The organism is Prosthecobacter sp. (assembly GCF_049294395.1).
GTDB lineage: Bacteria > Verrucomicrobiota > Verrucomicrobiia > Verrucomicrobiales > Verrucomicrobiaceae > Prosthecobacter.
Genome location: NZ_JBAQCR010000392.1, coordinates 1 through 56101 on the forward strand (window position 1 = coordinate 1; position 56101 = coordinate 56101).

General features: G+C 59.7%; 51 protein-coding genes (1 of these 51 cut by a window edge). 27 read left to right on the forward strand and 24 right to left on the reverse strand.

The window, feature by feature from the left end; genetic code table 11:
- The 4 genes from WAW39_RS26235 to WAW39_RS26250 all read right to left on the reverse strand — a co-directional run.
- On the reverse strand, positions 1-793 hold a 793-nt coding region (locus tag WAW39_RS26235; protein ID WP_422322119.1), incomplete at its 3' end, for an iron-containing alcohol dehydrogenase.
- Between the two features lie 154 nt (positions 794-947).
- Entirely contained in the window at positions 948-2204 is a 1257-nt protein-coding gene (locus WAW39_RS26240) for a class I SAM-dependent RNA methyltransferase (protein WP_422322120.1), read from the reverse strand.
- Positions 2205-2212: 8 nt separating this feature from the next.
- On the reverse strand, positions 2213-2905 hold the full coding sequence (locus WAW39_RS26245; RefSeq protein WP_422322121.1) for an outer membrane lipoprotein-sorting protein: 693 nt from the start codon (positions 2903-2905) through the stop codon (positions 2213-2215).
- A 55-nt stretch (positions 2906-2960) separates the two neighbouring features.
- The gene (locus tag WAW39_RS26250; RefSeq protein WP_422322122.1) at positions 2961-3656 is read right to left on the reverse strand and encodes an outer membrane lipoprotein-sorting protein; all 696 of its coding nucleotides are present in this window, start codon (positions 3654-3656) and stop codon (positions 2961-2963) included.
- A 56-nt stretch (positions 3657-3712) separates the two neighbouring features.
- Between WAW39_RS26250 and WAW39_RS26255 the strand changes: the two genes are divergently transcribed.
- From WAW39_RS26255 to WAW39_RS26280, 6 genes are all read left to right on the forward strand, one after another.
- Positions 3713-5200 carry an ArnT family glycosyltransferase gene (locus tag WAW39_RS26255; protein ID WP_422322123.1) on the forward strand — a complete coding sequence of 496 codons (1488 nt, stop codon included), beginning with the start codon at positions 3713-3715 and terminating at the stop codon, positions 5198-5200.
- Between the two features lie 16 nt (positions 5201-5216).
- The gene (locus tag WAW39_RS26260) at positions 5217-5933 is read left to right on the forward strand and encodes a glycosyltransferase family 2 protein (protein WP_422322124.1); all 717 of its coding nucleotides are present in this window, start codon (positions 5217-5219) and stop codon (positions 5931-5933) included.
- A gap of 60 nt (positions 5934-5993) precedes the next feature.
- Positions 5994-6968, forward strand: a complete 975-nt coding sequence (locus tag WAW39_RS26265; protein ID WP_422322125.1) for a hypothetical protein — start codon at positions 5994-5996, stop codon at positions 6966-6968.
- Positions 6969-6974: 6 nt separating this feature from the next.
- Positions 6975-7619, forward strand: a complete 645-nt coding sequence (locus WAW39_RS26270) for a hypothetical protein (RefSeq protein ID WP_422322126.1) — start codon at positions 6975-6977, stop codon at positions 7617-7619.
- A gap of 108 nt (positions 7620-7727) precedes the next feature.
- Positions 7728-8813, forward strand: a complete 1086-nt coding sequence (locus WAW39_RS26275; RefSeq protein WP_422322127.1) for a sugar phosphate isomerase/epimerase family protein — start codon at positions 7728-7730, stop codon at positions 8811-8813.
- A 117-nt stretch (positions 8814-8930) separates the two neighbouring features.
- Positions 8931-11084 (forward strand): RecQ family ATP-dependent DNA helicase, encoded by a 2154-nt coding sequence (locus WAW39_RS26280; protein WP_422322128.1) that lies wholly within the window; start codon positions 8931-8933, stop codon positions 11082-11084.
- Between the two features lie 7 nt (positions 11085-11091).
- On the opposite strand, the gene WAW39_RS26285 is transcribed toward WAW39_RS26280, so the two are convergent.
- The 5 genes from WAW39_RS26285 to WAW39_RS26305 are packed head-to-tail and all read right to left on the reverse strand — an operon-like array spanning position 11092 to position 16459.
- Positions 11092-11541, reverse strand: a complete 450-nt coding sequence (locus WAW39_RS26285) for a hypothetical protein (protein WP_422322129.1) — start codon at positions 11539-11541, stop codon at positions 11092-11094.
- Positions 11542-11573: 32 nt separating this feature from the next.
- Entirely contained in the window at positions 11574-11789 is a 216-nt protein-coding gene (locus WAW39_RS26290; protein WP_422322130.1) for a type II toxin-antitoxin system HicA family toxin, read from the reverse strand.
- Positions 11782-11988 (reverse strand): type II toxin-antitoxin system HicB family antitoxin, encoded by a 207-nt coding sequence (locus tag WAW39_RS26295; RefSeq protein ID WP_422322131.1) that lies wholly within the window; start codon positions 11986-11988, stop codon positions 11782-11784. The genes WAW39_RS26290 and WAW39_RS26295 overlap by 8 nt, the downstream gene beginning before the upstream one ends.
- Before the next feature lie 50 nt (positions 11989-12038).
- The gene (locus tag WAW39_RS26300) at positions 12039-13724 is read right to left on the reverse strand and encodes a hypothetical protein (RefSeq protein WP_422322132.1); all 1686 of its coding nucleotides are present in this window, start codon (positions 13722-13724) and stop codon (positions 12039-12041) included.
- Between the two features lie 23 nt (positions 13725-13747).
- A complete protein-coding gene (locus WAW39_RS26305; protein ID WP_422322133.1) occupies positions 13748-16459 on the reverse strand; it encodes a hypothetical protein in 2712 nt (903 codons plus the stop codon).
- A 161-nt stretch (positions 16460-16620) separates the two neighbouring features.
- On the opposite strand from WAW39_RS26305, the gene WAW39_RS26310 reads away from it, so the two are divergent.
- On the forward strand, positions 16621-16980 hold the full coding sequence (locus WAW39_RS26310; protein WP_422322134.1) for a cupin domain-containing protein: 360 nt from the start codon (positions 16621-16623) through the stop codon (positions 16978-16980).
- A 109-nt stretch (positions 16981-17089) separates the two neighbouring features.
- Here the strand turns inward: WAW39_RS26310 and WAW39_RS26315 are convergent, their stop codons facing one another.
- Entirely contained in the window at positions 17090-20161 is a 3072-nt protein-coding gene (locus WAW39_RS26315) for a PSD1 and planctomycete cytochrome C domain-containing protein (RefSeq protein WP_422322135.1), read from the reverse strand.
- Between the two features lie 41 nt (positions 20162-20202).
- Positions 20203-21153, reverse strand: a complete 951-nt coding sequence (locus WAW39_RS26320) for a phosphatidate cytidylyltransferase (protein WP_422322136.1) — start codon at positions 21151-21153, stop codon at positions 20203-20205.
- A 96-nt stretch (positions 21154-21249) separates the two neighbouring features.
- Between WAW39_RS26320 and WAW39_RS26325 the strand changes: the two genes are divergently transcribed.
- From WAW39_RS26325 to WAW39_RS26335, 3 genes are all read left to right on the forward strand, one after another.
- Entirely contained in the window at positions 21250-22113 is an 864-nt protein-coding gene (locus tag WAW39_RS26325; protein ID WP_422322137.1) for an alpha/beta hydrolase, read from the forward strand.
- A 128-nt stretch (positions 22114-22241) separates the two neighbouring features.
- The gene (pgsA, locus tag WAW39_RS26330) at positions 22242-22841 is read left to right on the forward strand and encodes a CDP-diacylglycerol--glycerol-3-phosphate 3-phosphatidyltransferase (RefSeq protein ID WP_422322138.1); all 600 of its coding nucleotides are present in this window, start codon (positions 22242-22244) and stop codon (positions 22839-22841) included.
- A 23-nt stretch (positions 22842-22864) separates the two neighbouring features.
- Positions 22865-23326, forward strand: coding sequence for a RidA family protein (locus WAW39_RS26335; protein WP_422322139.1), 462 nt, complete (start codon positions 22865-22867; stop codon positions 23324-23326).
- 54 nt (positions 23327-23380) lie between these two features.
- On the opposite strand, the gene WAW39_RS26340 is transcribed toward WAW39_RS26335, so the two are convergent.
- Both WAW39_RS26340 and WAW39_RS26345 read right to left on the reverse strand, forming a co-directional pair.
- Complete coding sequence (locus WAW39_RS26340; RefSeq protein WP_422322140.1) at positions 23381-23842, reverse strand: hypothetical protein; 462 nt, start codon at positions 23840-23842, stop codon at positions 23381-23383.
- A 141-nt stretch (positions 23843-23983) separates the two neighbouring features.
- Positions 23984-24757: a DUF3313 family protein gene (locus WAW39_RS26345; RefSeq protein WP_422322141.1), complete on the reverse strand. Its 774-nt coding sequence runs from the start codon at positions 24755-24757 to the stop codon at positions 23984-23986.
- A gap of 178 nt (positions 24758-24935) precedes the next feature.
- Here WAW39_RS26345 and rseP point away from each other — a divergent pair, with 178 nt between their 5' ends.
- The 4 genes from rseP (at position 24936) to WAW39_RS26365 (ending at position 31028) form a co-directional block, all read left to right on the forward strand.
- On the forward strand, positions 24936-26450 hold the full coding sequence (rseP, locus tag WAW39_RS26350) for an RIP metalloprotease RseP (protein WP_422322142.1): 1515 nt from the start codon (positions 24936-24938) through the stop codon (positions 26448-26450).
- A gap of 12 nt (positions 26451-26462) precedes the next feature.
- Positions 26463-27632, forward strand: a complete 1170-nt coding sequence (locus WAW39_RS26355; protein ID WP_422322143.1) for a glycosyltransferase family 4 protein — start codon at positions 26463-26465, stop codon at positions 27630-27632.
- Between the two features lie 77 nt (positions 27633-27709).
- Positions 27710-29299, forward strand: a complete 1590-nt coding sequence (locus WAW39_RS26360) for a serine/threonine-protein kinase (RefSeq protein WP_422322144.1) — start codon at positions 27710-27712, stop codon at positions 29297-29299.
- Positions 29300-29543: 244 nt separating this feature from the next.
- On the forward strand, positions 29544-31028 hold the full coding sequence (locus WAW39_RS26365) for a glycosyltransferase family 4 protein (protein ID WP_422322145.1): 1485 nt from the start codon (positions 29544-29546) through the stop codon (positions 31026-31028).
- Here WAW39_RS26365 and WAW39_RS26370 read toward each other — a convergent pair.
- Genes WAW39_RS26370 through WAW39_RS26380 form a run of 3 tightly spaced genes read right to left on the reverse strand, consistent with a single transcriptional unit; the run spans position 31012 to position 32426 of the window.
- Positions 31012-31494 (reverse strand): SRPBCC family protein, encoded by a 483-nt coding sequence (locus WAW39_RS26370; protein ID WP_422322146.1) that lies wholly within the window; start codon positions 31492-31494, stop codon positions 31012-31014. The two genes, WAW39_RS26365 and WAW39_RS26370, sit on opposite strands and share 17 nt — an antisense overlap.
- A complete protein-coding gene (locus tag WAW39_RS26375) occupies positions 31491-31865 on the reverse strand; it encodes an ArsR/SmtB family transcription factor (protein WP_422322147.1) in 375 nt (124 codons plus the stop codon). The genes WAW39_RS26370 and WAW39_RS26375 overlap by 4 nt, the downstream gene beginning before the upstream one ends.
- 42 nt (positions 31866-31907) lie before the next feature.
- Complete coding sequence (locus WAW39_RS26380) at positions 31908-32426, reverse strand: hypothetical protein (protein ID WP_422322148.1); 519 nt, start codon at positions 32424-32426, stop codon at positions 31908-31910.
- A gap of 140 nt (positions 32427-32566) precedes the next feature.
- On the opposite strand from WAW39_RS26380, the gene WAW39_RS26385 reads away from it, so the two are divergent.
- Positions 32567-33457: a polysaccharide pyruvyl transferase family protein gene (locus tag WAW39_RS26385; RefSeq protein ID WP_422322149.1), complete on the forward strand. Its 891-nt coding sequence runs from the start codon at positions 32567-32569 to the stop codon at positions 33455-33457.
- On the opposite strand, the gene WAW39_RS26390 is transcribed toward WAW39_RS26385, so the two are convergent.
- A complete protein-coding gene (locus WAW39_RS26390) occupies positions 33458-34255 on the reverse strand; it encodes a hypothetical protein (protein ID WP_422322150.1) in 798 nt (265 codons plus the stop codon).
- A gap of 58 nt (positions 34256-34313) precedes the next feature.
- On the opposite strand from WAW39_RS26390, the gene WAW39_RS26395 reads away from it, so the two are divergent.
- Both WAW39_RS26395 and WAW39_RS26400 read left to right on the forward strand, forming a co-directional pair.
- Positions 34314-35792: a sialate O-acetylesterase gene (locus tag WAW39_RS26395; RefSeq protein WP_422322151.1), complete on the forward strand. Its 1479-nt coding sequence runs from the start codon at positions 34314-34316 to the stop codon at positions 35790-35792.
- A 60-nt stretch (positions 35793-35852) separates the two neighbouring features.
- Positions 35853-38186: a WD40 repeat domain-containing protein gene (locus WAW39_RS26400; RefSeq protein ID WP_422322152.1), complete on the forward strand. Its 2334-nt coding sequence runs from the start codon at positions 35853-35855 to the stop codon at positions 38184-38186.
- Positions 38187-38261: 75 nt separating this feature from the next.
- Here the strand turns inward: WAW39_RS26400 and WAW39_RS26405 are convergent, their stop codons facing one another.
- From WAW39_RS26405 to WAW39_RS26425, 5 genes are all read right to left on the reverse strand, one after another.
- A complete protein-coding gene (locus WAW39_RS26405; protein ID WP_422322153.1) occupies positions 38262-40415 on the reverse strand; it encodes a TonB-dependent receptor family protein in 2154 nt (717 codons plus the stop codon).
- 201 nt (positions 40416-40616) lie between these two features.
- Positions 40617-41792, reverse strand: coding sequence for a PepSY-associated TM helix domain-containing protein (locus tag WAW39_RS26410; RefSeq protein ID WP_422322154.1), 1176 nt, complete (start codon positions 41790-41792; stop codon positions 40617-40619).
- A gap of 2 nt (positions 41793-41794) precedes the next feature.
- A complete protein-coding gene (locus WAW39_RS26415; RefSeq protein ID WP_422322155.1) occupies positions 41795-42487 on the reverse strand; it encodes a Fe2+-dependent dioxygenase in 693 nt (230 codons plus the stop codon).
- A gap of 19 nt (positions 42488-42506) precedes the next feature.
- Positions 42507-44780: a TonB-dependent receptor gene (locus WAW39_RS26420; protein ID WP_422322156.1), complete on the reverse strand. Its 2274-nt coding sequence runs from the start codon at positions 44778-44780 to the stop codon at positions 42507-42509.
- Between the two features lie 283 nt (positions 44781-45063).
- On the reverse strand, positions 45064-46101 hold the full coding sequence (locus WAW39_RS26425) for a hypothetical protein (protein ID WP_422322157.1): 1038 nt from the start codon (positions 46099-46101) through the stop codon (positions 45064-45066).
- On the opposite strand from WAW39_RS26425, the gene WAW39_RS26430 reads away from it, so the two are divergent.
- The 5 genes from WAW39_RS26430 to WAW39_RS26450 are packed head-to-tail and all read left to right on the forward strand — an operon-like array spanning position 46088 to position 50127.
- Positions 46088-47140, forward strand: coding sequence for an energy transducer TonB (locus WAW39_RS26430; RefSeq protein WP_422322158.1), 1053 nt, complete (start codon positions 46088-46090; stop codon positions 47138-47140). The genes WAW39_RS26425 and WAW39_RS26430 overlap by 14 nt on opposite strands.
- 28 nt (positions 47141-47168) lie before the next feature.
- Positions 47169-47810, forward strand: coding sequence for a MotA/TolQ/ExbB proton channel family protein (locus tag WAW39_RS26435; RefSeq protein WP_422322159.1), 642 nt, complete (start codon positions 47169-47171; stop codon positions 47808-47810).
- Between the two features lie 7 nt (positions 47811-47817).
- Positions 47818-48246, forward strand: a complete 429-nt coding sequence (locus WAW39_RS26440) for an ExbD/TolR family protein (RefSeq protein ID WP_422322160.1) — start codon at positions 47818-47820, stop codon at positions 48244-48246.
- A gap of 3 nt (positions 48247-48249) precedes the next feature.
- The gene (locus WAW39_RS26445) at positions 48250-48795 is read left to right on the forward strand and encodes a hypothetical protein (RefSeq protein ID WP_422322161.1); all 546 of its coding nucleotides are present in this window, start codon (positions 48250-48252) and stop codon (positions 48793-48795) included.
- 45 nt (positions 48796-48840) lie between these two features.
- The gene (locus tag WAW39_RS26450; protein ID WP_422322162.1) at positions 48841-50127 is read left to right on the forward strand and encodes an MFS transporter; all 1287 of its coding nucleotides are present in this window, start codon (positions 48841-48843) and stop codon (positions 50125-50127) included.
- 22 nt (positions 50128-50149) lie between these two features.
- Here WAW39_RS26450 and WAW39_RS26455 read toward each other — a convergent pair whose 3' ends face one another.
- On the reverse strand, positions 50150-51019 hold the full coding sequence (locus WAW39_RS26455) for an FHA domain-containing protein (RefSeq protein WP_422322163.1): 870 nt from the start codon (positions 51017-51019) through the stop codon (positions 50150-50152).
- A gap of 114 nt (positions 51020-51133) precedes the next feature.
- Between WAW39_RS26455 and WAW39_RS26460 the strand changes: the two genes are divergently transcribed.
- Genes WAW39_RS26460 through WAW39_RS26470 form a run of 3 tightly spaced genes read left to right on the forward strand, consistent with a single transcriptional unit; the run spans position 51134 to position 52547 of the window.
- Positions 51134-51418: a hypothetical protein gene (locus WAW39_RS26460; RefSeq protein ID WP_397382292.1), complete on the forward strand. Its 285-nt coding sequence runs from the start codon at positions 51134-51136 to the stop codon at positions 51416-51418.
- On the forward strand, positions 51411-51944 hold the full coding sequence (locus WAW39_RS26465) for an NUDIX domain-containing protein (RefSeq protein WP_422322164.1): 534 nt from the start codon (positions 51411-51413) through the stop codon (positions 51942-51944). Before WAW39_RS26460 ends, WAW39_RS26465 begins: the two co-directional genes overlap by 8 nt.
- 36 nt (positions 51945-51980) lie before the next feature.
- Positions 51981-52547: a Uma2 family endonuclease gene (locus tag WAW39_RS26470; RefSeq protein WP_422322165.1), complete on the forward strand. Its 567-nt coding sequence runs from the start codon at positions 51981-51983 to the stop codon at positions 52545-52547.
- 19 nt (positions 52548-52566) lie between these two features.
- On the opposite strand, the gene ispG is transcribed toward WAW39_RS26470, so the two are convergent.
- Complete coding sequence (ispG, locus tag WAW39_RS26475) at positions 52567-54351, reverse strand: (E)-4-hydroxy-3-methylbut-2-enyl-diphosphate synthase (protein WP_422322166.1); 1785 nt, start codon at positions 54349-54351, stop codon at positions 52567-52569.
- Between the two features lie 82 nt (positions 54352-54433).
- On the opposite strand from ispG, the gene WAW39_RS26480 reads away from it, so the two are divergent.
- Complete coding sequence (locus WAW39_RS26480) at positions 54434-54901, forward strand: response regulator (RefSeq protein WP_422322167.1); 468 nt, start codon at positions 54434-54436, stop codon at positions 54899-54901.
- 70 nt (positions 54902-54971) lie between these two features.
- Positions 54972-56101, forward strand: partial view of a S1C family serine protease gene (locus WAW39_RS26485; protein ID WP_422322168.1) — the 5' portion only. It continues 79 nt past the right edge of the window; only the first 1130 of its 1209 coding nucleotides appear in the window; it begins with the start codon at positions 54972-54974; its stop codon lies beyond the right edge, outside the window.

Below are 56101 nucleotides of genomic sequence, written 5' to 3' on the forward strand. Positions count from 1 at the left end.
ACATGCCGCCGATGGGGGCGGCGAAGCCGTGGACGGCGCCGAGGCCGGCGTTGGCGAGGGCGATGCCGCTGTTGAGCGCGCAGAGGGCCATGTCTTCACGGGCTTCGAGGTCGTGGCCATTTTGAAAGGCGCGTTCGAGGGAGCGAATGGCGCGCTGGATGCCATCGAGGCAGAGGGCATCGGTCATTGGCTGAGCACGGGAGCAGACGAAGGCTTCGAGGCATTGCGTGAGAGCATCCATGCCGCTGGCGGCGGTGACGGATTGAGGGACATCGGCGGCGAGTTCGGGATCGATCAAGGCAATGCGTGGCAGCATGGAGATGTGGCGCAGGCTGGCTTTGACGCGGTGCTCGGTGCTGGCGATGACGGCGTTGCGTGTGGCCTCGGCTCCTGTGCCGGCCGTGGTGGGGACGGCGATGTAGGGCAGGGGAGTGGCGTCCAATGGTTTGCCTTCTCCGATGACTTCGATGTAGCGCATCAAGTCACCGGGCTGCGTGCTCATGGCAGAGATGGCTTTGCCGGCATCGACCACGCTGCCGCCGCCGATGGCGACGATGACATCGGCGTTGAGTTGTTTGGCGAGTGCGACACTGGTTTTGATGTCTTCAACGGTGGGTTCGCCGCTGATGGAGTGGATGCCGACATGGGGCAGGCGTTCTGCGTATTGCTGCGGGCGGCTGCCGGTGATGAGGAGGGTGCGCTGGCCGAAGGTGCGGCAGAGATCGGGGAGTTCGCGGAACACGCCGCGTCCGAAGATGATGCGCTGGGAGGTGGCGAATTCGAAACGGTTCATGGACCTGGGCTTACGGATGGGAGGTCGCTCGTGTGTTTTGTGGTGATTGATGCTGATGACAGAACCGGATTCCGGCTGAAGCCGGTACTACGGAACAGCGATGGATTGATCGAGGACTTGCGTGGCTTGAGAGAGTTTGTGGGAACAGCTTTTTTTACGCGGAAGGGCTGTTCATCGGACTGGCCGTCCCAGCATTGGGGTCGCGGCTCAGGGTCATGACGCATTCGAGGTGCTTCGTCTGCGGGAAGAGATCGAAGGGCTGCACGGTGCCGAGTTTGAATCCGGCTTCGGTGAAGAGAACGAGGTCGCGCATCTGCGTGGCGGGATTGCAGGAGATGTAAACGACGCCTTTGGGATTGAAGGCGAAGAGCTGCTGCAGGAACTCGGGGCTGCTGCCTGCGCGCGGTGGATCGATGATCACCACGGTGTCGGCTCCGGCATGCGGAACGTCTTTGAAAACGTGCTGGGCATCGGCGGCGATGAAGCGGCAGTTGGTGAGGGAATTGATCTCGGCGTTGTGCGAGGCTTTTTTGACGGCGGTTTCGGAGATCTCGACACCGATGACACTTTCGAAGTCGCGTGCGGCGCTGATGGCGAAGAGGCCGCTGCCGCAGTAGGCATCGACGAGATGCTTCGCGCCGGTGGCTTTGGCTTCGTCGATGGCGTGGCGGACGAACTTGGGGAGGATGAAGGGATTGTTCTGGAAGAAGTCGCCAGCCTGGAATTCGAAGCGGACACCGTCCACGTCTTCGACGGCGATTTCATCGGGCCGGGTGAGGACGCCGTTGTCGGCGGCACGCATGAGGAGGGTGGCGCCGTTTTTGAATTCGGCGGAGTTCGCACGGGCGCGCTCGCGCACGGCGGCGAGCTGAGCGTTGAGCTCGGGCATGGCGATGGGGCACTGCTCGACATCGACCATGGCATTGCGGGTGCGTGCGCGCAGGAAACCGATGGCACCGATGCCGCCTTCTTTCGGGCGCTGGAAGTGAGGTGTGATCTTGGAGCGGTAGCCGTACTGAACGGGTGAGGGGATCACCGGGCAGACGGGGTGCTCGATCTTGGCCATGTGCTTGAGCAGCTCGGCGACCTGGCGCTGCTTGGAGAGCAACTGCTCCTCATAGGAGAGGTGCTGGTACTGGCAGCCGCCGCACTGGCTGAACAAAGGGCACTGAGGTGTGACGCGGTTTGGTGAGGGCTCGATGACTGAGACGAAGTCGGCCTCGCTGTAGTTCTTGTGATTGCGGAAGACGCGGCACTTCACCAGCTCTCCGGCGAGTGTGAAGGGAACGAAGACGACCCAGCCATCGACACGGGCGACTCCCGCACCTTCGTTGGTGAGGCTTTCGATGCGGACGTCCAGCTCCTGGTGATAGGCGAAGGGATGGGGCGTGAATTTGCGCGGCGGTTGCATGCGTCGCGTCAGGGTTTGGCGGGGGTGTTCATTTTCATGTAGGTGCGGCCTTGGACTTTGCCAGTGGCGGGATCCAGAGTTTCGACCCGTAGTTCTTTCAAGGCATTCGTGCCATTCACTTTCTGCATCTTGGTGACTTCGTAGCGTTTGATGATCTTGCTGCTGCGGTCGTAGGCAGTCATTTTGGCCGCGCCACCGCTGGCCTGATGAACCCAGATGTCCACGGCGTAGTAGGGGCCTTCCCTGCCAGGGTTGATGACGCGTACGATCCAGCATTTCTGTCCGCTGACACGGTCCTCACCCAGGAGCTGCGGGCGCGGCCAGTAGAGGAAGCGGAGGGAGAGATCCTCATAATTCAAATCCATGCCGCGCACTTTGCTGCCGAGCTGGCTGGCGGAAACCTGCTTTGAAGTGCCCTTGATCACCTGATACAGCCTGGCGGGGGAGGTGTTTAAATCGACACGGATGGTCTCAGCCGGAGGGGTGGAGAACAGGAAGCTCATGACCTGATTTCCCATGGTGAGTTCCAGGGGCTCGGTGCGGCCGGAGTCGCCGTCACGCAGTTCGCCCTGCAGCTTTTGGTTCTGCCCGGCGTAGCTCTGGCGCACATCGAGCATGATTTCCTCGGCGGTCTTTGGCGGCGCACCAGCGGCACGCAGGCATGGCGTGAGCAGCAGTGTGGCGAGAATGATGAACTTCATGGCGGTGCGGGCGCAGGGAGGGATCTGTGTGAGACTCCCTTTCACTGACGACGCATTAGTTATTCTTCACTGGATCATCCAGCTTCATGTAGGTGCGGCCGATGACTTCGCCGTTGGCGGGATTCACGGACTCGATGCGCAGCTCCTTGAGCGTGGTGGCGCCTTCCACTTTCTGCACCTTGGTGACCTGGTAGCGTTTGACGATTTTGCTCGTGCGATCAAAGGCCGCCATCTTGGCCGCGCCGCCGCTGCCCTGATGCACCCAAAGATCCACGGCGTAGTAGGGGCCCTGGCTGCTGGGGTTGGTAACACGCACGATCCAGCATTTCTGGCCGCTGACACGGTCCTCGCCCATGAGCTGAGGGCGCGGCCAGTAGAGGAAGGCGAGGGAGAGATCTTCGTAATTGAACTCCATGCCGCGCACCTTGTTGCCATGCTGGCTGTTAGGCACGACGGACGATCCGCCGGCGCGCACCTGATAAAGGGTGGCCGGGGAGGTGTTCATATCCAGGTGGACGATTTCTGGCGGCGGGTTTTTGAAGAGGAAGCGCATGACCTTGTTTTGCATGGTGAGCGTGAGGGGCTCTGAGCGGCCCGAGGTATCGTCACGAAGCTCGCCGGTCATCTTGTAGTTTTGCAGGGCGTAGCTGTTCTGGACGATGCGAATGATTTCCTCGGCGGTTTTCGGCTGGGCATCCTCAGCACGCAGCATGGAGGCGAGAAGCAGCGGGAACAGGAAGAGACGTTTCATAAGAGTGGGGGAGATTGGAGACGACACTTTGACATGCGGACGGCGTCCTCTATTCAATGCGCTCAACCATCATGCAGCGCCAGCGCTTTCTCTTTGCCGCCCTGGGCCTGCTCACGCTCTGGCGCTGGGCGCTGCTGCCGACGCTGGAACTCGCGCCGGAAGAGGCGCTGGCGGTTTTCTGCAGCAAACATGGCCAGTGGGGCAGTTTTTTTGAGATCGGGCCGCTGCTGCCGCTGTTTGCGAGGCTGGGCATGCTGATTGGAGGAGCGGGTGAATTTGGGGTGAGGTTCTTCGCGCCGTTGCTCGCGCTGGGGGCATCGCTGCTGATTTGGCGGCTGGCGCGTGAGCTGTTTGATGAGCAGATCGCGGGCTGGGCGGTGGTGATCGTGAATGTGCTGCCTGCCTTCAATCTCGCCGCTGTCACGCTGACTCCGGGGACGATTGCCTGTGTGCTGGTGCCAGGAGCAGCGCTGTGTTTGCGCGGTGCTTTGATGAAAGAGGATGTGAAGCACCGGGCGTGGTGGGCTGCCGGGGCTTGCGTGGCGGGCACGGCGCTGGCGCAGCCGCCTGCGCTGGCCACGATGGCGGCGGTGGTGTGCGTTTTGGGTCTGTCCAGGCATCAGCGGCATCACCTGAATAGCACGGGATTCAGAGGGATCCTGGCTGCATGGTCCGTGGTGGTGCTGGTCTGGCTGATCTGGCAGGGCGTGCATGGCTGGCCGACGTTTGCAGCGGGGCACTGGTTGCCTGAGTGGCGGGTGATTCCGAATTTGCTGCGCTGGATCGTGCTCGCCTCTCCTCTGCTGCTGGTGCTTTTCGTGATGGCGGTGCGTGCGGGATTTACGAACGGCATGCTGCAAACCCACCGCGGCCTGCCCATGGCGATGCTGCTGCCGCTGGCGGGGATCGACTTTTTCTATGGTCCACACGAAATCTGGCCGGACACGGGAGGTGTGGTGTGGATGCTCTTTGCGGCGGTGCTGCTGGCGCATCGCAGCACGGTCGCCCGGACGGGGGTGATCGAGCAGAAAATCAGTCTGCGCACCATCACGATTGTGCTGGCCGCGCTGCAGAGCGCTTTTTTGCTGCAGACGGATCTGCCGCGCACGCTGGGGCTGACATGGCGATTTTCACCCAAACCCAGTGCTGAGACTGACGCCGCCCATGCCTTTACCGCTGATCCGTCCAAGACCCAGCGTGGCTGGCGTGAGAGCGCCAGAGTCGTCTCCGCCGTGCTGGAGCAGGCTGGCGGGGCGGGGTCATGGTTTGTATTGGCGGGGGACTGGCCGCTCGCGGTTGAGCTGGATCACTACCTTGGCCAGGCCGGGACGGTGCAGTGGCCAGCCCGTGATTTGAGCTCATTTGCCGGGCGAAGCGCGCTGTTTGTCATCGAGGACAGGGACGCGAAAAGCCTGCCCGATTCGCTCAAGAAGAGGTTTCAGCGCACTGAATTGCTCTCTGTGGCCCGGGTCATGCATGCGGGGAATGAGGTGCGATGGTTGAAAATCTTTGCTTGCCACGATTATCGAGCGCCCGACTTTTGACGCCCTTTTCGCCTCCATGCCTTCCTCCCCTGCCATTTCCGTCGTCGTGCCGCTCTATAATGAAGAGGACAATGTCGTGGAGATGCAGCAGCAGATCGACAAGGTCCTGGGTGGGCGCGATTACGAACTGGTGCTTGTTGACGATGGATCGAAAGATCAGACGCTTGCCCGCGTGCAGCGTGGGCCGCGGGTGCGAGTGATCGTCTTTGAAAAGAACAGCGGGCAGAGCGCCGCCATGCACGCCGGGATTTATGCCGCGCTGGGGGATGTGATCGTCACGCTCGATGGCGACCTGCAGAATGACCCGGCCGATATTCCCGCGATGATCGCGAAGCTGGATGAGGACGGGGGCTATGATCTCGTCTGCGGCTACCGTGCGAAGCGCAAGGACACGACGTTCAAGCGCCTGCAGAGCCGCATCGCCAATTTTGTGCGCTCCCGCTTTGTGGGTGATCACGTGAGAGACACGGGCTGCACACTCAAGGTGATGCGGCGCGACTGCCGTGAGGCGCTGCTGCTCTTCAACGGCATGCACCGTTTCATTCCCGCGCTCATCCGCAACATGGGCTGGCGCGTGACTGAAATGCCGGTGAACCACCGCGCGCGCATCCATGGCGTGAGCAAATATGGATTCGGCAACCGGGCGCTGCGCGCGACGATGGACATGTTTGGCGTGCGCTGGTTGAACAGCCGGCGCACCCGCTATGTCATTCGTGAGGAGCGGCGTGGCTGATGCGTTTCTGTTGTTGACGAGACAACTGCTTCGCAGCCATGCTGTGACACAGCACCAAGGATGAACCTACGCGAACAACTGCGACTACTGCTGCCCGAAATCCTGCCGCATGATCCTGCGGACTCGATCAAGGGCACCGAACTCATCCGCCTTGTGCGCTTGCGCCTCGGAGACGGCTACAGCGACGCCACGCTGCGCTACCATTTTTCCATCCTCAGCTACGATCCCACGTCGCCCATCGCGAAGGTGGATCAGGGCCAAGGGTACTACCAGCGGCAGAAGAAAACACTGGGCGGCAGCAACGGCGTCAGCCGCCAGGGGCTGTTCGACAGCGAGCTGGGTGAGAGCGATCAATGCTGGTCGCGCTACCTGCGGATGGTGGCCATCTATGAGCGGCTCTGTCTGCAGCGTTCGCGCTATCCCTTCCTGCTCAACCGCAACAGCAGCGGCACCCCCAGCATGGAGGGTGAGTGGGACATTCCCGATCTCGTGGTGGCAGATTGGGATCTCGACACGGGCAGCGATGATGCGCCGCGATTTGATGCGGCGATGCTCGACCTGCGCCGACATCTGGGTGGACCCGAAGTGGGACTGGCGGGGGTGCAGCTCAAGCTCAGCGTGGCGCCGGACACCTTCAGCGCCGACTTTTTTCAGGCGCTCAGCGCCACACGGTGGACGCTGCAGAGCGAGATCGTGATCGCGGAAGGCCTGAATGATGAGGCGCTCGTGGATGCGCTGCGGAGCCTGGGGCATCAGTTTGGCGTGGGCATCAGCAGCCTCGGTGTTCCGCTGACCGTGCTGGATGACCTGCCTTCGGCGAAGGAGCTGCGCGCCATGAGTGCGGCGGAGTTTGAGGCGGTGCACAATCTGCTGCGCATTCAGAAGATCACGCTGCCGACGTCACGCCCGACGCTTGACTGGTCGGCGCTCAATACGTTGCGGAAGAAGCATGATTCTGTGGCCGATCTGGTGCGGTGGCTGTCTGAGTGCCTGGCGAAGCGGCAGCCGGAGTGGGTGGGTGGGGTGGTGAGGTGAGAGCTTATGATGAAGATGATTAAAGGGCGGTTGGCTATGTATTCTCCCGAAGCATCTTTGAAAATGAGGGAGAGGATGGTGAGGACGCTTCGATTTAGCATCATTTGGTTGGGCGCCCTCGGCGGCTTCACGATGTACCTCACATGGAAAATCGCATCCGGTGAAGGACATGATGGTCATGTGGCCATTGCGTCGATTGCCGCCACCGTTCTTGTATTTAGTTTATGGGTTGAGCATTCCCGTCTGACTGACCTGTTTATTACTCCACCCAATCTGCATCCCTATTTTGATGCCAAGGTGCCTGGTTGCTCTCTGACAGTGGGTGTCGAGCTGTTGAAGCAGTCACGTGCGCTGGATTCCCTTGCTTTAGAAGCGGGGGTGAAAAGGATCGGAGAGTTTATTTCAGATGATGATTTTTTCGACAATTCAGGGCCTGTCTGGCACCTCGCTGATGATGGAGTAGCCACTTTCGACGTACTGCTCAGGAGGTTTGATTCTCATCTGAGTGTCGAAGCTGCCAAAAATGATCTGAAGGCCATTCTTGATACGTTGTTGTTTGCACAAGCCAAAAGCATCCGATTTTGCCTGCTGCTCAGAGATGTTCATGTGACGAACCAAATGGAGTGGGACCAGCGCAAGGGCTTTTGCTGAAGGATGCCAGTCTGCCAAATCTAAATACGTGAATTGTTGTTTCGGCAGGAAGATTGCTGATCAAGTGGGAGAAATGATTTCCTTTGGATGCACGTTCACTGAAGTCGCATGACCCGTCGTACTTTTCTCACCTCTGCTGCTGCTTTCGCGGCTGCGCTGCCTTCATCGGGTGCCTTGCGGGGAAAGAAGATGGGGATCGTGATTCATTCGTACTGGAAGCGCTGGCAGGGGAAGTACTCGAATCTGAAGTATCCGCCGTTTGAGCATGCGCTGGATGTGCTGGATCATGTGCGTGACCTTGGCGTGGGCTCGTTGCAGACGCTGGTGGGTGGGTGGACGAGTGAGTTTGCCGGGAAGGTGCGCGCGACCTGTGAATCCTATGGCATGAAGCTGGAGGGCAGCATCACGCTGCCGAAGAATGAGAATGATGTGGGGCGCTTTGAGCAGGAGGTGAGGATCGCCAAGGAGGCGGGGGCGACGATTTTTCGTTCAGCCACGGGAGGCCGACGCTATGAGTTGTTTTCAAGCCTGGAGGACTTCAAGCACTGGAAGGACGGAGCTTTCAAGTCCATGCAGTTTGCCGAGCCGGTGGCGCGGCGGCAGAAGGTGAAGATTGGCATTGAGAATCACAAGGACTTTCATGCGGCGGAGCTTGCGGAGGTGCTGGGGCGTCTGAGCAGTCCGCACATGGGTGCGTGTGTCGATACGGGCAACAGCATCGCTTTGCTGGAAGATCCGATGACGGTGGTCGAAACGCTCGCTCCCTTTGCGGTGACCACGCATATCAAGGACATGGCGGTGCAGGAGACGGCGACGGGTTTTCTGCTGGCCGAAGTGCCGCTGGGAGAGGGCATCCTGGATCTTCCGCGCATGTTTGCCTTGTTTGAAAAGTACAATCCGCAGATCGACTACCACCTGGAGATGATCACGCGTGATCCGCTCGATATTCCCTGCCTCAAGCCGACTTACTGGGCCACGTTTCCGGACAAGCCCGGCACGGAACTCGCCCGCACCCTGATGATGGTGCGTGAGCGCAAGGCGGAGAAGATGCCCAAGACGAGCGGGCTCAACCTGGAGGCGGCGCTGGAGTTTGAGGAGAACAACATTGTGAAATGCCTGCGTCAGGCGGGGGACAAGTATGGGTTTGCGCCTTCGCTGAAGCCGAAGGCTGCGGGGAAGAAGGATGAGCATTGATTGGCCGCAAAGAGGCGCAAAAGGATGCAAAAAACTGAACAAGCCGGTGATTTGCGCGGTGGTTAATTTTTGAGGGTTCTTGCGGGCATTCCTCCTTGCATGCATGATCGGGTGTCCGTGTCCGAACTTCTTCCAACTGCAGCCTCCACCCCTATTCACGACGCCAAGATGGCGTTGCAGAAGTATTTTGGCTTTCGGGAGTTTCTAGACGGTCAGGAAACGGTGATGGCGAGCATCCTGAGCGGGCGCGACACGATGGTGATCATGCCCACCGGCGGCGGCAAATCCCTGTGCTATCAGCTACCCGCGATGGTGATGGACGGTGTGACGGTGGTGGTGAGTCCGCTGATTGCGTTGATGAAGGATCAGGTGGATGCGCTGGAGAGGCGCGGTATTCCTGCGACGCTGATCAACAGCTCGATCTCGCTGGGAGAGCAGCAGGAGCGCATCGAGGCGTTGCGGCGTGGGGATTACAAGTTGGTGTATGTGGCACCGGAGCGTTTCCGAAGCCGGGCGTTTACGAATGCGCTGCGGCAGGTGCAGATCGCGCTGGTGGCGGTGGATGAAGCGCATTGCCTTTCGCAGTGGGGGCATGATTTTCGACCGGATTACATGCGGCTGGGCGAGGCGCTGGCGCAACTGGACCGGCCGCAGGTCGTGGCCCTGACCGCGACGGCCACGCCGGAGGTGAGGGATGACATTTTGCAGACGCTCGCGCTGCGTGATCCGTTTGTGACGATCCGTGGCTTTGAGCGCCCGAACCTGAGCCTGAACATCGTTCATACGAAATCGAACTCGGACAAGTATGACCGGCTGAGGAAGATCATCACGCAGTTCAAGACCGGCATCATCTACTGCTCCACGCGCAAGCGGGTGGAGGAGGTGGGCGAGGAGCTGCGCTCGTGGAAGATCAAGGTGATCGAGTACCATGGCGGACTGGATGACAAGGAGCGTGAGTCGCGGCAGACGAAGTTCATCACGAAGAAGGCGGATGTGGCCGTGGCGACGAACGCCTTTGGCATGGGCATCGACCGCTCTGACGTGCGGTTTGTGGTGCACTTCGATGTGCCTGGCAGTGTGGAGGCTTATTACCAGGAGGCAGGGCGTGCGGGGCGCGATGGTGAGCCTTCGCAGTGCGATCTGTTCTTTAATTTTGCCGACACGAAGACGCAGGAGTTCTTCATTGATGGGAACAACCCGAGCGTGGACATCATCCGCAATGTGTACCAGACGCTGCTGAATGCGGCGGACTCCAATCATGAGGTGCAGGCTTCGATTGATGACATCACGGAGCGTTCCGGCGCGAAGAACAGCATGGCGATTGGGTCTGCACTTAGCTTTCTGAACCGGAACGACTACATTGAGCGTTTTGACATTCCCGGCAAACGCATCCGTGGCACGCGGCTGCTGCAGCCGACTGTGCTGACGCGTGATTTGAAGTTTGATGTGGAGGCGCTGCGGGAGAAAGACCGCCGTGACCGCTCGAAGCTCAAGGCGATGGTGGAGCTCTGCTACGATGACAAGGCCTGCCGGCAGGAGCAGATTTTGCGCTACTTTGGTGAGAGCGAAAGCACGCCCTGTGGCACCTGCGATGTGTGCCGGGCTGAAGGCGTGCAGCCACCGCGCGAAGGGGGGGCGGACGAAGTGACGATGCTGCGGCAGGCGCTGAGCGGCATTGCGCGAATGTCCGTGAAGCTGCCGGATGGAACGTGGGAAGGTCGCTTTGGCAAAGGGCGCATCATCCAGATGCTGGTGGGCAGCAAGTCCAAGGAGATCGTGGACGCAGGGCATGACCAGCTCACGACCTATGGGCTGCTCAAGGATGTTGGCACGCATGCGCTGCACCCGCTGTTTGCCGAAATTGAAAAGCTTGGGCTCATTGAGACCAGCGGCGGTGAGTATCCGAAAGTCACGCTGACTTCCCGTGGTGCGGAGGTGATGAAAAAGGGCCTGAATGTGAAGATGCGCTGGCCTTCGATGCATGCGCCGGTGACGAAGCCGAAGGGCAAGACGGCGATGAATGAGGAACTGGCTGCGCGCGAGCTTGGGTTTGATGATGCGCTGTTTGAGAAGCTGAAGCGGCATCGTACTGCCGTGGCGGAGTCCGAGGGCGTGCCGCCCTATATTATCTTCAGCAATCAGACGCTGGAATTTATGACGCGTCTGAAGCCGAAGACGATTGAGGCGGGGCTCAAGATTCGCGGGGTGGGTGAGAAGAAGGCGAAGGAGTATCTGCCGGATTTCATTCAGATCATCAAGAAGCACGGGTAAGACCGGATTAATAGCGCATGACAGGGCGCTTCAGGATGCGTGCTTTTTGAATGATATCGGCTGGATGCTCCGGGGTGCCGCGATCCATGAAGTTTTCGATGCTGCGGGAGGCATCGAGGATGGAGCGGACTTGGCTGCCGACGGTGGGTGCGGGATTGAGGTAGTCGTCGATGCCGGTCACCGCTTTGTAGACGACGGACATTTCGACCACGAATATATCGTCCAGGCGGTAAAATTCGCTGCCGGTGAGGAGGCCGGAGCCGGTTTGGCCGGTGGGGGATGCAGGTGAGGCGGGGCGCAGGGTTTTGTAGAGACGGGAGCGGCTGACGGGGAATTCGAGGCTGCGCAAGCGGCGCTCATAAACCTGGCGGCGGCTGTGTTCATCACGCGGCAGTGAACTGCAACCAGCGGTGGTGAGGATGAGCAGGAGGAGCAGAAAGGCGTGAATGGATTTCATGGTGAGTAAGTCTGCAAGGAGCTTCAAACTGCTCAAAGAGCAGCAATGAATTCTTCTGCGGAGATTCCAGCCTGCCGGAGCACACCCGCGAGCGTGCCGGTTTTGATCTCAGGGTGATTTGGTATCACGCAGCCATCGGCACCACGTTTCATGACGATATGACTGCCCTTTTGACGGGACACCTCGAAACCCAGCTTTTGCAAAGCGCGCACGGCCTCCCTGCCCGATACGTGGGGGAGCTTAGGCATGCGAAAGTTCGAAAGTTGTCATGAGCGCATGCCCAAGAATGCGGCGTTGCGGAAACTCTTCGAGAAACAGTTCCGTGGCCTCACGCAGATTTTCAACGGCCTCGGCAACGGATTCACCCTGGCTCGTGGTTCCAGTTTCCGGATTGAAGGCAACATAGCCTCCTTCTTCCGCCGGTGTGAGGACAGCTGTCAGTTGCATATGGCAAATGTGACGGACAGACCGGACTAATCAAGCATGCATTATGATGCTTACTCAGACTTTGCCGCAGTGTTGAAGGGTGTGGCTTCGCTGATGCTGGACAGGGCGGTGAGGGATTGGTGGAGTGCGGTGCCGGCGGGTAGTTTGGCGAGAGCTGCTGTCAATGCGGTCTGCGCAGCTCCACCTTCAGGATGCTGAAGGGTGGTGGTGGCGAGGGCGAGGACATCGCTGACAGCGGGATGGGGTGAAGACTCGATGAGAAGCTGCTGCGCACGATGGGCGGCGGGAATGTCATCGAGCTGGATGGCAAGAGCGGCGGTGAGGCGCAGTGTGGGGGCATCGAGCTGCGCGCTGGGGATGGACTGCAGGGTGCGCAGGGCCTGGGAAGGCTGCGCGGCGGAGACTTGCAGTCTGGCGAGGTGCTGCAAAGCGGGAGCATCGTCGGGGAAGCGTTTGAGGAAGCCTTTCCACAGCATCGGAGCGGAGGATTCGCCGCGCAGCATGATGTCGAGCTGTGTGAGCAAACGCCAGCCGGCGCGGTCATCGGGGGATGACTGGAGGTGGGTGGCGAGCAGGGTGCGAGCAACCGCAGGTGCATCGCCGTCGGTCAGCGCCTGGGCCAGTTGAACTGGAGAGAAGCGGCCATGCAGGCTGGCGAGGACGTCGGTGAGTTCTTTGCCTCGCCCGATCTGGGTGGCCAGCGCGTGCAAGCGGGCCAGCACCTGGGTTTCACCGATGGCGGCGAGGCGGAAGTACAACTCGCAGGCGATGCTGGTCAGATGATTGAGATCGGCGATGCTGGCGCCTTCGTTGAGCCAGCGACGATATTCAGGGTCGATGGCTGTTGCCGAGGCGAGTTCTTTCAGAGAACGCTTGTGGTCGGGGCAGGTGCGCAGCTGGCGCTCGATCCATGGCAGGAGTTCAGCGGATTCTCCTGCGGCGCGGGTGGCATGCAGCGCGCGCTGCATGAGGCGCGGCGGGATGGCGTCTGCGGGCTTCAAGGTACGCAGAGAATCGAGCGCGACACGGGAGGCTTCGGCATAGCGGGTGCCTTCGAGCAGAAGGGTGCTCTGCAGATCGAGAGCAGCTTCGCGCTCGACCTCAGTGAGGCGCGGAGGCGTGGCACCGAGCCACTCATTCACGACACGTAAGGCTGCCGCAGGACGCCGTGCGGTGCGGGCAGCCTCGGTGAGGTTCAGCACATTCTGCCAGGTGGCGGCGGCAGAGTCGCACACACGCTCATGGATTTCGACGGCCAGGGTGCGTTCGTGGGTCGCCATGGCCTGCGAGGCGAGCAGTTCGAGTGCTTCGATTTTATGGGGTTCTTCGATGCGGTCGCCGGCGGCGGAGACGAGGAGCCTGCTTTCGTCGATGAGCGGTGCGTCGGTGCGCGTGAGTTCGACAAACAGAAGCGCGGTGTTCAGCGGGCAGGGCGTATGGAGCGGACCCTGCTGCACCGTGAGCTGACGGAGCCGCTGCTCGGGGGCCGCCTTCAGCCAGGTGTGCAGCGCCTCCACTTCACTATCCGGCAGCAATGCGAGCTGAAACACGGCAGGCAGTTGCAGGTGCTTGGGAACATGAGCGAGGCTGGAAGCGATGGCGGTGCGTGTGGTGTTCAGCAGCGGGTTTTCCTTGGGGGCGGACGGATCGTTGGCCAGCAGGCGCCAGCCCCAGGCGACGGCGAGCATGGTGTAGGAAAAAATGAGCAGGAAAGCCTGGCGGGAGCTGCGTGACATGAGGGCTCGGGAAAGAGGTGGGATCAGCGCATGGCCGCGTGGGCGGCGGGCGGCAGGGACTGGAGGGAGACGGTGGAACGGCAGGCGACTTCGAGATGAACGAGGCCCTGAGCGTCTGCGTTTGCGGTGTAAGGGCGGCCGTTTTCGAGATAGGCGCACTGGCCGCGGGGCTCGAAACCACCGAGCACGATTTCCACGGGACGGAGATCGCGCACCTGGAAGGTGGCGCGGCCTGTGGTCAGCTCAAAGAATGAAACTGCGGTGCTGCATTCCACGAGATGGAGGTGCTGCGCCGGTTTGTTTTTGGTGAGCACCAGTTCGGTGCGCGCACAGCCCATGGTGTGGATGTAGAGCTGACCCTGATCCACATTGTAGCCTGAAACTCCCTGGCAGCGCGCCATGTCAGGCAGGCCGATTGTCGCGGGCAGGCGCAGGGTGCGGCAGTCACCGGCATTCAGGATGATCCAGTGATCCGCAGCGGCACGCAGGATGCGGGTGTGCCGGGCATCGCGCACGCTGGCGGCATAGGCGGCGGTGGTCATGGCATGCAGCGGTTGTTCCGAGCAGGCAGCGAAGGTTTTTTCGAGCGAAGCAAGGCCTGCTGCGGTGCGCACATCCGCGAAGCTGCAGCGGAGGGCGAGGGGCTCCATGCGGAGGGGCGTGCGGGAGCCTGAGGGGCTGGAGATGGGATCAAAACTGGATGTCGAAGGAAGGCTCTCAACACCCATGGCGTGGCAGTAGCTCAAAGCCTCGGAGGAGGGGGTGGTGTTGGCAGGCCAGAGCATGAGGCTGACCTCCTTGCCCAGCGGGAGCAGGCGGCGATGGATGTAGCTCATGGAGCCGGCGATCTCGCGTTCCATGTCGTGACGGGTGGTTTTGGCGCGGTCATTGAGCTTGCCGGAGATATCGATGCCAGCGGTCCACTGGGTTGGACGTGAAAGGGAGTTCGAAGCGGCCTGAACCTGAAACATTTCAAAAATGCTGCGGGCCACGTGTTCGAGCCGCTCAGCCTGGCCGGACTTTTGGCCGGGCAGCCAGGCACGCATTTCGGCTTCACAAACGGAAACCGTGACGGGCAGAAGATTGCGGCCGAGAATGCGGTCGCGCATGACCTCGGAGCACAGAGGGAAACCGGGAAGGGTGGAAGGGGTGGAGAAGCCGGTGCTGTCGATGTGGCTGTAAAAGATCCGGCGGCCGGTGCGTGTGGTGGTGTCAGGCACAGGGAGGCTGCGGTCGGCGCCGAGCCATTGTGCGAGGAAAGCTGGAAGATCGAGCTGCGAGGAGGCGGCCTGAGCAGCTGGATCAATCCATGCAGCGCCCCAGCTGGTGAGGAAGGCCTGATCAAAGCGATGGCCGGTGCCCATGGCATCCTGGCCATAGAGGCCCAGCACGATGCGGGAGTCTGCGGGGGCTGTGAGATCGAGAAAGCCGAGCGAGCGGGAGGTGATCTTCGTGTTCACGCGCAGCAGGGAGGAATCCATGGCGACGACGTTCGTTTTGACGAGGCGGGCTGCGGGCTGTGCGCTGCCACCGAGGCCGAGATGCTGCAGAGCCTGATGGCGAGCGGCCGCGTCCGTCCATGGCATGCCGGTGAGGAGCAGGGGAATTTTCCGGGCACGCAGAGATGGCAGCCAGGCGGCCAGGGTCGTCTGCTGTTCAGCGCTGAGGACCAGGGAGGAGTCGAGGATGACGGCGGCGAAATCGTGGTCTGCCGGCAGGAAGCTGGTGCCAGTGGCAGAACGGAAATCGAGTTCACAGCCCAGCCATTCCAGGGACTGACGCAGGAGGCGTGAGGTGAGGGTGGCTGCTGCGCGGGAGGACTTTTCGCCGACGTGCTTTTCATCCCAGCCGTGAAGCACCAGCACGCGGCGGGAGACTTCTTCCAATGGGCCAAGATTGACTCCGGTCAGCGCCGGAGTGGTGATGAAGGGGACAGCGCCGAGGCTGGTGAGACGCTGCGCGGCTTCGCGGCAGGCGGTGCGGTCATCGGCCGAAGCATACTCCACGGCGAAAACGCGCAGGCCCTGCATCTGAACGGTGCGAATGAGGCGCGTGAGACGCTGGGTTTCCACGATGGGCGTCCAGTCCGTGACGCCGTTTCTGCCTTCGCGGGTGTAAACGCCGAGGGCGAGGAAGCCATTGGCAACGTGCACGGCTTCCACGCCAAGCCCCAGACGAAGATCGAGCAGGAGATGCTTGTCCGGATAACGCTGGCGCAGGGTGGCGGCGAGCGAAAGCACAGCGGTGCGTGCTGCTGGAGTGGTAGCTTCAGCGCCGAAGCTGAGGACAAAGCCGTCGAACCCTTTTTTTGCGGCCGGGTCTGCGAGGGCTTCGACGACCCATGGGACCCACTGGGAATCTGTGGGATCGATGATGCGAGTCTGCTGGTCCGAGGCAGAAGGTTTCGAGGACAACTGACGGGCTGCGCTCTGCATGGCGGCACGTGTTCCGGTGCGGAAATGAGCGACATCTAGCAGCGCGAAGTAGTTGTTTCCCAATGCATGACCGGGCTCCATGTCGAGCTGCGCCTGAGGATTCAAAATGGCGAGGTCGAAGGCGGCGAGAGAGCGTGAATCAGGGCGCAGCGATTGATCGACAAACAAGCTGCGGTAGGAGGGCAGATCCGATGCCATTCCCTGGATTCCCATCAGCCCCAAGAGGGCCACAACGCGGAGTTTCGACAGCAGGCCGGATGTAGAGCGCGTGAACCGGGAAGTGAGTGATGCGGAGTGCATGACAGGGTGCGTTGGGCATTCAAAACTGCGAACACTGTCACGGTAGAGTTTCAATAACTGTAAGCAATGCTCTAAACATTGGTTTACAAACAACTTACCTCGCTGACAGAACTCAGAAATCAGTCGCCAAACCCTGCGTCATGGGAATCATGACAGGCATCATGAATGGATCTCCTATTCGCACGTTTGCCGAAGGCATTTTGATCGATCAGCCGTGGGGAAAACTCACGTGGCTGGCCTCGCGGGAGATGGGGAATTCAACCACGATGACGATGGGGCATGTGATCATCCCGGCTGGGCAGACGAACCCGCGTCACAGGCATCCGAACTGCGATGAAATTCTGCACCTGCTCAAGGGCCGAGTGGAGCACAGTCTTGGGGAGCAGAAATACCTGCTTAATCCCGGCGACACGATCTCCATTCCTGCGTGTCAGTGGCACAATGCGCGTGCGCTGGATGGCATGGATGCGGAGATGGTGATCTGCTTTTCTTCGGCGGATCGGGAGACGGAGTTTGAGTGAGGAATTAGGCCGCCCTTTCAGGGCTCCAGAATGAAGAGTGAGCGTATGCCGATAACCCAGGGCGTTGCCCTGGGCTGCGATAGGCCGCACCTTTGGTGCTGGGATAAACTCACCCCTTGGTCACCACTTCGTCGAGGTTGAGGACGAGGTTGGCCACCATGGTCCAGGCGGCGAGTTCGGCGGGATTGAGTTTGTCGTCGGGCTTGGATTCGCCGTAGGTGATGGCTTTTTTGGCTTCTTCGGGCTTGGCGGTGTAGGCGGCGAACTGCTTGGTGAAATCCTGGCGGATGATCTCGGCTTCCTGGGCGCTGGGGTAGCGGCCGGTGGCGGTGCGGAAGAGGGCGGTGATGCGCGCGTCCGTGCTGGCGTTGGTTTGCATGACGTGCTGGGCGAAGTTGCGCGAGGCTTCGAAGAACTGGATGTCGTTCATGAGGGTGAGCGCCTGCAGCGGGGTGTTGCTGCGTTCGCGGCGGAGGCAGTAGCTCTCGCGATTGGGCGCGTCGAACGAGGTCATGTTCGGCGGCGGGGCGGTGCGCTTCCAGAAGGTGTAGAGGCTGCGGCGGTAGAGTGATTCGCCGTGGTCCTGGATGTAGTTGCGGGTGTTGCTGCCACCGAAGCCGACGGGCTCCCAGATGTTCTCGGGCTGGTAGGGTTTCACGCCTTTGCCGCCGATCTTGGGGCTGAGCAGGCCGGAAACGAACAGGGCCTGATCACGCACGGCTTCGGCATCCAAGCGGAAGCGCGGACCACGGGCGAGCAGGCGGTTCTCCGGGTCTTTTTGCATCGCGAGGTCGGAGCATTGAGCGCTTTGCTGGTAGGTGTGCGAGGTGACGATCATGCGCACAAAGGCCTTCATGTCCCAGCCGCTTTCACGGAAAGTCACGGCCAGCCAGTCGAGCAGTTCAGGGTGGCTGGGAGGCTCTCCCTGGGAGCCGAAATCGTTGCTGGTTTTCACCAAGCCGGTGCCGAAGAACTGCTGCCAGAGGCGGTTCACCTGCACACGGGCGGTGAGCGGGTGCTGCGGGCTGACGAGCCATTTGGCGAGATCGAGGCGTGTGTAGTCGGCCTGTGCGGGGAGGGGAGGAAAGACAGCGGGGGTGCCACGGGTGACCTTGTCTTTCGGCTTGTCATACTGGCCGCGATCCATCACGAAGCTGTCACGTTTTTGCGGCAGGTCGGCCATGATGAAGGTGGCGGGGATGACGTCATCCAGCGTTTTTCTTTGGGACTCCAGGGCGAGCTTTTCACCACGGGCACCTTCCACCAGACTGCGTGCGCCCTGATACTCGTTTTCAAACCACCACTCCTTGAGCTTTACGGCGTCTTTTTCGGGCCATTCGGCGGGCTTTTTGCCACGCACGAGAGTCTGCAGATCGTTGGGGAGTTCAGCAACACGCTTGCCTTGGTTTTTTTCAATCCACTTGCTCCATGACCACTGGGGATCTTTGGCCGGATCGACGCGGGAGGTCATGGCCAGACGGTCCCAGTAAACGGTGCCGCCGAACTGGGTGAAGGCATAGCCGCTGACCTTGAGACCGGGCTTGAGGCCCAGACGTTCTGCGGGCACTTCCAGCTTCACCCATTCGCCTGCTTTGGGCAGTTCGCCCATTTGCACTTTCTCAGGTGTGCGCACCTGGCCGAAGGGGATGGCACCTTCCTGGCCCCAGACAGCGCGGTGGTTCCAGCCGGCGGTGTGGAACTGCAGCATGATGGCCTTCGGTGGATTTGCGGGGTCGATGTAGCACTGCACGCTGAGCTTGCCGTTTGGCGGGATGTCGAATTTGGCGCCGCTGGCAAAAAAGTCCTGCGCCACCCCCGTGGCGGTGCGCTTGAGTGCTGCATTGCCGCTGAAGACAGGGCCTTTGTCCTTGGTGATGATTTGCGTAGGTTCTCCTGAGAAATCCGCCTTCACGGGAAATGCATCCTCAAACCAGACGAGTTCGCTGTTCTGTACAGGCGGTGGCGGGGTTTGGGTGGCGGGGTCGGTGTAGTTCAGTGATTGGATCGTCGCGCGGATTTTCGTCTGTGCGGCGGCCATTTTTTGATCGAGTTCCGCGAGCTGCTTTTTCTGCTCGGCAGTGCTCAGCCGGAGGATGGGCGGGGTGAGGAGGATGTTGCCATCCATGGCGGGATCGGCGGTGCTGTTGAAGAAGGCGTAGAGCGAATAAAACTCCTTCTGGGAGATGGGGTCGAACTTGTGATCATGGCACACGGCGCAGCCGGCGGTGAGGCCCATCCACACCGCCACCGTGGAGTCAGCGCGATCTACGGCGTAGCGGAAAATGAACTCTTCATTGATGCTGCCGCCTTCACTGGTGGTGACGTTGCAGCGATTGAAGCCGGACGCGATTTGCTGATCCACAGTGGCATTGGGCAGGAGATCACCGGCAAGCTGCCAGATGGTGAACTGATCGTAGGGCAGGTTGGCATTGAAGGCGCGCACGACCCAGTCGCGGTAGGGCCACATGCTGCGCTCGTTGTCGAGGTGCAGGCCGTGGGTGTCTGCATAGCGCGCCGCATCCAGCCAGAAGCGGCCCATGTGCTCGCCATAGCGTTCGGATTTCAGCAGGCGGGCGACGACTTTTTCATAGGCATCCGGCGCTATGTCAGCGATGAAGGCATCGACTTCAGCCAGCGTCGGCGGCAGGCCGGTCAGGTCGAGTGTGACGCGGCGGATGAGGGTTTCCTTGGAAGCTGATGGCGAGGGGGACAGACCTGCTTTGGCCAAGCGGTCTTGAATGAAGGCATCGATGCCGTTCTGAACTGGTCCTTTGACGGAGGGAGGAGTCGCTTTGACGGGCGCTTCGAAGGCCCAGTGTTTTTTGAACTCCGCGCCTTCCTTGATCCAGCGCTGCAGGATCTCCACCTGGGCGGGGGTGATGTGCTTGTTCGACTCAGGGGGTGGCATCACCTCATCTTCGTCTTTGGTCAGGATGCGCTGGATGACGGAGCTTGCCTCGGGGCTGCCGGGCTTGATGGGGAACACGCCTTCGATGGCCTTGTAAGCGACTTCCGGGACATCGAGACGCAGATCGGCCTTCCGTTTCTTGGCGTCCAAGCCGTGGCAGGCAAAGCAGTTGTCACTGAGAATGGGCCGGATGTCACGGTTGAAGTCGAGCTTCGTCGCCGCGGATACGGTGGCGGTCAGAGCGGCAGAAACGATGAAGGCACGGAAAAGCATGGGTGTGGTGTACGAAGCTCATGCCACCAGGCTTTCCGGCTTCAGCGGCCAAAGAAATAGCCCGTCGCATGGAAAAACACCGGTGCGGCGAAGGCCAGTGAGTCCAGCCGGTCCATAAAACCGCCATGGCCAGCGATGGCCCCGCCCCAGTCCTTCACACCTCGATCACGCTTGATGGCTGACATCACGAGCCCGCCGACGAAGCCCATGAGTACGACCAGGGCCGCCATGCCTGCCGCTTGCAGTGGTGAGAAAGGCGTGGCCCACCACAGGGCGGCACCGAGGCCCACGGTCGTCAGTCCGCCGCCGAGGAAACCTTCCCACGTTTTGCTGGGGCTGACGGTGGGGGCGATCTTGTGTTTGCCGCAGATTTTGCCCCACACGTATTGCATCACATCGCTCATTTCGACGACGGTGATAAACCAGAAAAGCAGCTTGGCCCGCTGGTGTGGCCAGTCAGGAAGATCCAGCCAAAGGATGGCTGGGGCGTAGCTGATGCAATACACGCAGATCATGAGCCCCCATTGAATTTTGGCGGTGCGTTCGAGGAAGTTCTCGCAGTCGCCTGCCAGTGCGGAGCGCATGGGTACAAACAGGAAGGCATAAACCGGGATCAGAATGAGAAACATGATGTACCACTGGGTTGCCAGAAAGTAGTAGTGCAGCGGGGTGATGATGAAGAAGACCCAGAAGAGCGTCCGGTGATCTGCGGGCTTCGTTGGCGTGAGGGTGATGAACTCGCGCAGCGCCATGAAGGAGCTGAAGAAAAACATCACGGCTGTGCCAACGGGCCCCACCGCGAGCGCGCCGGCAAAAACGGCGACCATGGTCCACCAGGCCTTGGTGCGTGCGTTTAGGTTTGCCACGGTGATCTTGGCGGTGTCGGTTGCCGCTCGTTTTGCCAGCACCCAGCCGATGACCGAAGCGAGGACGAGTACTCCCAGAGTGCCGCCGAGGAGATAGAGCAGTGCAGGGTCGGAAGTGAAATTCATGCCTGAGGTGAGATTGACCGCCATTCCGTTTATTTTGCAAACTGCATTCACAGGCCGCGTTTTAGCGGGCATGAACCAGCGCGTTCAGATCCATTTATGCTGTCTCGTTCCTTTTTGTTCCTGTTTTTCCTGGCTCTCACAGTGTCTGCCGGAGAACCGATCACGCACACCTATAAGAAGGCGGGTGATCGTGAGTTGAAGCTCAGCATCGTCAATCCGCCGGACTGGAAAAGCAGCGATCAACGTCCCGCGATGGTGTTTTTCCATGGTGGTGGCTGGGTGGGCGGCGGGCCGACTCAGTTCACCCAGCACAGCGAGTATCTGGCCACGCGTGGCATGGTGTGCATCCAGGTGGAGTACCGGTTGATTGCGAAGGGCGACAACGGGCCGCCCATCGATTGTGTGCATGATGCAAAGTCAGCGATGCGCTGGGTGCGTGGCCACGCGGGAGAGCTGGGGATTGATCCGAAGCGCATTGGTGCCGGAGGTGGCAGCGCGGGCGGGCATCTGGCGGCGTTTGTGGGCATGGTGGAGGGGCTGGATGATCCGCAGGACGATGTGAAAATTTCCCCGAGGGCCAATGCGCTGGTGCTGTTCAATCCTGTGTTCGACAACGGCCCGGATCAGGGCTGGGGCTACGCCCGAGTGGGTGAACGCTTCAAAGAGTTTTCTCCGGCGCACAACATCAGTGCTGATGATCCGCCGGCGATCATCTTCCTCGGCACGCAGGACAAGCTGATCCCTGTGGCGGTGGTTGAGCGTTTCAAGGCGAACATGGAAAAGGCGGGGGTGCGCTGTGAAGCGATCTTTTACGAGGGGCAGGGGCACGGCTTCTTCAATCCCGGCAAGGGCGGCAAGATGCAGTTTTACTACGAGACACTGATGGCGGCCGACAAGTTCCTTGCCTCGCTGGGGTGGTTGAAGGGAGAGCCCACGCTGCAAAAGCCTGCGGAACAGTGAGTTTGATGCGCAGTATCGGAACCCTTGATCTGGACAGCGCCCAGTGGCATTGAGCAATGTTCTTTCGTTGCAGGACAGCCATTGACAGCGGGGGGATTCCATCGCTAGACAGAGAGACCAACCACCGCATGAACCTGCCGAACAAACTCACTCTCTCACGCCTGATCCTGACGGGTGTGTTTGTGGTGTGTTTTTATATCCCCTGGGCGAACACCATTTCGCTGGCACTGATCATCTTCGGGATTGCCTCGGCCACTGACTACTTTGACGGGAAGATCGCGCGCGCGCGCGGCATTGTGACGAATTTTGGCAAGCTGTTTGACCCGCTGGCGGACAAGATCCTCATCGCCGCAGCCTTTATCCTGCTGAGCTCCGACAAGAACTTTCCCGAAGCGACGCGGATGCCGGCTTGGATCACCATCGTGATCCTGGCGCGTGAGTTTTTCGTGACCGGAATCCGGCTGGTGGCGGCGGGGCAGGGGGCGGTGCTGTCTGCGGAAAAACTGGGGAAACACAAGATGCTGTGGCAGATCCTGACGGTGATTTATTTCATGATGAGGCAGGCATCGCTCGAGCCGATCTTTGGCTTCACTCACCCGGCTTTCACGGCAAGTCCGGATGTCGAGCGAATGGTGGCTTTGGCCCTCATCTCTTTGACGAGCCTGCTGACGCTGGTGTCTGGTTTCAGCTACTTTTGGAAGAATCGTCATCTGTTTGACGATGCTTGATGCTTCTTTTTGAACTCACAGCCATGAACGCAGAACAACAACTCACCACCCTCGGTCTCACACTTCCTACCGCACCGCCGCGCGGGGGTGTTTACAATCCGGTCGTGATCGTCGGAAACATCGCCTACGTCTCTGGTCATGGGCCGTATCTTGGCGATGGGAAGTATCTCACCGGCCGGGTCGGTGCGGATCTTGATCTGGAAGCGGGCAAGGCTGCGGCGAAGCAGACTGGCCTCGCCTTGCTGGCCACCTTGAAAAGCGAACTGGGCAGCCTGGACCGCGTGAAGCGCGTGGTGAAACTGCTCGGCATGGTGAACTGCACGTCAGACTTCGGAGATCATCCGAAGGTCATCAACGGCTGCAGCGAATTGTTTGGCCAGGTTTGGGGCGAGGAATGCGGCATCGGCGCACGCAGCGCGGTGGGCATGGGTTCGCTGCCGGGGAACATCGCCGTCGAGATCGAGGGCATCTTTGAGCTGCAATAAAAAAACCTGCGCTGGCCAACAGCGCAGGCTGCTCAGAGCGAACTGAAACGGGGCTCAGAACCAGCGTGAGCCGAGGCCCAGGCCGCTGCCCCAGCTGAAGGGCTGGCCAAAGCCGTAGCCACCACCCCATGGGCGGTTGGTGAAGCTGCTGCCGTACGCCGGGCTGCGGTTGTAATACGGGCTGCTGTAGATGCCGTTCGAGTAGTAGGGGTGCAGCTGATATGAGACCGGGTAGGCCGCCGGGCGGCTGTAGATGCCCGTGTAATAGGGACGGGCGGAGTAGCAGCGTGTCCCGGCGTTTGCGCCGCGAATCACATAATAGTAGTGGTCCCGATTGGAGCCAAGGGTGCTGGCTGCGAGATCGCCCAGCGGGCCACGCCCTGTGGTTTGGTAGGGCGTGAAGGTGCCGCGATACGGGCCTGAGCCATTGTAGGCGTAGGGATACTGGCAGGCAGTGAGGGTCAGTGAAAGACCGACGAGCAGAATCACGAGAGAATGAAGGAGCGGCTTTTTCATGGTGAAGGGAGTGCGCAGGATTAGCGCACCAATTCCGCCCTCTTGGCAATGAGTAAACGACTACGCGACAGGGGTATAATTCCGCCCGAATAGAGTGGTTCTGAATTTTATGAGCGAACCGCTTGGGAAACTTCAGCGATCTTAGAAGCCAATGATCTGGAAGGGCATGCTGTCTCTGATCTGCTTGTCGGGCGGTGAGCTCATGATCTTTTCAAACTGCCGAGCCCATTCACGAATGGCGAACTTGGCCTGACCGGTCGGAAACAGTTCCTGGGGAAAGAAGAAGAACAAGGTCTTGGCCTCTTCTTTGTCGGCAAACTCGAAGACGGACTTGCCGGTCTTGGGCTCGGTCAGGACGCCTTGAATGGCAATGGTGCCGCGCGAAGGTTTTCCAAGCAAGCTGCCACCGACCATGGGCAGAGTCACGAGGTCCACGGCTTCCCGCACCACCAGTCCTGAGTAGGTGTTGGGTTCCCACTCGATGATGGACAGCTTCAGGGTCATGGCATCCTTGGAAGGAGCATCCACGATGGCGAAGCGCGATTTTTTGTTGGCCTTGAAGGCGCTGACAAATTTATCGTGAGCGTAGGTGAGCAGGCCCTTCATTTTTTTGTCGCGCCGCTTCTTGCTGAACTCCACCTGAGTGAACTTTTGCAGCATGGGCCGCAATTCATCGGAGACCACGGGGGCGATGTAGACCGACTTCACCTTTTCCGCAGCGGCCAGAACTTTTTTGTCGGTGGTCCACCAGTTGCCGATGAAAGGCGACCGTTTACGGTTTTCCTTTAGTTCACTGGCATGGGGGAGGAAACCGGTGGGTTTGACATCGACGGCGGCCACCACGCTTTTGGCGGTACGGCAGGAGATCATCATCCAGGGAACAAGCAGAAAGAGAGTGGCGCGGATCAGCATCATGGGACGAAATGGGGATACGTTTGAGAATGGCTGATGGCAAATATTTCATGTTTTAGGCTCAACACAAACTTCCCCGCAACATTTGCACCCGTCATGGGGGGGTGGTAGCTTTCCTGCCCAGTCATGCAGTGCTCCGGCAATTCCGCCGCGCTCCGCCTGATCTTTTCCTTCCAACTTTATGGCATGGCTTTCCTCTCTCGGTTCCTTCGGTGAAATCCTCCGATTCATCATCCTCATTTTGGAGGTGATCCTCGTGTTCAATCTCATGATCGTGGTTCACGAGTGGGGCCATTTCCTGGCGGCACGCTGGCGCGGGCTGAAGGTTGAAAAGTTCTACATCTGGTTTGGCAAGCCGCTCTGGAAAAAGACCATCAATGGCGTGGAGTACGGCCTCGGCAGCATTCCTGCGGGCGGTTTTGTGGCGCTGCCGCAGATGGCCCCGATGGGCGGGCTCGAAGGTGAGGTGAACCAGGAAGGGCTGCCGGCGATCACGCCGCTGGACAAGGCCATCGTGGCTTTTGCGGGTCCGCTGTTCAGTTTCATGCTTGCCTGTCTGTTTGCCGTGGCCGTCTGGGTTGTGGGCAAGCCGGAGAGCGAATCCCACACCACCTCGATCGTCGGCTATGTGGCCAAAGACAGTCCGGCTCAAAAAGCGGGCATTCTTCCGGGGGACAAGGTCCTTCAGGTGGATGGTCAGCCCGTGAAGCGCTTCGAAGGACTGGTGGACAGTGTGCGCTGGGGCGTGGTGGCCAGCGAAGGTGACACGATCGCCTTCGAGGTGGAGCGTCCTGGACAGGGAGTGATGAAGTTCAATGTGGATCCCAAGGCCTGGCCCAACAGCGAAAAAAAGGCGGAGCCGGTTTCTTGGTGGCGCTCGATCTTCAAACGGCCCGAACTGCGTTCCATCGGCCTTGAAGGCCAGATGACGCCCATGGTCGGGGGTGTTGCTAAAAACAGTCCGGCGGAAGAAGCGGGCATCAAACCAGATGACCTGGTGCTGCGTGCTGATGGCAGACAACTGCGCAGCATGGGGGATCTGGGCGATTACATCAAAGCCACGGCGGGCAAGACCATCATGCTGGACATCGAACGTGCGGGCAAGGTCATCCAAATCCCCATCCTGCCGCGCATCCCGGACAAGAACAATCTCAAGGAGGTCACGGATGATCATCAGGAATACCCCATGATCGGCGTGGCCTGGGATGTGGAAGGCAAGCGTACGCCCAGCGTCATCACACCGTGGGAGCAGATCAGCGATGCCGTGCGGCACATGGGCAATCTGGTGTCCAAACTGGTTTCACCGAAGTCTGATCTCAGCCCTGCGCACATGAGCGGCCCGGTGGGAGTGGGCCGTCTGTATTACAAGCTGTTCCAGCACCCGGACGGCTGGCGCCTGGTTCTTTGGTTCAGCGTGGTGTTCAACATCAACCTGGCGATCCTCAACATGATGCCCTTCCCGGTGCTGGATGGCGGGCACATCACCATGGCTGCTGCTGAGGCGATCCGCCGCAAGCCGCCGCAGGGCAGGATTCTGGAGTACGTGCAAACTGCGTGTGCGCTGATGCTCTTTGGCTTCATCATTTTTGTCACCCTCAAGGACACGGGGGATTTCTTTGGCGGTGGAGCCAAAGAGGGCAAGGTCTTGAAAATCGAGTGGCTCTCCAAAGAGCAGCGTGGCGCCGCAGGCGCGTAATTTCCGCCGCTCATGCGCGTCCTCATCCTCGTTGAGAACCTTCCCGTTCCCTTCGACAGGCGCGTGTGGCAGGAGGCCTGCGCCCTGCGTGATGCGGGGCATGAGGTTACGGTCATCTGCCCGCAGATGCGCGGCTACACGCAGCCGGAGGAAGTGCTGGAAGGCATCCAAATCTACCGGCACTGGATCAGTGGGGAGGCAGGATCGCTGGGTGGATTCATCGCTGAGTATGCGTCCGCACTTTGGGGTGAATTGACCTGCGCGGTCAAAGCCTGGCGGCGCGGTGGTTTTGATGTCATCCACCTCTGCAATCCGCCGGATCTGCTGTTCCTCGTGGCGCTGCCGTTCAAACTGTTTGGTGGCGTGAAAGTCATCTTTGATGTGCATGATCTGTGGCCGGAGATGTTTGAGGCGAAATTTGGCAGGCGTGGGCTGATGTATTGGGCAGTGCGCATTGCCGAGCGGTGCACGCTTGCACTGGCGGATGTGGTGATCGCCACGAATCAGAGCGTCCTGAGAGCGGTGAAACAGCGTGGGAAGCTGCGTGAGGATCGCGCCTTTGTGGTGCGCACAGCGCCGAGCCGCATGCACACCGATGCGCAGCCGGATGAATCACTGCGTGCCGGGAGACGGTACCTGGTGGGATACATAGGCGTCATGGGCAATGCGGATGGCGTGGACTACCTCGTGCGCGCCGCGGATCACATCGTCAAAACCCGCCGGCGCACCGATGTGCAGTTTCTGCTGATGGGTTCCGGCGCGGAGCATGCGGATCTGGTCGCATTGCGTGACCTGCTTGGCTTGCAGGATTACCTCAGCATGCCCGGACGGGTCAGCGACGAGTTTCTATGCCGTGCTTTACGTACCATGGACCTCGGCGTCGCCTGCGACCCCATCAACGCCTACAACGACCACTGCACCATGAACAAGGTGCTGGAATACATGGCCTTCGCCAAACCGATGGTCATGTTTGGCACCGTGGAAGGCCGGTTCTCAGCGGGTGAGAGCGCGGTGTACGTCATGGAAAACTCGGCTGAAAAGCTGGGCGATGCCATCCTCACTCTCCTCGACGACGAGCCCCGGCGTCAAACGTTGGGAGCCGCCGGTCATGCACGGCTGACCCAGGAGCTGAACTGGAAGCGGAGCGTGGGGCAGTTGCTGGCGGCATACCAGGCGGCGTGAGGTGGTTTCTAGTGATTATTTTGCCCTGCGTTGTCTAGGGTCTTGCTAAAGCGCCTCGTTGTTCTTAATTCATCGGAATGAACCAGGTGAATGAACATGGGGGGGATGCCGTTCATTTCGAGCCCTTTACTCCGCCATCGACGGAGGAGCTGGATGCATTGATTCCGGGCTACAAGTTTCTTCAGTTTATCGAGAGGGGCGGCATGGGCGCGGTTTACAAGGCGGTGCAGAAGAGCCTCAACCGCACGGTGGCGGTGAAACTGCTGCCGCAGGTGCATCGAAACAAGGAGAGCTTTGCCGAGCGCTTCAAACGGGAGGCGCATGCGCTCGCGTTGCTAAATCACCCGCACATCATCGCCGTTTACGACTTTGGTGAAACCCCCGACGGCCAGATGTACTACGTCATGGAGTTTGTTTCCGGCATGGATTTGCAGCAGCTGCTCAAGCGTGATCCACCTGAGCCGAGACAGATCCTCAAAATCATCACCCAGGTTTGCGAGGCGCTGCAGTTTGCCCATGAACACGGAATTGTGCATCGTGACATCAAGCCAGCCAACATTCTCGTCGATGAGCGTGGCAATGTGAAGGTCGCCGATTTTGGCCTGGCCAAGGTCATTGGTCCGCAGTCAGTCGATTACACGGCCACAGGCATGACTATTGGGACGCCTGATTATATCGCGCCCGAGGCGCTCGATCAGAGCAGGGATATCGACCACCGGGCGGACATCTATTCGCTGGGAGTGATGATCTATGAGCTCTTCACCGGGCATGTTCCGAAGGGGGTGTGGGAGCCGCCCTCGATTCGTTCTGGTGCGGACAAGGGCATCGATGCTGTCGTCAGCAAGGCGATGCAAAACAATCCCGAGAAACGTTACCAGCATGTGCGTGACATGACGCAGGTGCTGGAAAAGCTCTTCAAGAACAGCGACAATTGGAAAAATTTTCGCAGACAGTCTCCAAGCCTCACCGCACCGGCGGGAAAAAAAGAGGAGGCTGTTCCCACCGGCGCAGTGACGCTCAAAATACGGCAGGATGACGGGGCTGGCAGGCGCTGGCTGCCTTGGGTAGCTGCGGCGCTGCTGCTGCTTGGGGGCGGGTTTGCCGTGGCATGGCAATCGGGTCTGCTGGCGGCATCCGAGGCGAATCCGAAAGCCGCTGAGGCGGGGCGGCCGTTATCTCCTGACGTGAACCCGCAGCAGATGGCGCTCGCGCGTTTCGTCGTAGAGCATGGCGGCGTGGTGAATGTGCAGACCCCCGCCAGTTCCGAGAAAGCGATGGGAGGCTCTGCCGATCTGGATGAGCTGGCAGACCTGCCATCAGGCGCATTCACCGTCTGGCGTGTCTCTTTTCTGGTGGTGCCGGTGACGGACGTGGCTGTTTATGATGAACTCGTGGCCCGGATTCGAGACGCCGGAACGGTCTCCAACCTTAACCTGCATGGGCTGGCAGTGCCGACGGATGCGCTCAAGAGCCTGGTTTCCATGCCTACGCTGACGAGTCTTGATTTGATGTCCAGTCCAGCGGTGACTGCCGCGGCCATACCCTACATTGCTGCCTGCCGGCAGCTGCGGCTGCTGCGCATCGGGGGGATCCCGCCGCTCGAGGGTGCCGTGCTGGAACAGCTCCGAGCCCTGCTGCCTGACTGCGGAGTTCACGACGACAAGTAGAGGCTTCTTCTTGTGATGAATAAATACTATTTTGCGGATTTTTTGCCCGGAAGTCTTGCAAAAAGGAGAAAAACACCCTGATTGCCTTTATGGAAACGAAGTCGCCCGGAGACCGCTGGCTCCCTCGTTTCCAAATGATGCGCTGCTGCCACTGGCGAAATCGTACAGTGCGCTTCTCAAGCAGGGCATGATTTCGGAAAATGCAGGCGCTGAAAGGCAGAGATGACATTTCAAGAGACTCATCATGATCACTCAAAAGCAACCGATGGCAAAACTGGCCGCCAAAGCCACCAACACCTCGACCTCGAAAAACAGAAGGCGAAAGGCAGTGAAATCCAAAACTTTACCGGCCACTGGGACGAAGCTCTCGCAGCGGAAGCCTGCCGTGTATTCTCAAACAACGAAGCGGAAAACCGAAGCTGGTGGAGCGGGGGGGACTGTGATGCCGGTGATGGCCAGCGGTCTGACCTTCAACTCCGGTGACAGCGGTCGCGCGGCGGTTGCCGGAGTGTCGCGTCATTCTTTCACGGCCCGGCGAACCAAGCCGCGGCTGCTCTGGATCGGAGATGCCTTGGTGCCCACCGGCTTTGCCACTGTGACTCATGCGATTCTGAATCATTTGCGGCATGACTGGGAGATCGTGGTCTCTGGCGTGAATTATGATGGTGGGGACCATGATCTGCCTTATCGCATCATGCCTGCGCAGCAGGGAGGTGACATGTGGGGGATGAACCGTTTCCAGGATCTTTGCGCCGAGTTTGATCCCGCTGCCGTCATCATCAACAGCGACTGGTGGAACGTGGCGCAGTTTGCCAGGATCGCGCCCGCCGGAGTACCGGTCATCGGTTACATGCCCGTGGATGGCGGTCACCTAGACCCTGCGGCCATGGCGGAGATCAACCGGCTGCACTCGGCGGTGTGGTACACGAGGTTTGGCCACCGTGCTGCCTGCGACGCAGGTTTCACCGGCCAGCGTCAGATCATTCCGCATGGCATCGATACAGAAATATTCAGGCCAGGGGATCGTGCTGCGGCACGGCAGACGCTGCGGCTCGATGTATCGCCGGACGCATTCATCGTGGGCAACGTCAATCGCAACCAGCCGCGCAAACGGCTCGATCTCACGATTCAGATTTTCGCCGCCTGGATCAAACAGCACAACATCGCCGACGCTTATCTGCTCCTGCACTGCGCTCAAAAAGACACGGGCTGGGATCTGCGCAGAGTGGCCGCCTACTGCGGTGTCGCTGACCGTCTGATCCTCACCGGTGCCGAAGACATCCGGGATTTGCAGGACGTACACAGGTTGAGGCTCGTCTATAACTGTCTCGATGTGCAGATGACCACCACGCTGGGGGAAGGCTGGGGGCTGACCACGATGGAAGGCATGGCCTGCGGCATTCCGCAAATCGTGCCCAAATCTTCTGCCCTGGGGGAGTGGGCCAGACCTGCGATTAAAATTCCGTGTTCACGCACGCTTATTCATCCTGAGATCAACACGACCGGCTCCTTGGTCGATGAGGCACCCTTCGTGGCTGCGTTGCAGTCGCTCCATGAAAACCGAGATGCGCGCAGCCGTCTTGCCGCAGAAGGACTGGTGCACGTGCGTGGTGAGGCCTTCCGCTGGGAGACTGTGGCGCGGCAATTTCAGGAGCTGCTGGCCACCGCTCCGTGCCAGGCGAAGCGGCGGCAGGATGCTCGATCCCGGCTGTTCAGCAGCAATGCTTGAAAGCAGGCTGAGGAGTTCCAGCGAGCAGGGCCGCCAGTTTGTCGAGGCAGCCATTCCAGCCGTAGGTGTGCTTCTGGCAGCTGTCGTCGCTGGGGAATCCGGTCTGGGTGAGATGCAGTTCGGTTTCATCGCCAACGGCCTTGAACTCAAAGGTGACGAGTGACTCGCAGTCTGCCCAGTCTTCATCGTTCTCCCATTTCCAGGTGTAGACGATCTTCGAGGGCGGTGTGATCTCACGGTAAACACCCACGGCAACAACGGCTTTGGAGGTTTCCGGATTGTACGAACTGGTGCGGTAGCTGCCGCCGACGCGGAAGTCGGCGCTGCATTCGATGATGTGGGGAGGTCCGCAGCCAAACCATTGCTGGATGGCTTCGGCGCTGGAGAAGGCGGCAAAGACGCGCTCGCGCGGTGCTTTGAAGCGACGGGTGAGATTGAGGGTTTGTTCGGCGACGAGAGTGGTCATGACTTTTTAGGTTTGGTCTGTTCTTGGGCGGGTGGCTCTGGTGGGGCCTGCTCCACGAGGGCGGCGAGTCTGTCGAAACTGCCTTCCCACATCTGGCGGTGGCGTTCGATCCAGTTCACTGCTTCGCGGAGGGGTTTGGGATTGGCGGTGATGTAATGGGTGCGTCCTTCGATCCGGCGCTTGAGCAGTCCTGCATCCTCCAACACGCGCAGATGCTTGGAGACGGCCGGGAGGGACATCTGCAAGGGCTCTGCGAGCGCCCCTACCGTGGCCTCTCCCTCGATCAGGCGTGTCAGCAGCCCCCGCCGTGTGGCATCGGAGAGTGCGGCGAATACGAGATCAAGGAGCAGGGGCTGGGGGGCGCGTCTCATGGAGAAACGAGTGGATGCTGCGTGGCGCGCTGGCAAGCGGGCTTACTTCACGCGCTCAAACTGGAATGAATGGTCCTCCTGGGCTTTGCCGTTGTCGAACAACGTCCAGTTCTGTGTCACATGATTCAAATCCACGAAGGTGATGACGGCGGAGTGCATGTGTTTCTCCGTTTCCACTTTGATTTCACTGTCCTTGGCCAGGTCGAAGGTGAGGGATTTGTCATCGGTCTTCACCAGCGTCATGCTGGGCCGGTTGCACAGCATGCAGTAATGGGTCAGCACGACCTTGCCATCCTTTTCATGGTAGAGGGTGACCATTTCCTTGGGGGTGTCGGGAAACATGCGCTCTTCCAGCGCGCTGCCGCCGGAGATGACGCGGTACTGGGTCGTCACGGTCATGGGGCCCTGGCCCATGTCCACTTTGGCCTGCCAGGTGCCGGCCAGTGTTTTGAGTTTTTCAAATTCGGCGGAGCCGGTGTAGGGCTTGGGCGGTTCGCCTGCAGAGGTGGTGAGCACCAGGGAGAGGAGGGACAGAGTGATAAGAAGCAGATTTGTTTTCATAGGAGTATGGTTTGTAACCGGCTGAATAGTTAACCAAATGGTTAAATGATTCAAGTGAAATTTTGCACGCTGTGTTTTTCCCGATTTTGCTCATCCATGGACTGTCCTTCTCATCCCATTCTGTGGTAGCATGACGGTGCATGAAAATCGCTTTCGTCGGAGCATCAGGGTACGGCAACATCGGTGACGACACCTATCCACTCGTCTTTGCGCAACAGCTGCCCGAGCATGAACTGGTGTTCTACAATTCAGACCTCCCATCCAGCCTGCCAGACGATCTGGATATGATCGTGATAGGCGGAGGCGGGGTGCTGCACAATGCCGGAGCGGAACCCGAAGAGGGGGAGTCGCCCCATTTCCGGTGCATGCGGTTTTACATCCATGCGGCTATCGAGCGCGGCATTCCCTGGGGCATTCTGTCCTGTGGATTTCAGTTTGAAGTGCAACGTGATTCCGCCTATGCCCGGTCACTGAAGCCATGGGTGCCGTATTTGCAGCAGGCAGCCTTCATTACTCTGCGCTCACCCGAGTGTGTCCGCATCGCACGGGAGATCAGCGGCAGAGCCGACGCTGTTTTCTTCCCAGATGCGGCGTATCTTTATCATCCGGCAGGTGTGCTGCAGCAGGGCCTTGCAGAAGGTGTGACGATTGTACCCGCCGGCCTGGTCAATCCGCGCAATGCGCTCATCAACCACTACCTGCGCCAGTTTGCGGCCAGCGGTGTTCCGGTGTCATGGCTGCGCATGGGCGCGCTGGTGGATGATGGCTGGATGCTGGAGGAAGCGGCGCAGCGTTTCCCCGATTCGAAGACCATCAACGCAGCAGACCCTGAGGCAGCGTATCGGTGCATCGCCTCCTCACGGTTCGTCATCACAGGACGTTATCATGGCATGATTTTTTCGAGAACAAGCCGCGTGCCATTCATCACACCCACGGAGGTGCCGTACAAATTGCGGCAGGAAGATTATGCCGCTCCGACCGCATCCGCCGCCGGTCACTTTGAGGTGTTGCGGCGTTTCATCGAGAGGTGATCAACAGCGCTGCAGAAAGGCCGCCAGCTCAGCTGCATCCGCCTGCGGGAATTCACGGCCCAGTGTGTTTTCGCGATCCATGCCGAAGGCGTAGTCCGTCTTCTTTCTCACATCGACATGGTCCGCTGGGTAAAACACGGCAACGGGCTTGTGCTCAAACCAAGCGGCCTGCTGCAGGCTGGACCAGCTGCCCACATAGGCGCGGCAGCTTTTCACGAGGTTAAGAGTCGCAGGTGTGGAGAGGTTTTCGAGAACGGTTACATTGCCGCCTGCAAAAGCCCGCCCGTCTTCTGCGTTGTGGACAAGCTTGCCGCCGCCGGAACGGGGATAACTGCGCGTCACGATGAACACCCGGCACGGCAGTTTCCTGAGCACTTGCAGAGTCTTTTCGATCAAATCAGGAGGCAGGGAGCGCTCCGTCACACCTGCGAAGGGCTGGAACACAATGTGTCCGTCTGAAGGAATGTTGTCCGGTGCGTCAAACACGGGGACATGGCCGTTTGCAGGGCCGCGGATGAGCTGCGCATAGTCCACACCGGCAAAGGCGCACAGCTCCCGGCTGATGTCCACACCGCGCAGGCCGGCGTTGAAGAACTCCACATATTTGTGCGCGAGATCGTAGAGGATGAAATTCTTCGCATTGCGATGATGGCGAAAGATCTCGATCGAAAACGGATTGTGAGAGGCCATGATCACGGGAACCGGCTGTGTGGTCTCGCTCAGCACGCGGTAGCTGGCATTCTGATAGCAAACACGGATCACATCGCCGAGGCCGGCGGCAAAAAGGGCGGCAGACATTTGTGAAGCAATGGTGCGGGTCCTGACGTTGACAAGGCTCGTCTCATCCCAACCTGCCATGAAGATACTCGCCTCATTCCTTCTTCTTTCCTTGTCCGCTCAGGCCGCCGTCACGCTGCCCGCGATTTTCTCCGATCACATGGTGCTGCAAAGCGGCAAGCCGGTGCCTGTCTGGGGCACTGCGGATGCGAAATCGGAAGTCAGCGTGGCCATCGCGGGTCAAAAGAAAACGGCCAAGGCGGACGCGAGCGGCCAGTGGTCGCTCAAGCTCGATGCCTTAACCGCCTCGGCTGAGCCGCAGACGCTGACGATAGGTGACAAGACGATCAATGACGTGCTGGTCGGCGAAGTCTGGCTCGGATCGGGGCAGTCCAACATGGCGATGGCTGTACAGAGCGCCAAAGATTACCCGGCCAGCCAAGAGGCCGCGAATGTGCCGCTGATCCGGATGTTTACCGAAGGCAGCGCGGCTGCCGCCACGGCGCAGTCACAGGGCAAAGGCACCTGGGTGATTTGCTCTCCTGAGACGGTGGGGCGTTTTTCCGCCACGGCGTATTTCTTTGGCCGCAATGTCTATGACGTGCTCAAGCAGCCGGTGGGGCTCATCAATTCCTCCGTGGGTGGTACGCCGATCGAGTCTTGGATCAGCCCTGAGGCCCAGCAGGCGAGCGCGGAACTGAAGCCCTTCTTTGAGGCGCTGAAGCAGGACGATGCAGCCTTTGATGAAGCCAAGGTGAAGGCTGTTTACGAGCGTCAGGTGGCCAAATGGGCCGAAGAGGTGAAGCTGGCGAAGGCGGAGGGAAAACCCGCGCCGCGCAAGCCGCGTGATCCGATCGAAACCCGCAAGCGCAAAGGGAATGTGGGAGGCCTGTTCAACGGCAAGATTTCGCCGCTCATCCCTTATGCGATTCGTGGTGCCATCTGGTATCAGGGGGAGGCCAATACGAACGGGCCCAAGCCACCGTTCTACCAGGCACAGCTCACACTGCTCGCCAAGGACTGGCGCACACGCTGGAACGATGAGTTTCCTTTTGCCTGGGTGCAGCTGCCGAATTTTACTCGCGTTGGTGACGGCTGGCCGATTGTGCGCGAGCAGATGCTCAACGCGCTGAGCACCATTCCGAACAGCGGCATGGCCATCACGCTCGACATTGGCGAGGCGAAAAACATTCATCCTGCCAACAAACAGGAAGTGGGCCGCCGCCTCGCGCAGTGGGCGCTGGGTTCGGTGTATCACAAGGATGTGGCTGACACTTCCGGGCCGCTGATTGACCAAGCCACGGTCAAGGGCGGCGCATTTGTGATCACTTTCACGCATGCCAAGGGGTTGAACGCGAAAGGTGAGCTTGGTGAGTTTGAAATCGCCGGAGTGGATGGACAGTGGCATGCGGCTGAGGCGAAGATCGAGGGCGAGACGGTTGTCGTCTCATCCAAGGCCGTCGCCGACCCGAAGCAGGTGCGGTATGCGTGGAAGGACAATCCCGTGGCCTCGCTCTTCAACGGTGCGGGCATTCCGGCTTCGCCATTTCGGAAGTGATGTGCCTTGGTGAGATAGGATTGACAGTCCTTTTGATGGGAGGGCATACTCGTTTTCATCATGAAACGAGTTTCTGCTTATGACTGGAGAAGGATCATTCTGTGGGCTGCCCTCTGGACGACTCCGGCCCTCGCGTCTGAGACCGAGGACCGGCTGACGGCCCTCAAGAAAGAACTGCCGTTCATCTCGACCGCGGATTTTCTCTACAATCGGCAGCCAATGGGTTACGAGCGGGTGAAAAAGATCCGTGCCGCATGGGATACTCTTCAGGGGCTTTGCTCAGCCGAGCTCGAGAGCGCCGAACTGGTCAGGCTCGCAGAGCAGGGAGATGCAGCAATACGCTGTCTGGCGGTTCTGGCGCTCGTAGCCCAGGAGAAGCCTGACTTTGTGCCGGTGTGCATCAGGCTGGCGAATGATTTCACCCCGACCCTTCCTTTCGGCCATAGTGGAGACCTCATTGGCCCCGAGATGGTAACGATCCCGCAGACAGTGGCAGATGTGGCGCGCACATGCCTGCAGATGGTGGGCTGCGATTTCCGGGATCCGAATGATGCCCCAAAGGCGTTTCAGCCCAATGCGGAGACGTGGTGGGAGCAGAGGCAGTCGAACATGGACTGGCTAGGCTGGCATGGTTTTTTACACAAGCGGGCCTCCATGGGATATTCACCGCCGCAGGAAGAGGCCAAGCCTGCCCTGAAACAATTCTGGAGCCAGGCGGAGAAGCTGCCGCCCAAAACTCGTGCCTGGCTGATGCTCTACATGGCCGATGGCGTCTTAATGTCCACCGGGCAGTGGCAGGACTGGTATGCCACGGAGGAGGAGATGATCCGTGCGGTGCGTGGACTTGGAGCTGCGGCACTGCTGGAGTTTTTGCAGACGGGTCGCAGAGCGGGGCTGAAGGAGCCAGCCATTGATGACCCCAGACAAGGCAGAAGGTTCATCATAACCTATGCCAAATATTTTTTCTCACCTGAGAATGCCAAAGACCTGACGGCCTTGAAACACTACACGGCTGCCATGGATGCTGATCCGGGGCGGGCCAGACAGGTGAAAGATGAGGCCATGCAGTATCACGCCAGTAAATACGGGGGCTGGGAGCGTGCCGAGGTGATGGCAGCTTTGGCAGATCTTGGGGATGAAACGGACCTGGCCACAGTGGCCAGATGGTTTTACACGGAGTCAAATGGCGCCCGCGGATCGACGCCGCAGACGGTGTTTCTCACCAGGCTGGAACAGCGCCGACCACGTGCAGGAAAGGAACTCATCAGGCTGCTGGCAAGTGATCCGGAGCTTGATCGTCTGAGGCCCGAGGATGTGACCCACTTGGCGTCGCTGCTGAAAAAGATCACTCCAGACTTTTCCATTGAGCGCTCCTGGAACGACGAGAGGGCAGACGAAGTTCGTGGTTTGCTGAGAGCCTATTTCAAGATCGGCTCTTTCGCGATCCAGGAACTCAAGCGGCCGGAAAAATATCTGGATAAGCCTGAATGGTCTGTGGAACTGGATGGGCTGGCACACAGCATGGTGATCCACCCCAACGGTTCGTTGCTTGCCGTGGGCATGAGTGACGAAGGCGGAGGTGTGCGTGTGCTGGATGCGGGGAGTGGAAAGGAGAAGCATCGCATTGCCCAGTCAGGCGAGTACTTGAACGTGTTTTTCAACCCTGATGGCACCCAGTTGCTGTTTCATGCTCCAAGCTCGATGGGTCAGATCCATGTCTGGGATGTGGCGAGCGGAAAAGAATCCTGGCAGTCGGTGGAGCCGCAGTTCAGTTTTCAACTTGCCGCTGACAAGCCGTTTGGATTGTTTGAAGGCGAGAGCAATCAGGAACGGTTCGTTCGGATGGATCAGATCACATTCAAAACCTTGTGGACGAAGGAGCTTCAGTCAAACCGCAGGAGAACGACAAAACTCTCACCCGATGCGAAGTGGATAGCGCTGGTGGATGAAGAGTTCAAAACCATCCAGCTCCTCGATTCCGCCAAAGAGGGGGAGCTGGTCACGGAGTTCGTGGGACATGCGTCCTACCCGAGCAAGTACGCTTTTTCGCCGGACTCCACCAAGCTCATTTCTGTGGCGGAGGATGATCGTGTCATCCTGTGGGATGTCATCACGAAGCGCATGCAGTCGATGTTTCGTGGCAGACGTATGCAGTCTGGACCGGTTGGTTTTACCGCGGACTCGCAGTGCTTCTTTGCCAACGCGGAGCCAAACGGCCTGGGTGTTTACTCCATGGATGGAACTTCCCGCTTTGGCATCAAATACACGGGCAACTGGATGGAGACAGTGGTGCCGTCCCGTGACGGACGTTTTCTTTTCATCATGGTCCAGCATGCAAGCCGGCCGTCAGGAAGGGCTGACCGGAGCCGCATCGAGTGCTGGCGCCTGAAGTAGAGACCACTTTTTCCCTGCCGGGACGCGGAACACCACTTCCGCGCCCCGCAGGGACTTGATCCAACCTAATTCAGATCAAAATTTCAAGCTGCCGCCGACGTAGAAGTTGCGGCCATAGGCGGGGATGATGCCGCTGCTGTTGACGAGGGAGTAGTAGTGCTTGTCGAAGACGTTGTTGAGGCCGGCCATGACGGAGAAGTTTTTTCCGAGGGGGACTTCGGCGGTGAGATCCCAGGTGGTGTAGGCGGGAATGTCGAAACGGCCGTCGGCGTTGTCGGTGCCATTGTGGCGGGCCATCAAGGTGCCGAGGAAGGCGATCTTCAGGCCGCTCTTGCGTTTGTAGATGGCACCGGTGCGGATGATGTAGGGCGGAGCGTACTGCGGGGTGCCGCCGTTGTTGACGCCGCCGGAGAGACGGGCTTCGAGCACGGAGATGTTGCCGTAGAGATTGAGGGCACCGAGGTATTCGCCACGATGAGTGCCGTTGAGCGCATCGAGCCCGCCGATGACATCGAACTGTGCGGCGCCTTCCCAGCCGTAGTTGATGCTGCGGCCGACGCTTTGGATGTTCAGGCCGGCGGTGCCGATCTTGTCATCGAGATCAACGAGGAAGAAGGAGGTGTCATAGGTGAACCAGGGTTTGGGATTGCCACGGAGGCCGAGTTCGTAGCTCCAGCCCTGGGATGGGGCGACATCGCTGGCCGTACCACCTGCGGCGGGGATGAGCGACTGGCCGAAGGTGGTGGCACGGTAGCTCTGGGAGATGTTGGCATAGACGGCGGTCTGGTTGCCGAGATCGTAGGAGAGGCCGAGGCCAAAGAGCGGCTGCTTGTCGAACTTGCTGGCATCCCGCTGCGTGGTGGTGACACCGATGTTCCTGACGGTGATGTCTTGATTGACCATCTCCATGCGGAAACCGGGCGTGACGGTGAGGCGGCCGAAGGTGAACTTGTTTTCGAGGAAGACGGAGCCGTAGATCACATCACGGGCAGCGACGGTGTTGACGGTGCCGATGTTGTCCGTGGGATAGGCTCCGGTGGCGTCCTTGCGCGGAGAGCGGCACATGTAGAACTGCATGCCTGCGGCGAGGGAGTGATTGCCGCCCCAGAGCTCATAATCGTGGCGGATGCGGGGCTCGACACCCCAGTTGTAGAACTGCTGGTGCTGGATGGCCGTAGTAGGGGCGGTGACGGTGCCAAAGCCGCCTGTCTGACGATTGCTCCAGCGGTCATAGGCACCGGCCCAGGTTTTCACGCTGAGCTCGGTCTGGCTGGAAAACTTGTGCTGGAGCTCTGCGCTGGCGACGACGCGGCTCAGGCGGAAGCGGTCGGTGGTGCGCACGGTTTGATTGCGGTCGGCGTTATAGGCCGAGGCGGTCAGTCCACCGGGGTCGCCATGGCGGTCAGAGCCAGCATCGAGGGAAAAAATCCAGCGTGTGTCGGTGGCCTGCTGGTAGATGAGTTTCAAGCGGCCGCCATCGACGTTGAAGTCGCTGTTGGCTTTGCGGAACCCGGTGCCGGAGCGGTGGTTGAACCAGCCGTACCAGCTCCATTTGCCAGCGCTGCCATCGATGGAGGTGAAGGTGGAGTAGAGGTCGTTGCTGCCAAAAATGTGCTTGGTCTGCATGCCAAAGAGGCGGTCCGTGCGAGGCATGGATGAGACGTAGTTCATGGCACCGGCCGGCTGCGGGCCGTAGAGCAGCGAGGCGCCGCCACGGACGAAGTCGATGCGATGGGTGGACTCCAGCGGCGGGGTCCAGTAGGACTCGGGGTAGCCTTGAGGGTCTGCGGCGATGGGGATGCCATCCTGCAGCATCATGAAATACTGGGCGCGATCTGGCGAGCCGATCCCACGATAGCCAAGGCTTACCAGCGGAGTGCTTTCTTCAGCAGTGATCAGGCCGGGCGTCATGGCAAAGGCCTGGCTGTAGTTGTTGGCCTGCACCTCAGGGAGTGCCTGGATGTTCAAGGAACTCGCTTTCTTGCCTGCATAAATCTTGGTGCCTTCGACGGGCGGCAGGTAGGGAATTTTGACCTGAGGTTCTTCTTGAGCGTCTGCCGTGATAACGATGTTTGGCAGTTCGGTGACGATGTCTGAACTCGGTTTGCTTGCCGGATTGCGAACGCTTTGGGACCGAGCATGGGAAGCTATGGCAAGGAAAAGGAGGGCAACGGCAGCAAGTGAGGTACCAGCGGTGCGGGGGAAATGGGAAGGGGCAATGGGCTTCATCAAAGGTCGGTCTTGAGATTCTGTCGCAGCAGACTGCGATAGTGAGTTGGATGACTATACGCGCAAGTTTTTTGTGCGACTGAGTCGCAATTGCAAAGTGGCAACCATTTCTTGCGCTTCATGCGAGGGGAATGTCCCTGCGGCGGCGGAACACCACTTCCGCACCCCGCAGGGACTTGATCCAACCTAACAAGGACCAAACTAGGAAGCTGTCTCCGATGCGGCGACGTGGCCGCGTTTGGGGAAGAAGCGACGAAAGGCGAGGGCGAAGCCGGTCCAGATGAGGATCATGGTGGCCAAGGTGCACAAGGCGGCGACGGTCTGACCGATGAGGCCGAAGAGCTCGCCGGTGTGGAGGAAACGGGCGTACATGCGCAGGCGGCGTCCGAGATTTTGGTGCTGCAGATCGTCCGGGCTGGGCAGCACTTTGGCCTGAGCCACATCGAGATTCAGCATGGTGCGGAGATGGACCTGGCCGCGGCCACCACGATCTACCATGAGGGGAAAAGGGGCGCTGGGTTTCTGAGGCATGCGCAGGCTGAGGGTGGACCAGCCGGGGATTTGCTGGCGTGCCTGGGCGAGGAGTGGTTCGAGTCCGGTGAGGGAAGGGGATGGGGCTGCGGGTCCGCCGCCTTCGCGTTTGCCGCCAGGACCGCCTGCCGGGCGTTCGCGTGGAGGTGGTGGCTCGCTGCCGGTGAGGGTGAAGAGCAGGTTGTTCGCCCAGCCGTAGGACATGATGAGGCCGGTGAGGATGATGCAGAGCTGAGGGAGCGCGCTCCAAAAGCCGAAGACGTTATGCCAGTTCCAGTTGCGCGCGCGGTCTCTGAGCTTGGGATTGAAGAGGATGACCGCGCGCACGTTGGCCCAGCGCCAGTGGCGCGGCCACCAGAGGTAGATACCGGAGAGCAGCAGCAGGCTGAAGATCAAACAACCTGCGCCGGTGATGGCCTTGCCCACTTCTTTGGGAAGGCCAGAACCGGTGAGGAAGCGGTGCCACTCGGTGGCGGCGTGGAAGAAGTCATGCCAGGCGCGGTGGCCCTCGCCGAGAAATTCGCCGTTGTAGGGATTGGCGAAGTAGATGCCCTCTTTTCCGACGGACAGCGTCACGGGCATGGCAGGGTCTGCTTTCCAGGTGATGCCGCTGGGATTCAAATCGGGCTTGGTTTCGTGAACCTTGGCCAGCAGCGTTTCGATGTCGAGATGTGAGACACCTGCGGCAGGCGGGGCGACGCGCAAATCTCGATTGGCCCAGTCGATGAGCTGGGCCTCGTATGAAATCATGAGGCCGGTGACGGCCATGGAGAGAATGACCACACCGGCGACGAGACCTGCGATGAGATGACCCCAGAAAATGAGGCGAAGAAAGGTGGGCTTCACGGTTACATTTCCGCCCACTGGCGCAGGAGATTATGATAGACGCCGGTGAGCTGCACGCCGGTCTGTTCAGCCACGGGATTGTTTTTGAGGTCGCGGCCCAGACGCTGGATGGCGAGATCGAGGTCAAAGAGGAGTGATCGCTGGCCGTTGTCACGGATCATGCTTTGCAGCCAGAAGAAGGAGCAGATGCGGGCGCCGCGTGTCACCGGGGTGACGTGGTGCAGGCTGGTGGAGGGGTAGAGAACCATGTGGCCGGGGGGGAGCTTCACACGCTGTACACCGTAGGTGTCCTCGATGCAAAGCTCCCCGCCGTCATACTCTTCCGGGCCGGCGAAGAACAGCGTGGCGCTGAGGTCCGTGCGGATGCGGATGGGCATGGTGGGATGCTGGCGGATGGCGTTGTCCACATGCGTGCCGAAGGACTGGCCTCCGGAGTAGCGGTTGAACAACGGCGGGAAAATCCGCTGAGGCAGTGCGGCGGCGTGGAAGAGCGGATTTTTAGCCAGAGCGGTGAGGATCATCTCTCCGAGCTCACGCGCAGCGGGGCTGTCCTCCGGGAGCTGCATGTTGTCCTTGGCCTTGGCGGATTGGTAACCAGCGGTGCCTTTGCCATCCACCCATTCGGTGGAGTCCAGGAGCTGGCGCGCATGAGCAACCTGCTCAGCGGTGAGAACATCGGGAATTGCGATGAGCATGACGGGAAGGGGAAACAGATTAGAATTTGATGCTTGCGGTGAGTGCGGCGGAACGTCCCGGGCCGGGGACGAAGTGACCACCGCCGACGCTGCCGACGTAGCGCTCATCCGCGAGATTGTAGATGTTCAGGCGCAGGCTGATCTTCTCGGAGAACTTGTAGCTGACCATGGCATCCAGTGTCCAATAGCTTGGGGCGGTGCGGGCGCTTGCGGCGGAATCGTTGCTCGTACGCGGGCCCATATACTGGGCTCCGAAGCCGAACTGCGTTTTTTCCAGGAGGGTGTAGGTCGTCCACAGGTTGAAGGTTTGAGGGGGGGCATTTGACAAGGACTGACCGATTGCACCTGCGGCGGTGGAGGCTTTCGTCTCGCTTTCCATGATGGCGTAACCTGCGAAGACCTGCCAATTTTTGGTGATGCTGCCGGTCATGCTGAACTCGATGCCTTGAACCTGCTGATCTCCGCCCAGAGTTGTGACGCCGGATGGGTCCGTGGTGCGGGCGTTGGTTTTTTCAGAGCGGAAGAGGGCCGCCGTGAGCGAGAGGCGCTCCTTGAGAACGTCCCACTTGGTGCCGAGCTCGAAGGTGGAGGTTTGTTCAGGATCCAGCGAGGATGTGGCGGCGGTGAGGCCCAGGCCTGCACCGGAAGCACCGTCGATGGTGGGATTGAACGAAGTGCCGTAGCCGAAGTAAATGCTGCCCTGCTTCACAGGCTTGTAGATCAGAGCGGCCTTGTAGCTGAACAGATCGTCCGCGTTGGCATAGCCGCCGGCAGAGGTGTTGCCGGGTCCGCTCACGGTAGCATACATGTGGTCATAGCGAAGGCCGGCGCTGATTTCCCAGTGTTTGCCGATCTTCATGGTGTCGAACACATAAGCGGAGACGGTGTAGAGGTACGCCTCAATCGGGGCTGGCAGACCAGGGTAGGTAGCGCCCGTGAGGTCCTGCGTGCCGGCCGGGGGTGAGAAGGCGCTTGGCAAATATGTTACGCTGGGGGCATACAAATCGGTGAGGGTTGCCACCCCGGCGACATTGGCATTCTGCTGGTGCTCGAGATAGAACTCCATGCCGGTGACGAGCGCGTGCTTGATCGGGCCGGTGGAGAAGTCGGCCACGAAATTGGTCTGGTTGCCAAACATTTCAGTGAACTGCTGACGACGCTGCAACTGGCGGTTCAGTATCGTGGTATATTGATTGCCCGGGGCCACGCCAACGTCACGGAGCCGTGGTGCGGTGCTCACGGAGTCGCGATGGCTGCGCGAGTAGCGGGTGATGTTGCGGACGCGCGCGTGGTCAGAGAAATCGTGTTCAAAGATCGCCGTGAAGTGGTCGGTCTGAACCTTCTCATAGTCCACGCCGGGGATGCCGTAGAAGGTGTTGAAGCTCACGCCTGGAGGCGGCTGGTTCTGGTAGCCGGCGAGTGCGGCTCCGGAACCACTGAAGGTGCCGTTGTTGGGGACCCATGGCAGGCCGTAGTCCGGGACGTTGCTTTCCTCCAGCCGCTGGTAATTCAGCATGAAGCGTGTGTCCGTGCCCAGACCCGCGCCCAGCGATGCGGCGATGCCGTAGCGCTCCATCGAGACGTGGTCACGTCCTGGTGTATCAGCGCTGTGGTACATGGTGTTGAGGCGGAAGGCCGTGTGCTCAGAGAGCTTCTGGTTCACATCCACCGTGCCGCGGTAGAGACTGCTGGTGCCGCCGCTAACCGTGGTGAGCACGGAGTCTGTCAGATTGGCCATCTTGCTGACGGTGTTGATGGAGCCCCCGGTGGAGCCACGACCGACAGTGGAGGAGGAGGGGCCTTTGGTGATCTCGACCTGCTCGGTGTTGAAAGGATCGCGGTTGTAGTTGGCGTAGTCGCGCACGCCATCGAGGTAGATGTCGCTGCGTGCGCTGAAGCCGCGGATGGCGAGATTGTCGCCAGACACTGCGCCGCCTTCACCTGCCTGCATGGAAATGCCTGGGGTGTTTTTCAGCACATCGCGGAGGCTGAAAGCGCCGCGGTCCTCGATCACCGCCTTGGGAATGACCGTGATCGTCTGTGGGATGTCGCGCAGCGGCTCCGTGTACTTCTGTGATTGCAGGCGAGTGGGGTTGTAGACCGAGCCAGTCGCTTCAATGAGGACTTCGGGCAGCTCGGTGGGAATTTCTTCAATCTGCGGCTTGAGCTTGCTGGGGGCGGCGGTTTGGGCGCTCAGGCTGCCTGCAGCGCACAGCAACGAGGTGACAGAGAGAGTTTGGGGGCCTGTCTTGCGAGCAGCGCGGCGGATGCGGGAGGCGAATTTTTTTGGCATGAGAGGGATGATCGGAAAGGGCTAACTAATGCTAATGAGATTCGATTTCATTAGCAAGTTGCGATTAAGTCTCATTTTCAAACCCAGTCAACCTTGGAAAATAGCGACCTTTTGCTCAAAACTTGCGGTCTTTTGCGGTCTCCCGGGGACTGAAAATGGGTCTTGAAAACGCTCGGCGATCCAAAGCCCCATTGACTTTCAGCCCAATCTTTTGGCTCAGAATTTGACGGTGGACGTCAAAGCAGCGGAGTGTCTTGGCCCATTGCCGGCATGAAGATGGGCGCTATGCGGTTCTTTCTGCGGAACGTTTTTTGATCCGCTCTGCCGCCCGGCTCATCGACTCCAGCACCTCGATCAGCCGGTCCATTTTCTGCAATCCGAGATCCAAGGGCCCGCGCCGCCGCATTTCCGCCGCCGCCAGATCCAAGGCTTCAAGACCCACCTGGTAGAGGTCGTCCGCTTTTGCCAGCAGCGGGGAACCCTGCTCTGGATCCAGCACATCGAGCAGGAACTCCGCCATGAAATGGGGCTGGTAAGCGAGGAGCAGGTTGCAGCCATAGCGAAACAATTCATGACGCAGGGCATGGAAAGGTTCGGCCTCTTTCTGGTTCTCCCATCTGGCGGTGAGCTGCATGGCTTCGTCCACTTTGTCCGTGGCCTGCATGATCCAGTCATCCGCACGAGTGGTGTCCACCGGGGGTGTCTCCAGAAGCAGGGCCACGGCGCGGCAGAAGATATGGCGTGCTTTCAAGCCGATTTCGGCGGCTTGCAGATTCAGATGTTCCGTGGGGTTGCTTAAAATCAGGGTCTCCTCCGCCACCTGCATGGCCTCCAGCATCCTGGGAGGGGAGATTTCCAGCAGCAGCGCGGCGCGGTTGATCAGCAAGATCGGCAGAAGGGCCGTATTCACCGGAAGTCCCTGCGCCACGCTTTCCTCGATCACGGTTTTGCCATGATCCAGCGACAGCAGCGCAGCGTGCAGGCTCTCAGGCATTGCCTGCGCACGCAGCGCCAGGGATCGGTTCATCCATGCCAGGGCCAGCCGACCGCGATACTGCGAGTCCTCCTCAAGCGGCAGCTTTTGCAGGTGCAAGATGGCCTCATCAAAGCTCTGCACCGCTGCGATCAGCTCAGCTGGGTTTCCCAGTCGTGTCAGCACGTCCCCCCGGTTCATCCAGCAGGCTGTGAGCAGCCAGCGATACCAGGCGCTTTCCTCAAACGGGAGCTTACGGCGAATGGCCAGCGCCTGCTCAAAGCAGTTCAGGGCCTCCGGCAGCGCAGCGGCGTCATTGGCCGAAAGCAGTGCAATGCCGCGCTTCATCCAGACTTTGGCGACTGCATTGCGATCGTCAGGGGAGGATTCGTGGGTATCCGGGGGAGGGGGCATTCGGAAGGGCTTCTGGGACAACTTTGGCAGTATCGAGAGCAATAAAAACATAATGATGCGACTGAGTCGCAATTGCAAGTTGACATGCCATTCTTACGTTTCATCGTCCATTCCTGCCCCGCCTTGTGCAATGACCTCCTCAGTGATAAATCCCCTGCCCACCATGGGCTTCAACCTTCCAAAGCCAAGAACCGCTGCTGCTGGCTCTGCCGCAAGGGTGGTGCAACGTGGTGGTAACTGGGCGCGTGTGCTCATCACGCTTTCATGGCTCGTGGGCATCACGGGTAGCTTTCTGACTGTGGGCGTCATTGGCATGTTTGCTGACGATCTGCCGCCGATTCATCTGAAGACTCTCGAAGAAGATGTGGAAACGCCACTTGAGGAGATTTTAAATGGAGACCAGATGGGACTCCCAGACACTGCTGAGCAATCGGCTGAAGGTGATCCAGTACTGCCTACAGTGATTTCTGAGGCAATCGAGACGCCGCCTGAAAATCTTGATCTGCCTGAGATTGCGGAGGCGATGACGCTGGAGGATGTCTTTGCCGTGCCTACCGCACCCAAGATTGAGGACGCGTTGCGGCCCATTGATCCCGTGGCCAAGCCTAAACCGGCACCGCAGCGCACACTTAATACTGCCGTGGCGGCTGGTGGCGGTGGTGCATCATCGGGCAGAACACAGGGAGGCCAGGCAGGGGGCATGGGGGGCAGAGGGAATGGCACAGGTGGAAAGTGGATTAATCCCAAGCCGCCTTATCCTGATTTTGCGGAAAGGGCGGGCATGCATGGCACTGTGCGTCTGAAAATCAGCGTCAGTCCCTCGGGCGTGATTGAAAGTGTCAGTGTTATAAGCACCTCCGGTTACAGTCCACTCGATGAAAGCGCTGCCTCCTGGGTGCGCCGGGAATGGCGTGCGCCTGCCACTGGCGTGGCGAGGAGTTTTAGCCAGCCCTTTAATTTCAAACTGCCATGACATCCATTCACATGCCTCTATTTCCCTCATGCCCATCCTAGCCAACGTCGTCGTCGATCTCTTCCACAAAGGTGGTCCCATCATGTATCCCATTGCCGTCGTCACGGTGGTGGCGGTCTGCATTTTTGTGGAGCGTGTATTCTGGTGGGTGCGCTTTGCCACCAAGCGCTCCGTCAAGCAGGTGGACGAAGTCTATGAAAAACTGGAGGCGGGAGACCTCGCCCAGGCCATCGCCCTTTCGGCGAAATCCAGCGATCCCGTGGTGCGCATGATTCATCACGGGCTCAATCATCGCCACACCAGCATGCAGGGTGCGCTTGAAGTGGCCGCAGGGCAGGAACTGCGGGATGCAGGCCGCTACCTGAGCGCGATGGACACCATCGTCACCCTGGCACCGCTGCTCGGTTTGCTCGGGACGGTCACCGGCATCATGGGAAGCTTCACCAGCATTGGCGGCAGCGAACTTGCTGTCGAAAAAGTTACCGGTGGCATCGGCGAGGCGCTCATCGCCACCGCCGCCGGTCTCGGCATCGCCATTGGCACGCTGGTGCCGATGAACTACTTCCACTCGCGTCTGGCCGGATTGAAGTTTGATCTCGAAGCCGCCGCAAACAACGTGCTGATTCTCGCCGTGCAGCACGGTTTTGACAAAGCCACTCCGAAGGCCTGATCCTGCCGTGAAACTTCATTCGCCATTGCCCGAACGAAAGACGCGGCTGGAAATCATCCCGCTCATTGACGTGATGTTCTTCCTGCTGGCCTCCTTCATGATGGTCAGCCTCACGATGTCCAAGCAGCAGACCATCAAGGTCAACCTGCCCGTCGCCTCCTCGGCGCAGTCCGACTTCAAGCCGGACATGATCAACCTCGCAGTGAACGCCACAGGGGATGTGTTTTTCGACAAGGCCGGCATCACGCTGCCGGAGCTGGATCGCAGACTGGCCGAACGTTTCAGCAAGGACCCCGCCACGCCGGTGTACATCAGCGCCGATGTGAACACACGCTACTCAGATCTCGTGAAAGTGCTTGATGCCGCCAAGCGGGTCGGCTTCACCAAGGTGGCCTTCAACGTCAAACCCGTGAATGCGGCCAAGCCGTCTCTCTGACCCATGAAGCGTCTGCTCACCACGCTGCTGGTTGTCATCTCCCTGGGGCTCTGCGCCGTGTGCATCGTGCAATGGCAGCGCGAGGACCGTCTGCGCGGCCACATCCAGGATCTCGTCAAAAGGCTCGAAGCGGAAAACACCCTGCGCATCGAAGCGGAGCGCAAGGTGCGCGAGTATGAAAAGGAAATTGCTCGTCTGACGGAACTGCGTGCCGAAGTGGAGGCCCGGCTGGTCGAGGTGTCTCGTGAGTACAAAGATCTCTCCGCCGACTCCGTCGCGCGCGGCATCACCATCGCCATCTACATGCGCGAGCTGAGGCAGCTGCAGCACGGTCTGGAGGCGACGCAGCTCGCGTTTGGCAAAGGCGCGGATGCAATCAAAAGCCACAACAGCGTCGTCACGACGCAGAACAGCGCGATGGAAAAGCAGAACGAGCTGCTAAAGCAGCTGGTGGAAGAGCGTAATGACGCGATTTCCAAGCTCAATGCCCGCACAAGGGAGTTCAACGAGCTGGTGGAGAAGTACAACAAGCTGGCGAAGAGCCGGTGATCCGTGCTTGCCATTCCGGCCCGGCTGCGAAAGACTCGCGCCCGCATGAGCCAACCAGCCACTCCTGACATCACCCGTCTTCGCGATCTGTCGCCGCAACAACGCCGTTCCGGACTCGCCGCATGGCTGGGCTGGATGTTTGACGGCCTCGACATGCATCTTTACACGCTGGTCGCCACGGCCTTCGTGGCGCAGCTCATGATGGTGCCGGAGAGCGATCCGACCGTCGGCATGCATGGTTCCATCATCCAGGCTGCATTCTTGGTCGGCTGGGCGGTTGGCGGAGCGTTCTTTGGCCGTATTGGCGATGTGCTGGGCCGCAGCCGGGCGCTGACACTCACGATCCTGACCTACGCCTGCTTCACCGGGCTGTCGTTCTTTGCGCAGACATGGTGGCATCTCATGATCTTCCGCTTTCTGGCAGCGCTCGGCATCGGCGGTGAGTGGGCGGTGGGTGCATCATTGCTGTCTGAAACGTGGCCGAAAAAATGGCGCCCATGGATCGCCGCCACACTGCAAAGCGCGGTGAACTGCGGCGTGCTGCTGGCCTGCTTTGCCGGATACCTGCTCGCCGGAAAAGAGCCGCGCTACATTTTTCTCATCGGCATTCTGCCGGCATTGATCACGCTGTGGATTCGGAAAGCGGTGCCGGAGACTGAGGAGTGGACGCAGGCCCGTGAAGGCCAGGAAGTGCCCAAGATCAGCGATCTTTTCAGCCCTGCGGTGCGTGGTGTGACGTGGCGGGTGATGCTCATCTGCGCGGTGTCATTGACTGCACACTGGACCTTCCTCTTCTGGCAGCAGAAGCACGTGCTGAGCCTCGCTGAATTTTCCTCCCCCCTCATCGACAAATCCGTCAAGGATGCCGCCGTGGTGACGGGGCTGATGTGGATCATGTTTGGCTCGTTGATCGGCAACTACATCGCCGGTGGCCTGGCCAAGGTCTTCGGCTACCGCAACGCCATCGTCGGCATGATGCTGGCCTACTTTGCGATCATGTACTTCTCCTTCTCGCAGGTGTGGAGCTGGGAGGCGACGAAGTGGCAGTTTGCGATCATCGGCGCGTGCCAGGGTGTGTTTGGACTCTTCACCATGTGCCTGCCGCCGCTCTTCCCCGTGCTGCTGCGCACCACCGGCTCCGGCTTCTGCTACAACATCGGCCGCATCGTCGCGGCTGGTGGCACGGTTTTCTTCGGCATCTTTGTGAAGGTCGGTGACTTCCGCACGGCACTGCTGTATGCGGGATTCCTTTTCATTCCTTCCGCCGCTGTGGCGATGCTGCTGCCGTCTGAGCCGGAGCAGGCTGATGGCACGGCGAGTGCGGTGGACTGATCAGGCAAGCGTGCTGGTCGCTTCACGCGACCAGCGTGTAAAAGGGATAGGTCTTCGAAAAGCCTTCCACGGTGCATTCGCACACGAGCCGGACTTCGTTTTCTGCCACCATGCGTTTCACGGCGGCATCGGTGAAGAGGATGTTTTGCTTCTGTGCTGCGGCCACCTTTTCGACGCGGAAGACGAAGTTCACCTCGGGGCCGTGGAGATTGAGCTCGTTCATCGTCGGCACGGTGCCGAGCATGGCAGCCCCGAAATGCAGCACGAGGCGGAAAGGCGGATTGGCGGCCAGCTGGGCTTCATACAGCTTGGACACGGCCTGGCGCACCTGGATGGCGCTGTCCTCGGTATCATCCCAGTAGCAGAAAAACCCGTCACCCAGATATTTCGACATGTGGCCGCCGCATTCGTCGATGATCTGGCGGCAGTTTTTGAACCAGCTGCCTGTCATGCGCGGGAAGTGCGCACCCTGCAGCGTTTGTGAGAGCTGGGTGGAGCCGATGATGTCTGCCACCATGAGCCAGCACTGCGCCTGGCGGATGTGGATCATCGTCGAGGCCATGACCTGCTGGCCTGCCGGATGCATGGCGCTGAGGATCTCGGAGGAAAATTCCAGTTCGTTGCTGGCGACACGAAAGATGTCCCCGTTGTGAAGGCGCACCGACTGCGAGATGCGGCGGCCGTTGACATAGGTGCCGTTCGCACTGCCGAGATCGACCAGCCAGTATTCGTGCTCCCCCTGTGCCTGGATGATGGCGTGGCGGCGGGAGACTTCGCTGTCGGCCACCGGGATGGAATTGTCCGGCGCGCGGCCGATGGAGCAGGTGCCATTCAGATCATGACGCTCCCCATTGGGAAGGCGCAGCCAGGACTGGAGCAGGTTGGTACTCATGGTCAGAATTAACGTGAATTGTGACAAATCATGTCATCCAAGCCAAGAAGCGTTATCAAGAATTATCACCTGGCCTGACCTTGCCCGCGAGAGTTTGGCGGGGAATGTTCATGCATGAACGAAGAGGTCCCGCTTTCACTGCATGCCGTGTTTAACTACGCTGAAGCCGGGCTGTGGTTCACCATCGCTCTCGTGCTGGCTGTTCGACTGCGGATGAAACGACCCTGGCGCTGGCTGCTGCCCGTGGCCTTTGCGTGCTTTGGTGTCTCTGATCTCATCGAAGTGCAAACCGGTGCGTGGTGGGAGCCCTGGTGGCTCTTTGTACTGAAAGCCGCCTGCGCGCTGGTGTTTCTGCTGGCATGGCGCGCGCATCGGCGGCAGGGGAAGCCCCATGGCTGAATCCCCCTTCAAATTTTGCAGCGACTGCGGCAAGGACGACTGGCTCCCAAAGAGTGACCGTGAGTTTGTCTGTGTTGCCTGCGGCTTCCGTCATTTCATCACGCCGATTCCGGCCGCTGTGGCTCTGCTTCTCGATGCTCAGGATCGGGTTCTCATCATCCGCCGCGCGCATGAACCCGGTTTCGGTCTTCTCGGTCTGCCCGGCGGTGTCATCGAGCCTGAAGAAAGCGGCGAGATGGCTGCCGCACGTGAAACGCATGAGGAGGTGGGCATTGAACTGCCGGCGAGCGCATTCACCTACCTCTGCACGCTCAACAACCGTTACCTGTTTCAAGGCTACAGCTGGCCCACGCTGGATCTCTGCTACATCGCCCGCGTGCCGGACTTCAACAACGTGGTGATGCAGGCCTCGGAGGTGTCGGAGTTCCTGATCTGTGCGCTGGATGAAGTGCCGTTCGATGAGTTCGCGTTTGAGTCAAATGCAGAGGTGGTCAGGCGATGGAGGGCAGTGGATGCCGTTGCTTAGGCTTGCCTGTTTTGCTTTTGACCTTAATATTTCCTTATGGTGCCTATCCTGTCGCAACCAGCCTTCCAGCAGCGCGCAATGCCGCTGTCTGTCGCGGCATGGCATCAAATGATCGACAAAGGACTGGCTCCTGAACGGGCAGAACTCATCCGTGGGGTGATCATCGAAAAAATGAGCAAATCCTTCCTTCTCACCAAGCTGGCAGATGCGATGATCGAGTTCTTGAGGGCTGCCGTCAGCGGTCTGTTCTGGATTCGGCAGGAGGCTCCTTTGACGCTCAAGGATTCCGAGCCAGAGCCGGACATCTCCATCGTGGATGGTCGTCGTGACGATTATAACGCGCACCCTGTCTCTGCCCGACTCGTCGTTGAAGTGTCTGTCAGCAGTCTGCTGGTGGATCGCGAGATGGCTTCGATTTATGCAGAAGCCGACGTGGCGGAATACTGGATCGTCAATGCGACGGAACGCTGCATCGAGGTGTATCGTGCGCCAGTTAACGGTCATTACCAAACCCAGCAGCGTGTTGCCGAAGGTGAAGTGCTGGAGTGTGCAGCGCTCAGCGGAGTGAGCGTGAATGTGGCCGGCCTTTTTGCCGGAGTTTAAGCGTAACAGTGCAGGCCTCTCACGCCGCCACCGGCGCAGGCGCATCAAACCAGCGGCCGTGCTCCTTGATGAGGTCGATGAGGCGCTCGACGGCTTCGCCTTCGGGGATGTTGAACTTCACGGCGGTCTTGCCGACGTAGAGATTGATCTTCTCAGGTGCGCCGCCAACGTAGCCGAAGTCGGCGTCGGCCATTTCACCGGGACCGTTGACGATGCAGCCCATCACCGCGATGCGCACGCCTTTGAGATGACCCGTGGCGGCACGGATTTTCTGCGTGGTGGTCTGCAGATTGAAGAGCGTGCGGCCGCAACTGGGGCAGGCGACGTAGTCGGTCTTGAAAATGCGGACACCGGCGGCCTGCAGGATGTTGTAGCTGATGCGCAGAGCCTGGCCGGGCGCTTCTTCGCCATTCACAATCACCGCGTCGCCAATGCCATCGCACAGCAGCGAGCCGATATTCGTGGCGGCAACGAGGAGGTTCTCGGTGAAGTCATCGCTGCCGGCGGCCTGCAATGTGTCTTTGAGCAGGATCGAATGACGTGGCTGCAATTTGGCGGCGAGCAGGCGATACGCGGCGATGACGGGCAGCTTGAGTCCGTCCTTGATGGTCACGAGCTTCGCCTCGGTGCTTTCATAGAGACTGGCGATGGAGGCATCGTCACGCGGGTCGATCTCGACCACGCCGCTGTCTTCGATGACGACCTCGGGTTTGTAGTCGCCGAGCTTGTCGATCTTGTGAGCTACGGCGTCCCATTTCTTGCGCGTGGTGAAGACGGGCACGGTTTCATGATCGCCGGCTTTGACACCATTGATCGTGAGCACTTCGGTCTCACGGCGCACGTAGTCGAAGGGATCGTAGCTGACCTGCGGTGCATTGGAGATATGCTCGAACTGCGCAGGAAGCCCTTCGTTGTAGGGCTTCACGAGCTGCTGTGCCACGGGGATCTCGAAGATGGCGTCTTCGGTCAATGAGACACGCACGGTATCGCCGATGCCGTCCGCCAGCAGGGAGCCGATGCCGATGGCGCTCTTGATGCGGCCGTCTTCACCGTCGCCTGCTTCAGTGACGCCGAGGTGGATCGGATAGTTCCAATCCGAGCCGAGCTGATTGAGGTGCGCGACGAGCAGGCGGTAGGCCTCGATCATGACCTTCGGATTGCTGGCCTTCATCGAGAAGAGGAAGTTGTGGTAGCCTTGCGCGCGGGCGATGCGGGCGAATTCGAGGGCGCTCTCGACCATGCCGAGCGGTGTGTCGCCATGGCGGTTCATGATGCGATCGCTCAAAGAGCCGTGATTGGTGCCGATGCGCATGGCGCGGCCCAGGCGGATGCAATCCTTCACCAGCGGAACGAACTGCTCCTCCATGTAGGCCACTTCAGCGGCGTACTCGTCATCAGTGTATTCTTTGACGGCAAACTTCTTCTTGTCGGCGTAGTTGCCGGGATTCACGCGGACTTTTTCCACCCACTTCACGGCTTCCATGGCGGCGTCAGGCTTGAAGTGGATGTCGGCCACCAGCGGGACATCGCAACCGGCGGCACGGATGCCATCCCGGATGTGCTGGAGGTTTTCGGCGATGATGCGGGTCTGAGCGGTGACGCGGACGATCTGGCAGCCGGCTTCGGCGAGACCGAGTGCCTCCTTCACGCAGGCCGCAGCGTCACGCGTGTCACTGGTGAGCATGCTCTGCACCACCACGGGCGCACCGCCTCCGATCTGGACGTTTCCAACCAAAACGGGGCGTGTTTCGCGGCGCTGGTAGTTGTAGAGGTCGGGGCAGTAGCGGAGCAGGGGGGAAGACATGGCGGGCGGTTAGAATGCCGGATTGCAGCCCCGACGCAAACGGGAAGCCGCAGAGGGTGGCATGGCATTACAAGTTTCTTACATGGTTCTTGCCGATCCAAGGCCGAATGCTACAATTTCATTCAATATGGCAAATATTGTTGTTATCGAAGATCATCCGCCTGTTTTGAAGCTTCTTGCCACCCTTTGTCGGGCTGAAGGACACGAGGTGATGGCTTTCGACAACGGCCGTGCTGGGCTGGAAGCGATCCGAGAGATGGCTCCAGATTTGGCTCTGGTGGACCGTCGGCTCGGTGACGTCGATGGACTCGACATGATCCGTGATGCGCGTGAGGCTTCGCCCAAGACGCGCTATGTCATGGTTTCCGCCTGCTCTGAGACGCGCGACATCGTGACCGCAGTGCGGCGCGGCGTCTGTGATTACGTGACGAAACCTTTTGAGCCTGAAGAAATCAAGAGTGCTGTGATTCGTGCACTCAATGAGCCTGAAGAACCTCAGCCGATCTCCCGCCAAAAACTCGTGATCCTGTGTCCAAAGCAGGCGGCCTGATGGCTTAGGCTGGAAAGAGGCGCATAACATTGAACTTTGAAGTTGGCAGCCGTTGGCGCATTGGTGCCGCATGGAAAACCTCCGTCGTCTGCTTTTTGCCCTTTCCGTGTTCGTGCTGGCCGCGCTGCTGTTTGCGTGGTGGCGTCACGGGCGGGAGGGCTATGGGCTGCTCAATTTATTGAAGGGAGAGAAGCCGGGACCCACGGCGCTCACACCACCGAAAAAGCCAAAAATCGCGCCCGATGAGGTGCCAATGCTGACCCGGTTGAATGATGAATTTTCCAAAATTTCCGCCACCGTGCTGCCCTCGGTGGTCAGTGTCACCACCAAGACGGTGCGGCCCGGAAAGAGCAGCTGGCATTCCTACTATGGCTTCGTCGGCCCCCGTGATCAGGTGGTACCCAGCCTCGGCTCCGGGGTGATCATCAGCAAAGAGGGGCATGTGGTCACCAACTACCACGTCATCGAAGGCGTGCAGGCGGCGGACATTCAGATCACCACAAATGCCAATAAAAGTTATCCGACGCTCATTCTGGGGTTCAACAAAGAGCGTGATATCGCCCTGCTGAAAATCGACAGTCCGCGTCTCGATTTTCCTGCGTTAAGTTTTGCCAATTCAGACGACGCCCGGGTGGGGCAGATCGTGCTCGCGGTGGGCAATCCCTTCGGACTCAGCGGCACGGTGACTCAGGGCATCATCAGCGCGCGTGATCGCCATCTCAGCGACAGCCAGTTTGACTACCTGCAAACGGACACCGTGATCAATCCCGGCAACTCAGGTGGTCCGCTGGTGAATATTCGTGGCGAGATCATCGGCATCAACGTCGCCATTTATCGGGGTGACGCGACGGTGAGCGCCTGGCAGGGCGTGGGACTCGCCGTTCCATCCAATGAAGCCAAAATGGTGGTGGAGGATATTCAGGCCAAGCTCAAGGAAAGTGCGAAGCAGGCGAATGGTGTGACCAGTTCAACAGGCAAGGGCTACCTGGGACTTGAAGTCAGCAGTGAACCTGTGGAGATCGACCCTGTGTGGGGCACCTCGCGGCGTGGCGCGCTGGTGACGGACATCGGAAACAAATCACCTGCGGCTGAAGCAGGGCTGCGCCAGGGAGATGTGGTGACGAAATTTCAAGGCATGGCCTTCCGCTCTCCGGCAGATTTGCTGCAGATCATCCGCACCCAGCCTCCGGGCAGCGAGGT

Excerpts from the sequence above, each read along its gene's own strand:
- WAW39_RS26420 (WP_422322156.1), bottom strand. The coding sequence starts at position 44,780 with ATGCCAAAAAAATTCGCCTCCCGCATCCGCCGCGCTGCTCGCAAGACA.
- WAW39_RS26260 (WP_422322124.1), top strand. The coding sequence starts at position 5,217 with ATGCCTTCCTCCCCTGCCATTTCCGTCGTCGTGCCGCTCTATAATGAA.
- WAW39_RS26370 (WP_422322146.1), bottom strand. The coding sequence starts at position 31,494 with ATGACCACTCTCGTCGCCGAACAAACCCTCAATCTCACCCGTCGCTTC.
- WAW39_RS26245 (WP_422322121.1), bottom strand. The coding sequence starts at position 2,905 with ATGAAGTTCATCATTCTCGCCACACTGCTGCTCACGCCATGCCTGCGT.
- WAW39_RS26345 (WP_422322141.1), bottom strand. The coding sequence starts at position 24,757 with ATGATGCTGATCCGCGCCACTCTCTTTCTGCTTGTTCCCTGGATGATG.
- WAW39_RS26320 (WP_422322136.1), bottom strand. The coding sequence starts at position 21,153 with ATGAATTTCACTTCCGACCCTGCACTGCTCTATCTCCTCGGCGGCACT.
- WAW39_RS26305 (WP_422322133.1), bottom strand. The coding sequence starts at position 16,459 with ATGCACTCCGCATCACTCACTTCCCGGTTCACGCGCTCTACATCCGGC.
- WAW39_RS26480 (WP_422322167.1), top strand. The coding sequence starts at position 54,434 with ATGGTTCTTGCCGATCCAAGGCCGAATGCTACAATTTCATTCAATATG.
- WAW39_RS26450 (WP_422322162.1), top strand. The coding sequence starts at position 48,841 with ATGAGCCAACCAGCCACTCCTGACATCACCCGTCTTCGCGATCTGTCG.
- WAW39_RS26365 (WP_422322145.1), top strand. The coding sequence starts at position 29,544 with ATGATCACTCAAAAGCAACCGATGGCAAAACTGGCCGCCAAAGCCACC.
- WAW39_RS26335 (WP_422322139.1), top strand. The coding sequence starts at position 22,865 with ATGAACGCAGAACAACAACTCACCACCCTCGGTCTCACACTTCCTACC.
- WAW39_RS26460 (WP_397382292.1), top strand. The coding sequence starts at position 51,134 with ATGAACGAAGAGGTCCCGCTTTCACTGCATGCCGTGTTTAACTACGCT.
- WAW39_RS26295 (WP_422322131.1), bottom strand. The coding sequence starts at position 11,988 with ATGCAACTGACAGCTGTCCTCACACCGGCGGAAGAAGGAGGCTATGTT.
- WAW39_RS26325 (WP_422322137.1), top strand. The coding sequence starts at position 21,250 with ATGCTGTCTCGTTCCTTTTTGTTCCTGTTTTTCCTGGCTCTCACAGTG.
- WAW39_RS26360 (WP_422322144.1), top strand. The coding sequence starts at position 27,710 with ATGAACCAGGTGAATGAACATGGGGGGGATGCCGTTCATTTCGAGCCC.
- WAW39_RS26340 (WP_422322140.1), bottom strand. The coding sequence starts at position 23,842 with ATGAAAAAGCCGCTCCTTCATTCTCTCGTGATTCTGCTCGTCGGTCTT.
- WAW39_RS26310 (WP_422322134.1), top strand. The coding sequence starts at position 16,621 with ATGAATGGATCTCCTATTCGCACGTTTGCCGAAGGCATTTTGATCGAT.
- WAW39_RS26290 (WP_422322130.1), bottom strand. The coding sequence starts at position 11,789 with ATGCCTAAGCTCCCCCACGTATCGGGCAGGGAGGCCGTGCGCGCTTTG.
- WAW39_RS26315 (WP_422322135.1), bottom strand. The coding sequence starts at position 20,161 with ATGCTTTTCCGTGCCTTCATCGTTTCTGCCGCTCTGACCGCCACCGTA.
- WAW39_RS26275 (WP_422322127.1), top strand. The coding sequence starts at position 7,728 with ATGACCCGTCGTACTTTTCTCACCTCTGCTGCTGCTTTCGCGGCTGCG.
- WAW39_RS26400 (WP_422322152.1), top strand. The coding sequence starts at position 35,853 with ATGAAACGAGTTTCTGCTTATGACTGGAGAAGGATCATTCTGTGGGCT.
- pgsA (WP_422322138.1), top strand. The coding sequence starts at position 22,242 with ATGAACCTGCCGAACAAACTCACTCTCTCACGCCTGATCCTGACGGGT.
- WAW39_RS26425 (WP_422322157.1), bottom strand. The coding sequence starts at position 46,101 with ATGAAGCGCGGCATTGCACTGCTTTCGGCCAATGACGCCGCTGCGCTG.
- WAW39_RS26470 (WP_422322165.1), top strand. The coding sequence starts at position 51,981 with ATGGTGCCTATCCTGTCGCAACCAGCCTTCCAGCAGCGCGCAATGCCG.
- WAW39_RS26385 (WP_422322149.1), top strand. The coding sequence starts at position 32,567 with ATGAAAATCGCTTTCGTCGGAGCATCAGGGTACGGCAACATCGGTGAC.
- WAW39_RS26250 (WP_422322122.1), bottom strand. The coding sequence starts at position 3,656 with ATGAAACGTCTCTTCCTGTTCCCGCTGCTTCTCGCCTCCATGCTGCGT.
- WAW39_RS26380 (WP_422322148.1), bottom strand. The coding sequence starts at position 32,426 with ATGAAAACAAATCTGCTTCTTATCACTCTGTCCCTCCTCTCCCTGGTG.
- WAW39_RS26390 (WP_422322150.1), bottom strand. The coding sequence starts at position 34,255 with ATGTCTGCCGCCCTTTTTGCCGCCGGCCTCGGCGATGTGATCCGTGTT.
- WAW39_RS26395 (WP_422322151.1), top strand. The coding sequence starts at position 34,314 with ATGAAGATACTCGCCTCATTCCTTCTTCTTTCCTTGTCCGCTCAGGCC.
- WAW39_RS26300 (WP_422322132.1), bottom strand. The coding sequence starts at position 13,724 with ATGTCACGCAGCTCCCGCCAGGCTTTCCTGCTCATTTTTTCCTACACC.
- WAW39_RS26265 (WP_422322125.1), top strand. The coding sequence starts at position 5,994 with ATGAACCTACGCGAACAACTGCGACTACTGCTGCCCGAAATCCTGCCG.
- WAW39_RS26355 (WP_422322143.1), top strand. The coding sequence starts at position 26,463 with ATGCGCGTCCTCATCCTCGTTGAGAACCTTCCCGTTCCCTTCGACAGG.
- WAW39_RS26415 (WP_422322155.1), bottom strand. The coding sequence starts at position 42,487 with ATGCTCATCGCAATTCCCGATGTTCTCACCGCTGAGCAGGTTGCTCAT.
- ispG (WP_422322166.1), bottom strand. The coding sequence starts at position 54,351 with ATGTCTTCCCCCCTGCTCCGCTACTGCCCCGACCTCTACAACTACCAG.
- WAW39_RS26285 (WP_422322129.1), bottom strand. The coding sequence starts at position 11,541 with ATGAAATCCATTCACGCCTTTCTGCTCCTCCTGCTCATCCTCACCACC.
- WAW39_RS26465 (WP_422322164.1), top strand. The coding sequence starts at position 51,411 with ATGGCTGAATCCCCCTTCAAATTTTGCAGCGACTGCGGCAAGGACGAC.
- WAW39_RS26445 (WP_422322161.1), top strand. The coding sequence starts at position 48,250 with ATGAAGCGTCTGCTCACCACGCTGCTGGTTGTCATCTCCCTGGGGCTC.
- WAW39_RS26255 (WP_422322123.1), top strand. The coding sequence starts at position 3,713 with ATGCGCTCAACCATCATGCAGCGCCAGCGCTTTCTCTTTGCCGCCCTG.
- WAW39_RS26430 (WP_422322158.1), top strand. The coding sequence starts at position 46,088 with ATGCCGCGCTTCATCCAGACTTTGGCGACTGCATTGCGATCGTCAGGG.
- rseP (WP_422322142.1), top strand. The coding sequence starts at position 24,936 with ATGGCATGGCTTTCCTCTCTCGGTTCCTTCGGTGAAATCCTCCGATTC.
- WAW39_RS26270 (WP_422322126.1), top strand. The coding sequence starts at position 6,975 with ATGATGAAGATGATTAAAGGGCGGTTGGCTATGTATTCTCCCGAAGCA.
- WAW39_RS26455 (WP_422322163.1), bottom strand. The coding sequence starts at position 51,019 with ATGAGTACCAACCTGCTCCAGTCCTGGCTGCGCCTTCCCAATGGGGAG.
- WAW39_RS26240 (WP_422322120.1), bottom strand. The coding sequence starts at position 2,204 with ATGCAACCGCCGCGCAAATTCACGCCCCATCCCTTCGCCTATCACCAG.
- WAW39_RS26435 (WP_422322159.1), top strand. The coding sequence starts at position 47,169 with ATGCCCATCCTAGCCAACGTCGTCGTCGATCTCTTCCACAAAGGTGGT.
- WAW39_RS26375 (WP_422322147.1), bottom strand. The coding sequence starts at position 31,865 with ATGAGACGCGCCCCCCAGCCCCTGCTCCTTGATCTCGTATTCGCCGCA.
- WAW39_RS26405 (WP_422322153.1), bottom strand. The coding sequence starts at position 40,415 with ATGAAGCCCATTGCCCCTTCCCATTTCCCCCGCACCGCTGGTACCTCA.